Annotated in this window: 44 protein-coding genes (1 of these 44 cut by a window edge); 20 read left to right on the top strand and 24 right to left on the bottom strand. The window is 64.0% G+C overall.

Features of this window, described 5'->3' with window-relative positions; genetic code table 11:
• Window positions 1-228: 228 nt before the first annotated feature.
• Both lysS and prfB read right to left on the bottom strand, forming a co-directional pair.
• On the bottom strand, window positions 229-1,749 hold the full coding sequence (gene lysS / locus RT131_RS02760; RefSeq protein WP_313170024.1) for a lysine--tRNA ligase: 1,521 nt from the start codon (window positions 1,747-1,749) through the stop codon (window positions 229-231).
• A gap of 100 nt (window positions 1,750-1,849) precedes the next feature.
• Window positions 1,850-2,975 (bottom strand): peptide chain release factor 2 gene (gene prfB, locus RT131_RS02755; RefSeq protein WP_313170022.1). Its coding sequence is split into 2 segments (ribosomal slippage): window positions 1,850-2,899 and window positions 2,901-2,975, totalling 1,125 coding nucleotides; the frame shifts between segments, so codons are not numbered across the junction.
• Between the two features lie 158 nt (window positions 2,976-3,133).
• Between prfB and RT131_RS02750 the strand changes: the two genes are divergently transcribed.
• Both RT131_RS02750 and RT131_RS02745 read left to right on the top strand, forming a co-directional pair.
• A complete protein-coding gene (locus RT131_RS02750) occupies window positions 3,134-4,315 on the top strand; it encodes a pre-peptidase C-terminal domain-containing protein (RefSeq protein ID WP_313170020.1) in 1,182 nt (393 codons plus the stop codon).
• 110 nt (window positions 4,316-4,425) lie between these two features.
• Entirely contained in the window at window positions 4,426-5,772 is a 1,347-nt protein-coding gene (locus RT131_RS02745; RefSeq protein ID WP_313170018.1) for an ABC transporter substrate-binding protein, read from the top strand.
• A 175-nt stretch (window positions 5,773-5,947) separates the two neighbouring features.
• Here RT131_RS02745 and RT131_RS02740 read toward each other — a convergent pair whose 3' ends face one another.
• Window positions 5,948-8,833 carry a VIT domain-containing protein gene (locus RT131_RS02740; RefSeq protein ID WP_313170016.1) on the bottom strand — a complete coding sequence of 962 codons (2,886 nt, stop codon included), beginning with the start codon at window positions 8,831-8,833 and terminating at the stop codon, window positions 5,948-5,950.
• Window positions 8,834-9,100: 267 nt separating this feature from the next.
• Window positions 9,101-10,006: a LytTR family DNA-binding domain-containing protein gene (locus tag RT131_RS02735; protein ID WP_313170014.1), complete on the bottom strand. Its 906-nt coding sequence runs from the start codon at window positions 10,004-10,006 to the stop codon at window positions 9,101-9,103.
• 154 nt (window positions 10,007-10,160) lie between these two features.
• Between RT131_RS02735 and RT131_RS02730 the strand changes: the two genes are divergently transcribed.
• The gene (locus RT131_RS02730) at window positions 10,161-11,354 is read left to right on the top strand and encodes an acyltransferase family protein (protein WP_313170012.1); all 1,194 of its coding nucleotides are present in this window, start codon (window positions 10,161-10,163) and stop codon (window positions 11,352-11,354) included.
• 59 nt (window positions 11,355-11,413) lie between these two features.
• On the opposite strand, the gene RT131_RS02725 is transcribed toward RT131_RS02730, so the two are convergent.
• The gene (locus tag RT131_RS02725) at window positions 11,414-12,541 is read right to left on the bottom strand and encodes an acyl-CoA desaturase (RefSeq protein ID WP_313170010.1); all 1,128 of its coding nucleotides are present in this window, start codon (window positions 12,539-12,541) and stop codon (window positions 11,414-11,416) included.
• A 3-nt stretch (window positions 12,542-12,544) separates the two neighbouring features.
• Entirely contained in the window at window positions 12,545-13,597 is a 1,053-nt protein-coding gene (locus RT131_RS02720; protein ID WP_313170008.1) for a ferredoxin reductase, read from the bottom strand.
• Window positions 13,598-13,690: 93 nt separating this feature from the next.
• Between RT131_RS02720 and fabR the strand changes: the two genes are divergently transcribed.
• Window positions 13,691-14,353 carry an HTH-type transcriptional repressor FabR gene (gene fabR / locus RT131_RS02715; protein ID WP_313170006.1) on the top strand — a complete coding sequence of 221 codons (663 nt, stop codon included), beginning with the start codon at window positions 13,691-13,693 and terminating at the stop codon, window positions 14,351-14,353.
• A gap of 358 nt (window positions 14,354-14,711) precedes the next feature.
• On the opposite strand, the gene RT131_RS02710 is transcribed toward fabR, so the two are convergent.
• Window positions 14,712-15,785 carry a DUF1615 domain-containing protein gene (locus tag RT131_RS02710; RefSeq protein ID WP_313170222.1) on the bottom strand — a complete coding sequence of 358 codons (1,074 nt, stop codon included), beginning with the start codon at window positions 15,783-15,785 and terminating at the stop codon, window positions 14,712-14,714.
• A 125-nt stretch (window positions 15,786-15,910) separates the two neighbouring features.
• Between RT131_RS02710 and RT131_RS02705 the strand changes: the two genes are divergently transcribed.
• The 3 genes from RT131_RS02705 (at window position 15,911) to RT131_RS02695 (ending at window position 18,396) form a co-directional block, all read left to right on the top strand.
• Complete coding sequence (locus RT131_RS02705; protein WP_313170004.1) at window positions 15,911-17,104, top strand: GGDEF domain-containing protein; 1,194 nt, start codon at window positions 15,911-15,913, stop codon at window positions 17,102-17,104.
• A 145-nt stretch (window positions 17,105-17,249) separates the two neighbouring features.
• Window positions 17,250-18,026 (top strand): HipA family kinase, encoded by a 777-nt coding sequence (locus tag RT131_RS02700; RefSeq protein WP_313170002.1) that lies wholly within the window; start codon window positions 17,250-17,252, stop codon window positions 18,024-18,026.
• Window positions 18,004-18,396: a DUF3037 domain-containing protein gene (locus tag RT131_RS02695; protein ID WP_313170000.1), complete on the top strand. Its 393-nt coding sequence runs from the start codon at window positions 18,004-18,006 to the stop codon at window positions 18,394-18,396. The genes RT131_RS02700 and RT131_RS02695 overlap by 23 nt, the downstream gene beginning before the upstream one ends.
• Before the next feature lie 168 nt (window positions 18,397-18,564).
• Here the strand turns inward: RT131_RS02695 and RT131_RS02690 are convergent, their stop codons facing one another.
• The 12 genes from RT131_RS02690 to rpsF form a co-directional block, all read right to left on the bottom strand.
• Window positions 18,565-20,184 carry an acyl-CoA synthetase gene (locus RT131_RS02690; protein ID WP_313169998.1) on the bottom strand — a complete coding sequence of 540 codons (1,620 nt, stop codon included), beginning with the start codon at window positions 20,182-20,184 and terminating at the stop codon, window positions 18,565-18,567.
• A 317-nt stretch (window positions 20,185-20,501) separates the two neighbouring features.
• Entirely contained in the window at window positions 20,502-23,201 is a 2,700-nt protein-coding gene (gene gyrA, locus RT131_RS02685) for a DNA gyrase subunit A (protein WP_313169996.1), read from the bottom strand.
• Between the two features lie 1,267 nt (window positions 23,202-24,468).
• Complete coding sequence (mtnA, locus tag RT131_RS02680; RefSeq protein WP_313169994.1) at window positions 24,469-25,533, bottom strand: S-methyl-5-thioribose-1-phosphate isomerase; 1,065 nt, start codon at window positions 25,531-25,533, stop codon at window positions 24,469-24,471.
• A gap of 61 nt (window positions 25,534-25,594) precedes the next feature.
• Complete coding sequence (locus RT131_RS02675; protein ID WP_313169992.1) at window positions 25,595-26,278, bottom strand: DUF3011 domain-containing protein; 684 nt, start codon at window positions 26,276-26,278, stop codon at window positions 25,595-25,597.
• 122 nt (window positions 26,279-26,400) lie between these two features.
• Window positions 26,401-27,348 carry an EF-P lysine aminoacylase EpmA gene (epmA, locus tag RT131_RS02670; protein WP_313169990.1) on the bottom strand — a complete coding sequence of 316 codons (948 nt, stop codon included), beginning with the start codon at window positions 27,346-27,348 and terminating at the stop codon, window positions 26,401-26,403.
• The gene (locus tag RT131_RS02665; protein ID WP_313169988.1) at window positions 27,345-27,821 is read right to left on the bottom strand and encodes a GNAT family N-acetyltransferase; all 477 of its coding nucleotides are present in this window, start codon (window positions 27,819-27,821) and stop codon (window positions 27,345-27,347) included. Before RT131_RS02665 ends, epmA begins: the two co-directional genes overlap by 4 nt.
• Window positions 27,818-30,295: an NAD-dependent DNA ligase LigA gene (gene ligA / locus RT131_RS02660; RefSeq protein ID WP_313169986.1), complete on the bottom strand. Its 2,478-nt coding sequence runs from the start codon at window positions 30,293-30,295 to the stop codon at window positions 27,818-27,820. The genes RT131_RS02665 and ligA overlap by 4 nt, the downstream gene beginning before the upstream one ends.
• Window positions 30,296-30,480: 185 nt before the next feature.
• Window positions 30,481-31,221 carry a cell division protein ZipA gene (gene zipA, locus RT131_RS02655; protein ID WP_313169984.1) on the bottom strand — a complete coding sequence of 247 codons (741 nt, stop codon included), beginning with the start codon at window positions 31,219-31,221 and terminating at the stop codon, window positions 30,481-30,483.
• Between the two features lie 48 nt (window positions 31,222-31,269).
• The gene (smc, locus tag RT131_RS02650) at window positions 31,270-34,773 is read right to left on the bottom strand and encodes a chromosome segregation protein SMC (RefSeq protein ID WP_313169982.1); all 3,504 of its coding nucleotides are present in this window, start codon (window positions 34,771-34,773) and stop codon (window positions 31,270-31,272) included.
• Between the two features lie 233 nt (window positions 34,774-35,006).
• A complete protein-coding gene (gene rplI, locus RT131_RS02645; protein WP_313169980.1) occupies window positions 35,007-35,456 on the bottom strand; it encodes a 50S ribosomal protein L9 in 450 nt (149 codons plus the stop codon).
• 176 nt (window positions 35,457-35,632) lie between these two features.
• On the bottom strand, window positions 35,633-35,863 hold the full coding sequence (gene rpsR / locus RT131_RS02640) for a 30S ribosomal protein S18 (protein WP_002804494.1): 231 nt from the start codon (window positions 35,861-35,863) through the stop codon (window positions 35,633-35,635).
• An 11-nt stretch (window positions 35,864-35,874) separates the two neighbouring features.
• Window positions 35,875-36,306, bottom strand: coding sequence for a 30S ribosomal protein S6 (gene rpsF, locus RT131_RS02635; protein WP_293708576.1), 432 nt, complete (start codon window positions 36,304-36,306; stop codon window positions 35,875-35,877).
• A 247-nt stretch (window positions 36,307-36,553) separates the two neighbouring features.
• On the opposite strand from rpsF, the gene RT131_RS02630 reads away from it, so the two are divergent.
• On the top strand, window positions 36,554-37,768 hold the full coding sequence (locus RT131_RS02630) for an MFS transporter (RefSeq protein WP_313169978.1): 1,215 nt from the start codon (window positions 36,554-36,556) through the stop codon (window positions 37,766-37,768).
• 238 nt (window positions 37,769-38,006) lie between these two features.
• Here the strand turns inward: RT131_RS02630 and RT131_RS02625 are convergent, their stop codons facing one another.
• Window positions 38,007-38,345: an iron-sulfur cluster assembly accessory protein gene (locus RT131_RS02625; RefSeq protein ID WP_313169977.1), complete on the bottom strand. Its 339-nt coding sequence runs from the start codon at window positions 38,343-38,345 to the stop codon at window positions 38,007-38,009.
• A gap of 149 nt (window positions 38,346-38,494) precedes the next feature.
• Between RT131_RS02625 and asnS the strand changes: the two genes are divergently transcribed.
• The 12 genes from asnS (at window position 38,495) to RT131_RS02565 (ending at window position 48,712) form a co-directional block, all read left to right on the top strand.
• The gene (gene asnS / locus RT131_RS02620; RefSeq protein ID WP_313169976.1) at window positions 38,495-39,889 is read left to right on the top strand and encodes an asparagine--tRNA ligase; all 1,395 of its coding nucleotides are present in this window, start codon (window positions 38,495-38,497) and stop codon (window positions 39,887-39,889) included.
• A 32-nt stretch (window positions 39,890-39,921) separates the two neighbouring features.
• On the top strand, window positions 39,922-40,227 hold the full coding sequence (locus tag RT131_RS02615) for a hypothetical protein (RefSeq protein WP_313169974.1): 306 nt from the start codon (window positions 39,922-39,924) through the stop codon (window positions 40,225-40,227).
• On the top strand, window positions 40,224-40,535 hold the full coding sequence (locus RT131_RS02610) for a hypothetical protein (RefSeq protein ID WP_313169972.1): 312 nt from the start codon (window positions 40,224-40,226) through the stop codon (window positions 40,533-40,535). Before RT131_RS02615 ends, RT131_RS02610 begins: the two co-directional genes overlap by 4 nt.
• 10 nt (window positions 40,536-40,545) lie before the next feature.
• Window positions 40,546-41,190 carry an FMN-binding negative transcriptional regulator gene (locus RT131_RS02605; protein ID WP_313169970.1) on the top strand — a complete coding sequence of 215 codons (645 nt, stop codon included), beginning with the start codon at window positions 40,546-40,548 and terminating at the stop codon, window positions 41,188-41,190.
• Window positions 41,191-41,271: 81 nt separating this feature from the next.
• Window positions 41,272-41,934: a carbonate dehydratase gene (can, locus tag RT131_RS02600; protein ID WP_313169969.1), complete on the top strand. Its 663-nt coding sequence runs from the start codon at window positions 41,272-41,274 to the stop codon at window positions 41,932-41,934.
• A gap of 295 nt (window positions 41,935-42,229) precedes the next feature.
• The gene (locus RT131_RS02595) at window positions 42,230-42,757 is read left to right on the top strand and encodes a 3-hydroxyanthranilate 3,4-dioxygenase (RefSeq protein WP_313169967.1); all 528 of its coding nucleotides are present in this window, start codon (window positions 42,230-42,232) and stop codon (window positions 42,755-42,757) included.
• 50 nt (window positions 42,758-42,807) lie between these two features.
• On the top strand, window positions 42,808-44,082 hold the full coding sequence (gene kynU / locus RT131_RS02590) for a kynureninase (RefSeq protein ID WP_313169965.1): 1,275 nt from the start codon (window positions 42,808-42,810) through the stop codon (window positions 44,080-44,082).
• Window positions 44,083-44,100: 18 nt separating this feature from the next.
• A complete protein-coding gene (locus tag RT131_RS02585) occupies window positions 44,101-45,471 on the top strand; it encodes an NAD(P)/FAD-dependent oxidoreductase (protein WP_313169963.1) in 1,371 nt (456 codons plus the stop codon).
• On the top strand, window positions 45,471-46,910 hold the full coding sequence (gene sbcB / locus RT131_RS02580) for an exodeoxyribonuclease I (RefSeq protein ID WP_313169962.1): 1,440 nt from the start codon (window positions 45,471-45,473) through the stop codon (window positions 46,908-46,910). Before RT131_RS02585 ends, sbcB begins: the two co-directional genes overlap by 1 nt.
• On the top strand, window positions 46,907-47,593 hold the full coding sequence (locus tag RT131_RS02575) for a DUF2461 domain-containing protein (RefSeq protein WP_313169960.1): 687 nt from the start codon (window positions 46,907-46,909) through the stop codon (window positions 47,591-47,593). The genes sbcB and RT131_RS02575 overlap by 4 nt, the downstream gene beginning before the upstream one ends.
• Window positions 47,594-47,664: 71 nt before the next feature.
• Window positions 47,665-48,138 carry a hypothetical protein gene (locus tag RT131_RS02570; protein ID WP_313169958.1) on the top strand — a complete coding sequence of 158 codons (474 nt, stop codon included), beginning with the start codon at window positions 47,665-47,667 and terminating at the stop codon, window positions 48,136-48,138.
• 19 nt (window positions 48,139-48,157) lie between these two features.
• Window positions 48,158-48,712: a DUF2939 domain-containing protein gene (locus RT131_RS02565; protein WP_313169956.1), complete on the top strand. Its 555-nt coding sequence runs from the start codon at window positions 48,158-48,160 to the stop codon at window positions 48,710-48,712.
• Window positions 48,713-48,727: 15 nt separating this feature from the next.
• Here the strand turns inward: RT131_RS02565 and RT131_RS02560 are convergent, their stop codons facing one another.
• From RT131_RS02560 to RT131_RS02545, 4 genes are all read right to left on the bottom strand, one after another.
• The gene (locus RT131_RS02560) at window positions 48,728-50,101 is read right to left on the bottom strand and encodes an NAD(P)/FAD-dependent oxidoreductase (protein ID WP_313169955.1); all 1,374 of its coding nucleotides are present in this window, start codon (window positions 50,099-50,101) and stop codon (window positions 48,728-48,730) included.
• A 478-nt stretch (window positions 50,102-50,579) separates the two neighbouring features.
• Window positions 50,580-51,524, bottom strand: coding sequence for a 5'-nucleotidase (locus RT131_RS02555; protein WP_313169953.1), 945 nt, complete (start codon window positions 51,522-51,524; stop codon window positions 50,580-50,582).
• Between the two features lie 98 nt (window positions 51,525-51,622).
• Entirely contained in the window at window positions 51,623-52,399 is a 777-nt protein-coding gene (locus tag RT131_RS02550) for an NAD kinase (RefSeq protein ID WP_313170221.1), read from the bottom strand.
• A gap of 282 nt (window positions 52,400-52,681) precedes the next feature.
• Window positions 52,682-56,035, bottom strand: the 3' portion of a protein-coding gene (locus tag RT131_RS02545; RefSeq protein ID WP_313169951.1) for an NAD-glutamate dehydrogenase domain-containing protein. 1,629 nt of this gene lie beyond the right edge of the window; only the last 3,354 of its 4,983 coding nucleotides appear in the window; its start codon lies beyond the right edge, outside the window; the stop codon is at window positions 52,682-52,684.

Genomic DNA, 56,035 nt, shown 5'->3' with positions numbered 1-56,035 from the left:
GGTGAGGGGCGCTTTTCGCTGGTAACGCCTCTGCCGAGCATGGCTCGGCACTACAGGATTGGGGCCGCGGTGGCTTTAGCCCCTCTCCCGCGTGCGGGAGAGGGGTTGGGGTGAGGGGCGCTTTTCGCTGGTAACGCCTCTGCCGAGCATGGCTCGGCACTACATTTCAGAAACAAAAAAGGCCTTCCCGGTTACGGGAAGGCCTTTGCACTTTCGCTTGCAGCTCGATCAGGCTTCCGGGCGCATGTACGGGAACAGCAGCACGTCACGGATCGAGGCGCGGCCGGTCAGCATCATCACCAGGCGGTCTATGCCGATGCCCAGGCCGCCGGTCGGTGCCATGCCGTATTCCAGCGCACGGATGTAGTCGGCGTCGTAATGCATGGCTTCGTCGTCACCACCGTCCTTGGCTTCGACCTGAGCCTGGAAACGTGCGGCCTGGTCTTCCGGATCGTTCAACTCGGAGAAGCCATTGGCCAGCTCCTTGCCGTTGACGAACAACTCGAAGCGGTCGGTGTAACCAGCATCGGTATCGCTGGCGCGGGCCAGCGGCGAGACCTCGACCGGGTGATCGGTGATGAAGGTCGGCTGGATCAAGGTGTGCTCGACCGTGGCCTCGAAGATCTCCAGCAGCAGCTTGCCCCAGCCGTAGCTCGGCTTGACGCGGATTTTCAGGCGCTCGCAATGACGCAGCAGCGCATCACGATCAGTGCAGTCGGCGGCCGAGATCTCGGGGTTGTGATGACGCACGGCTTCGTCCATGCGCCAACGACGGAACGCCGGGGCCAGGTCGATCTGCGCGCCATCCCATTCAACAACGGTGGTGCCCAGCACGCTCTGCGCGACGTCGCGGATCACGCCCTCGGTCAGGTCCATCACTTCGTTGTACGTGGCATAGGCCTCGTACAGCTCCATCATGGTGAATTCCGGGTTATGGCGGGTGCTGACGCCTTCGTTGCGGAAGTTGCGGTTGATTTCGTAGACGCGCTCAAGGCCGCCAACCACCAGACGCTTCAGGTACAGCTCCGGCGCAACGCGCAGGTACAGGTCCAGGTCCAGCGCATTGTGGTGGGTGGTGAACGGCTTGGCCGTGGCGCCGCCGGGGATGTAATGCATCATCGGCGTTTCGACTTCGAGGAAGTCGCGGTTGTCCAGCCATGCGCGCATGGCGCGGATGATCTTGGAGCGCTTGATGAAGACCTCGCGCGACTCCGGGGTGACTATCAGGTCGACGTAACGCTGGCGATAGCGCTGTTCGACATCGGCCAGGCCGTGCCACTTGTCCGGCAGCGGGCGCAGCGACTTGGTCAACAGGCGGATGCTGGTCGCCTTGACCGACAGTTCGCCGGTCTTGGTGCGGGTCAGGCCGCCCTCGACGGCGATGATGTCGCCCACATCCCAGCCCTTGAACGCGGCATAGATGTCGCCCAGCGCGGTGGCCTGCAGGAACAGCTGGATGCGGCCGCTCTCGTCCTGGATCTGGGCAAAGCTGGCCTTGCCCATGATGCGCTTGGCCATCAGACGGCCGGCCATCTTCACGGTGCGGCCGGTGGCTTCCAGGGCCTCGCCGGTCCAGACCTCGGCGTCGGCGTACTCTGCCTGCAACTTGCCGGCGAAGTCTTCGCGACGGAAGTCGTTCGGGTAGGCGATGCCCTGCCCGCGCAGTGCCGTGAGTTTCGCGCGGCGCTCGGCGATGAGGCTGTTCTCGTCGACGGGGGGCTGCTGCGTTTCAGGGGTCTGTTCGGTCATGGCTTTGATTTCTATTTGGGGGAGTTAACCAAGGTGCGGCCACCGCCGGGTGAAACCGCACCGTACAACAAGGGAATGGCCCGCGCAGGGCCATTCCGGATCACGCGTCACTGCGTTTGGCGCCGGCTTCCAGGCCCGACTTGAGGCTGGCCTCGATGAACTCATCCAGGTCGCCGTCCAGCACCTTCTGCGTATCGGTACGTTCAACGCCGGTGCGCAGGTCCTTGATACGGCTCTGGTCGAGCACGTAGTTGCGGATCTGGCTGCCCCAGCCGATGTCCGACTTGGTGGCTTCCAGCGCATCACGCTCGCTGTTGCGCTTCTGCACTTCCAGCTCATAGAGCTTGGCGGCCAGCATCTTCATCGCGGTGTCGCGGTTCTGGTGCTGGCTGCGGCCGGTCTGGCAGGCGACCACGGTATTGGTCGGGATGTGGGTGATACGCACCGCCGACTCGGTCTTGTTGACGTGCTGGCCGCCGGCACCGGAGGAACGGTACACGTCGGTGCGCAGGTCGGCCGGATTGATGTCGATCTCGATGTTGTCATCGACTTCCGGCGACACGAATACCGAGGTAAAGCTGGTGTGGCGGCGGTTGTCCGAGTCGAATGGCGACTTGCGCACCAGCCGGTGCACGCCGATCTCGGTCTTCAGCCAGCCGTAGGCGAACTCGCCCTCCACCCGGAACGTCGCCGATTTGATGCCGGCGACGTCGCCGCCGGACACTTCCATCAGCTCGGTCTTCCAGCCGCGCGATTCGCACCAGCGCAGGTACATGCGCAGCATCATTTCCGCCCAGTCCTGGGCTTCGGTACCGCCGGCACCGGCCTGGATGTCGACGAAGGCGTTGCAGCTGTCCATTTCGCCCGAGAACATGCGCTGGAATTCGAGCTTCTCGATGTGCGACTGGTACTTGTCCAGGTCAGCCACCACGGCCAGCGCGGTGTCCTCGTCCTGTTCGCTCTCGGCAAGCTCCAGCAATTCGGTGGCTTCGGACAGGCCATCCAGTACATCGGCAATGCCGGTGACGGTCTTGTCCAGCACCGAGCGCTCGCGGCCCAAGGTCTGGGCATACTCGGGATTGTTCCAGATGTCCGGATTTTCGAGTTCGCGGGTTACTTCTTCGAGACGTTCTTTCTTGACGTCGTAGTCAAAGATACCCCCTGAGCGATACCACGCGATCAGTCAGATCGGTGATTCGCTGGCGGATGGGATTCAGTTCGATCATGGTCGGTCTAATAAGGCAGACAAGCTGTCGATTCTAGCACCCCGCCGGGCCCTGTATCGGTCACCCCGGCGCGGAACCCTTTCTCGCTGAATAGACACAACTTAACGTTAGAATCGCCGCCTGACCCGCGAAGACGGGGAAAGGAGACATAACTGACCATGAAGGACCTAAGCTTGAACGCCAGCCACGCTCGCCTCTTTGCTGCTATCACCATGACCTTGGCACTTACCGCCTGCCAGAAGCTGGGCGGGATTGCCGCCAGCGGCGCCGACAAGGCGCCCAGCCTGACCGTCGGGGAAACGGTCTCCGGTGAGATCACCTCCTCCAGCACCCTGAACTACAACGACGGCAGCCGTCACCAGAGCTACAAAGTCACCATGAAGAGCGGCGAAGCCGTCTCGCTGGAACTGGGCGGCTCGCTCAGCGGCCAGTTGGCGGTATTCGATGGCCAGAACATGATCGCCAACGCGTCCTCCTCCGGAATGAGCGAAGGCGACTCCACGGCCAGCGCGGTCAATCTCGCTTTCCGCGCGCCGAAGGACGGCACCTATCTGGTCGCGGTCAATAGCGCCAGCGCCGACGCCTTCGGTCCGTTCAAGCTCAAGGCCGCCAAGGTCGTGCCCTACGACGGCAAGCCGTTGGCCGCCGACAGCGAGGCAACCGACTGGCTGATGGGCGACAAGCAGGAATACAAGCTCAAGATCGACAAGGCCGGCCTGTACTCCATCACCGCCGACTCCAGCGCGTTCGACTCCTACCTGCGCCTGAACGGCCGTAACGTCGAACTGGAAGACGACGACAGCGGCGGCAGCCTCAATGCCCGCATCCAGACCTACCTGGAGCCGGGTGACTACACCATCGCCGCCTCCTCGGTGAACGGCAGCACCGGCTCCTTCAAGCTCAGCGTCAAGCTGACGCCGACGCCCAACGGCCTGGTCACCCGCGATGGCACCTCCCTGACCGTCGGCCAGACCGCGCAGTCGATGATGGACTCGCGTGGCCGTCGCACCTTCGTGCTCAACCTGGATGCGCCCAAGCAGATCCAGTTCGACGCCATCGCCGACAACTTCGACTCGGTACTGAAGATCACCGGCCCCGGCGTTGACGAAGAGAACGACGACGGCGGCAACGGCACCAACGCGCAGCTGATCCTGAACCTGCGCGCCGGCCGTTACATCGTTGCGGTCAGCAGCCTGGGCAGCCAGCAAGGCGTGTTCGAACTGGAAACCACCGATCTTGGCGGTGGCGATGTCGCTGCGCCGGCCAACAGCAACCGCAAGGATGCTGCCGAGGAAGCCGCTGCCGCTGCCGCCGACGCAGCTGCCGCCGTCATCCACTAAGCCACACCGCCCACCGCGCCCGCGGGCGTGATGGGCCCACCGCCACGCTGCCTGCCCCCGCAGGCAGCGTGGCTGCTTTTTACCCCTGCTTCCCACATCAAGGAGTTCAAGTGAAGCGATTTGCAGCCGGACTGCTGTCCCTTGCCATTGCCGCCGCCGTGCACGCCCCCGCGTATGCCGCCGGCCCGGCCCGCGCGCTCGCCATCGACGGCGACGTCTCTGGTGAAATCACCTCTTCCAGCCCGGTCAACTACAGCGACGGCACCCGCAGCCAGCTGTTCTCGTTGCAGATGGGCGCCGGCCAGGCGGTATCGCTGAAGCTGGAAGGCGCACTCAAGGGTGCGCTGGCCGTATTCAATCGTGACGTGCTGGTGTCCCGCACCGACGGCGGTGGCGAAGGCAGCACCACGCTGAGCATGCGTGCCGACAAGGCCGGCCAGTACCTGGTCGCCGTCAGCGGCGCCGATGCACGTGCCTTCGGCCCGTTCCAGCTGTCCGCCGAACCCATCGTTGCCTATGACGGCAAGCCGTTGACGGCTGGCCGCCGGGTCACCGACTGGCTGAGCAATGGTGACAAGACCTTTGTCCTGCAGGTCGACAAGCCGGGCCTGTACACCATCAACCTGGAGTCGAACGAGTTCGATGCCCGCCTCGAACTGAGCGGCAACGGCCTCAATCTGGAAGACGATGACGGCGGCAGCAACCTCAACTCGCGCCTGGTCGCTCCGCTGCAGCCGGGCCGCTACACCCTGACCGCCGGCGGCCTGGGTGAGGCTTCCGGCGCGTTCTATCTGGGCGTCGAACAGTCGGATTTCCCGGAAGGCCTGGTCTTCAATGACGGCACCAACCTGCCGTTGGAAGGCACCGTCAGCGGCTTCATTGGCGCCGACGACACCCGCAGCTTCGTGCTGAACCTGCCGGAACGCCGTCGCGTGCAGCTCGATGCCAGCGGCAAGGAACTGGACACCATGCTCACCATCCAGGGTGGCGATATCACCCTCAGCGATGACGACGGCGGCGGCGGTGTCAATTCGCGCATCAGCCAGGTGCTGGATGCCGGTGAATACAACGTGTCGGTGCGCTCGGTGAACAGCCGTGGCGGTGTGTTCCAGCTCGCCACCGCCACTGCAGCCGCGCCGGATGGCCCGACCCGTCCCGAGCTCAAGCTTGGCCGCGAAGTCACCGGCCAGCTGCGCGCAGGCAACCGTGACCTGTACACCCTTGAGATTCCGCGCAAGGGCAAGTATGTGATCAGCATGACCGCAGGCTCCTCCAGCCTGGATGGCATGATCACCCTGATGCGCAATGGCGAAGAAGTTGCCCAGCAGGATGACAGCGACTCCAGCCTCGATCCGAACCTGGAGATCGACCTGGAAGCCGGTCGTTACATCGTTCTCGCACACAGCTTCGATCCGAACGCCACCGGCAGCTACCGCCTGCTGGCACGTCGCAAGTAAGCAAGCGGCACCGAAAGGCCGATGCCAGATCACTGGCATCGGCCTTTTCTTTTTGCAGGAGCGGCGTAAGCCGCGAAGCCAGCACTGCCAAACCCTCGCCCTGACGCATCGATTGCTTCGCGGCTTACGCCGCTCCCACAAACAGATGGCATATGGCAGATAGCCAGCAAGCTGCTCAGCGCACCTCGAACTCACCCACCAGCACGGTATCGCTGGCGTCCTGCAAACGCATGGTCACCGCTTTGTCCTGCTGCTGCGGCGTGCCCCAATGCGTACTCAACCTGAGCATCAAGGTGGTCGCACCGGTGACCAGCTGCTGCCGGCTGCCAAAGTAATTGGCCTCCACCTTATAGATCCCCGGCTTGGCATCGCGTAGCGAGAACTGCTCCGGACCGTAGCCCCCGGTGAAGTCCTGCGACATCTGCCCGCCTTGGCGGGTCAAACGATTGCCGTAGTACGCGCGTTCGCCGTCGGGATCAGTGACCCACAGGTCCATGTCGCTATTGTCCGCGTCCCAGGCCAACACCACGCGCAGATCCAGCGGCATCGCCTTGCGCAGGCGCGGGTCAACCTGCGTGGCATCCAGCGACTGGCCACCGCGCGCAAGCAGGTTGGTCAGCTCATCCAGCGCGATCAGTGCAACGCCATCAAAGCGACCATCCCATTGCCGCTGCACCACCTGGTAGAGCGGACCAATCGCCTGCTGAGGATGCCCTGCCGCTGCCAGCGCCAGCCCCAGATCGCGGAAGCTCTGCGGCTCATCCTGCGCCATCAGCAGCACCTGCTCGAACACCGGCACCGCAAGCGCGGGCGCATTGGCCTGCATCAAGCGATACCCCAACACGCGCAGCAGGTGCCGGTTATCGAGCTCCATCTCGGCCAGGTTGGACAGCACCCGCAGCGCCAGCTCGCGCTGTCCGGCGGCAAACAATATGTCGGCCACATCCAGGAAGAACGCGCTGCTGTTGGCGTTGGCTTCACGCTCATCCAGGTACCACGCATACAACTCAGCAACCGGGGCCTTGCGCAGGCGCTGCGCAACGGCTGAGTCCGGCTCCCATGCGGCAAGCTGGATCTGCACCGCGCCGGAGTTGACCGACGCACCGTCTGCAGCTGCCGCCACCTCGGCCACGGCATCATTGCTGCTGCCGGTGACCACGACCCTGTCCAACGCCGAGGACTCGGCCGAAACCGCCGCTGCAGCAGGTGCAGGTGCGGGCGGAGGTGGCGCCATCGCCATTGCCGCTACTGGCGCGCCACTCGAACGCTGCCTTGCCAACCCGGAGCCCTGCGCCACGTTCAGCGGCGCGTCCTTGGGCCAAGGTTTTTCCCACCACGCCTGGCGCTGCCGCCATTGCTCGGCCACCTCATCAAGATGGGTCTTGCGCGCGGCCTCACGGTCGGCAACCTGGCGGGCAAAGCGACGGTCGTATTCGGCCCGCAACGCCGCCGGTGGCCGGATCGCATAGCGCAGGTAGTCATCCAACGTATCCAGCACCAGCAAGGAACTGCCCTCACTGACCATGCCGAACTGCTGCGACAGCCGCTGCATCGCCTCGCGGTTGCCACGCGGGTCCACCGCCAGCTGCTGCAAGCGCGCCTGCGCCCACAGCCCTGCCATCAAACCGCCATCGGTACTGCCGGGCACGATGTTCAGCGTTTGCCACTGACCACCATTGATGCGCAAGCGCAGCTCGGCCGGCGCCGCATCGGTACGTGCGTACAGCCACAACCAGCCCTGCTCCAGACTGCGGCGATCAATCACTACATCGTGCAGCCCAGCAGCTGGCGCAACTTCCACCGTGGCAGGTGTCGCCAGCAGCCGAGTTGCCGCCGCAGCCACGTCATCGGAGTCCAGCTGCACAAGACTGCCGCCGTTGGCTTCGCTCCAGCCGCGCAGGCGCGCCGTATCGGCCCCCGCCGCCGCACTATTGATCGCATACAGGCGCTGACCTGCCGCCAGGGCAGGCAATGCCGATGCGCCCCAATTGGACAGGCCATCACTGAGCAGCAGGTATTCGCCAAGCTCTGCCTTGGGCGTCCACGAAGCCAAGGCGCTGGCGCCATCGTTGGGGGTCTGCTCCAACACACGGCGCAACCCACTCCAGTCGCCCTTGCGGATACTGAAACGACGCTCCGCTTCCGGCTTGTCGCGCAGCACCGTCAATACAACGCTGCCCTCACCCATCACCGCGAAATAGCGATCCAGCAATGCGAACTCACGCGCGCGGTTGCGCGTACCCGCCGAGCCTGATGCATCCCATAGCAGGCCGATCTTTGCAGGCAAACTGCGCGCAACCGGCGTAGCTGCCGGCAGCTGTGCAAGCAGATACTGTTGCCCGTCGTAACGCGCGGACTGCAGCGCCGGCTGCGGCTTGGCTGGCAGCTGCCATTGCAGCTGCGCCGGCAACTGCCGACCGTTGCCCTGCCAATCCAGCGCACCCGCCATCAACCGGAACGGTGCCTGGCCAAGCTTGTCAGCGCCACTCGCACGCAGGCGAAGGCTGACCTCGTCGGCCGCTGCCGCAAACTGCAATGGCAAACGCCACTGCCAGCCTGCGCCGGACAAGGGCATCGCCTCACGGATGGTCAACTGCACCCGGCGGCTGCCCTCCGCGGGCAAGGGATACACACGAAGACGGAATTGATTGCCTGCAGTCTGCTCCAGCAGCGCCGGGTCCTGCCCCTGTCGGGTGATCGCCTCGAATACCTGCCGCCCACGCTCCTTCGGCACCGGCACCGCGTCACGCAGCTGCCCATCAATATCCAGGGCGAAGCCACTGATCTGCTGACCATCGGCCAAGGGGAACTGCAGCTCGCCTTCCATCACCCGCCGGTTGGGATTGTGGAACACCAGCTCGATCCGGGTCTGGGCGATCCCGGCTTGCACCTCGCCGTCGACGGTCACCCGCCGCAGTTCGATCGGCTGCTCGTCCTTGGAGACGGCAATCAGTACCGGCGGCTGGATCAGCCCCCTGCTCTGCTGCGCGGCGACCGGCGTCACTGCCACACCCGCCATCAGCAAAATCATCCAACAACGCCGCCAGCTAGTCAGGCTCATCACAGCACTCCGTCCAAGGGTTGGGAGATCAAACGCGCCATCAGCCAGAACGGGGTTGGCGGATCAATCATTCCCTTCCTCATCGGCGCCCCCCCTCACCAGGCTGCCCAACTCAAGCCCGCTTGCCCAAGGGCATTGTGCCGTGTTTCGGCCCCCCAAGAGGCGAGCCTTGGCCGTATCCGGAGCGCCACCCTGCGGAAGCCCGCCCTCCTGAATTTGACCGGCTGAAACAGCCCAAAACGAACAACAAACCGACGCTGATCGGCCTCAGGCCGAGGCAGTCGCTTCCATGTTGTTGCTCAGCTTCGACTTCAGCCCCGGCAGGTAGCGCCGACTGCAGGCGACCTCCTTGCCGTCGGCCATATGCAACAGGGCCTCGCCACCGTCGAGCGGCTCGATCGACACCAGCTGTGCCAGATTGATCAGCCAGCTGCGGTGGACGCGGACGAAACATGTCGCATCCAGTTTCTGTTCCAGTGCAGCCATGGTGATCCGCAACGGGTAGTCGTGCCCGCGCAGGTGCAGGTTGACGTAGTTGCCGGCGGCCTGTGCCCATTCGATATCGGCCGTTGCGATCAGAAAGTCCCGGCCCAGCTTGCGGACCAGCAGACGCTCGGGATGATCGATGGGCTCCACCGGCGGCCCTTCATCCGGCTCGGCCAGCAACTGCGCCTCGCCCTGCAGGCGCCGACGCAGGAAGCGGTAGCCATCGATGCAGAACAGGATGGCGGCGTAGGTGCGCACGTCCTTGAGGTATTCGTACAGCAGCTCTTCCGGCCAGGAGCCAACCTGATAGCGCTCCCCCACCACGGCATAGGCGAGCATCCTCAGCCCGAACATTGCCAGCACGTGCAGCAGGGAGATCGGCACGCTGGCCAGCAGGTACCAGGGCAAGCGTCGGCGCCAGTTGTCCAGATGCAGCGGCCATCGTCTGCTGAACCAAACGATGGCTGGCACCAACAACAGCAACCAGACCAGTCCGCTGGAGAACTCCCAGACCCAGGGCTCCCACCATTCCATGGAGGGTGCACCGGAACGGTTGGCATCCATCCAGGTGGTGATCGCATTGCCGCTGCAGTTGATCAACACCAGCAGCAACCAGAACAGAAGCTCCATGCTTTGCCGCCATGGAGTGGAGCGATTCAACAGGGTCGGCGATGCGGCTTGGCTCATCCGCGCATTCTAGACGGCGCGAAGGCCGCAGCCCTCGCTGCCCATCCCCGGATGCCCGCCACTCGTCCCCAAACGCCCGCAGATCGGCCCTTCCGGCACCGCGGGAGCGCGTCCCGGGTTGCAATGACGCCCTTCTCCATAAGCTGGACACGCAATGCACAGACGCCACGACCTGGATTGGCTGCGGGTGATCGCCTTCGGCTTGTTGGTGATCTACCACGTCGGCATGTACTACGTGAGCTGGGACTGGCACGTCAAAAGTCCGGCCGCGAGCATTGCGCCGGAGCCGTTCATGCTGCTGAGCTCGCCATGGCGGATGTCGCTGCTGTTCCTGATCTCGGGCGTCGCCACCGCCTTCATGTTCGAACGCCGCCCCGCTGGGCTGCTGCGCCGCCGCTCCTGGCAACTGCTGCTGCCATTGCTGTTCGGGATGGCGGTGATCGTGCCGCCGCAGGCCTACTATCAGGTGGTCGAGCAACTACCCGGCGGATACAGCGAGTCCTACTGGGCGTTCTATGGCAAATATCTCAGCGGTTACCAGGGTTTCTGTGACAGCGACGGCTGCCTGCGCGTCCCGACCTGGAACCATCTCTGGTTTCTGCCCTATCTGTGGAGCTACACCGTTCTGGCCTGGCTGCTGTGGCGGCTGTTGCCCACGTCCGCATTGCAGCGCCTGCGCCAATGGAGCGGCTTTCTGCTAGGCCACTGGGGGGCTCTGGTCGTCCCGGCAGCGATTTTGGCTGTCGCGCGCCTGCTGCTGGTCAATCGCTTCGAGCAGACCCATGCGCTGATCGATGACTGGTACAACCATGCCCAGTACGCCAGCGTCTTCATGATCGGCTTCCTCGGTGCATTCAGCCCCCGCTTCTGGGAATCACTGCAACGCTTGCGCTGGCTGTCGCTGATTGTGGCAGCTGGCTGCTATGCCGGATTGATCCATGTCTGGTACCTCTCCGGCTACAACGATGCACAACCCCCGCCCGTGGAGTTGCGCCTGTTGCTCCGGCTTGCCTGGGCGCTGAACCAGTGGTGCGCGATCGCTGCCTTGTTGGGTTTCGCCTACCGCTGGCGCAATGCCGACAGCCCGCTGCTGCGCTATCTCACCCTGGCGGTGTTCCCGCTCTATATCCTGCACCAGACCGTGATCGTGGTACTGGCACATATGCTCAAACCGCTGGGGCTGACGCCCGCCATCGAGGCTGGCCTGTTGATCGCGGCAACCCTGACCTTGTGCCTTGGCGCCTATGCACTGATCCGGCGCTGCCCGCCGCTGCGACCCTTGTTTGGGCTGCAGCGCGAACCGGCAATTACCCCTCGCACAGCGTCGGCGAACGCCGTGACCGATTGATGCCAACCATCGCGCAGCACAGCTCTTTGCAAACCTGCCCTGCGCCCGTCGTAGCCTGCTCAGCCCGGCTCGGCCTGGGTTGCAGCCACCAGTGGCCGCGCGGGCGCCGGCTTGCTCGGGAACGCGTGACGCAGGATGCGCCACATTACCTGCCCGAACTGGCGCGGCAGTGAGCCGGTGTTGTAGTGCTGGCCGTAACGCGCGCAGATGGCCTTTACCTCCACCGCCATTGCCGCGTAGCGGTTGGCGGGGATATCGGGGTAGAAGTGGTGTTCGATCTGATGGCTGAGATTGCCGGTCATCACATCCATCCACTTGCCGCCGGTCAGGTTGGACGAGCCACGCAGCTGGCGCAGATACCAATGACCGCGGCCTTCATTGCGGACGCACTCCTTGGGGAAGGTCTCGGCATCTGCGGTGAAGTGACCGCAGAAGATCACCACATAGGTCCATACGTTGCGGAGAATGTTGGCCGCCACATTGCCCAGCAGCACTGGCAGGAAGAACGGTCCCGCCAATGCCGGGAACAGCACGTAGTCCTTCAGCACCTGCAGCAGCGCCTTGCGGCCGACCGGACGCGCCTGGTTCCAAAGCTGCTTGAGGGTCATCTTGCCGACCAACACACGGCCGATGCGCAGGTCCTGTATGGCGATGCCCCACTCGAACAGCAGCGCGAACACCACCGCCACGAACGGCTGGGCCAGGAAGAACGGGTGCCAGCGCTGCTCGGGGAAGATCCGCAGCAGGCCGTAGCCGATGTCATCGTCCAGCCCGCGCACGTTGGTATAGGTGTGGTGGCGGAAATTATGGGTCTTGCGCCAGTTTTCCGAAGTACCGGCGATATCCCATTCGTAGGTCTTGCCCTGCAGCTGCGGATCGCCCATCCAGTCGTACTGGCCGTGGATGACGTTGTGCGCCAGCTCCATGTTCTCCAGGATCTTGGACAAGCCCAACAGCAGCACGCCGGCGATCCACGCCGGCACCAGCAGGCTGTGCACGAAGGCTCCGAGGAACAGCAGCGCCCGCCCTGCCACGCCGGTCCAGCGCACCGCTGCCACGATCCGACGGATGTAGCGCGCGTCACTTGCGCCCAACAAGGCCTGGTGGCGTGCCTTGACGGCGTCGAGTTCGTCACCGAAGCGCTGCAGTTCGGCAGCTGACAGCACGCGGTTGTGCACGGAAGACATGAGTTACAGCTCCAAGGTCAAATCGGTGCTGGCGCTGCTGACGCACAGCTTGAGCGGCACGGACGGCTCGCTGATGTATTCACCGGTCAAGGTGTGGCGGGTAATGCCCGAGGTTTTCCCGCAGACACAGGTGTTGCAGATGCCCATCCGGCAACCGCTGGCAGGCTGAATCCCGGCTGCCTCCAGCGCCGGCAACAAGGCGACCCCGCGCGGCACGCTGAGCGTGCGGCCAGTCCTGAGCAGCTGGATCTGCACACTGCCCTGCTCCACCTCAGCCAGCTGCGGGGCGCTGAACGCCTCCGAATCGAAGTGCGCAACCCGTGCCTGCAGGCGGCTGCGCGCAGCATCCACAAAGCCGCCAGGCCCACACGCCAGCACATGCGCCGGAGCCAGATCCCCAAGACTGCCGAGCGCGTAGCTTCCCACGCGCGCCGCACCCTCGCCGGTTACTGCCAGATGCAGGCGGAACGCGGGATGGCGGCCGGCGATGGCCTTGAATTCGTCGACGAAGCACAACTGCTCGCGTTGACGCGCCCAGTAAACCAGATCGACCGGGCCCGGCATCCCCTGCACATCCAACTGGCGCAGCAAGGCGCGCAGCGGAGTGATGCCACTGCCGGCAGCCAGCATCACCAGCTTCGGCGGCAGCACCGCGGGGAGCAGCATTTCACCGAACGCCTGCCCCAGCGCGAACACCTCGCCCACGGCCGCGTGTTCACACAGGTACTGGCTGAGCTTGCCACCGGCAATACGTTTGACCGTGACCGCCAAACGCCCGTTCTCAAGCGCGGCAGGGCTATAGCTGCGGGTGGTCAGGCGCCCATCCAGTTCCACCCCAAGATTGATGTGCTGGCCGGCCTGCATGCCACGGAAGTGACGATTGGGCTGCAATTCGAGGGTGACGGCATCGGCGCTGGCCTGATGGCGCGCCAGCAGCCGGGCCAAGGGGCGCCGCAGCGTCCACAGTGGATGCACCCGGGTAGACCAGAAATCAAAGAAACCTTCGCTCAGCCAGGGGATCGGCGGCGGCGCGGCATTGCGGTAGACAGCACTCATGTTGCGCACTATACGGCCGAGCATACATCTGTGTATACACTTGTATATTCGCAGTACAGGCTATGATTCACGCACCTGACCGGCCCGAGCCCCATGACAGCACGCGAACAGCCCCTGCCCGCACACGATGACCTGCACCCGGCGCGCAAGGCTTCCATCTCGCGTGACGACCTGCTGGCCGCCGCACTGGCCCTGATCGGCCCGCACCGCAGCGTATCCACGCTGAGCCTGCGCGAGGTCGCGCGTGAAGCCGGAATCGCGCCGAACTCGTTCTATCGCCAGTTCCGCGACATGGACGAACTGACGGTAGCGTTGATCGATCTGGCCGGGCGCTCGTTGCGCACCATCATCGGCCAGGCCCGGTTGCGTGCTGCCGACAGCAACCGCGGCGTGATCCGGTTGTCGGTGGAAACGTTCATGGAACAACTGCGTGCCGACGACCGCCTGATGCATGTACTGCTGCGCGAAGGCACTGCCGGCTCGGACGCGTTCAAGCAGGCGGTGGACCGCGAACTGGGTTACTTCGAGGAAGAGCTGAAGGCTGATCTTGTGCGCCTGGCCGCGCTCGATGGCGCGAGCCTGTACGAGCCCGCCCTCGCCGCCAAGGCAATCACCCGGCTGGTATTCGCCATGGGCGGCAGCGCGATCGACCTGCCCGAGGAACGGGATCCCGAGCTGATCGAACAGATGTCGCAGATGATCCGCATGATCATCACCGGCGCCCGCGCGCTGGCGCGGCATCCAGTAAAGGCCTGAAGCAAGCCAAACGATGTTGCGTGGTGGCGGGAGCGGCGTACGCCGCGAGGCCGATGATCGCCCAGATCACAGCGTTCCCTGAACTTCATTGGTGCCAGCTTCGCGGCTTACGCCGTTCCTACAGACGGTGTATCGGTAAAGCCCCTGCCGAGCATGGCTCGGCACTACGCTGCGCCCTTGGCCTTAGTGGCCATCGAGCTGACGCACGGATCAGGAGGTTGTGGGAGCGGCGTAAGCCGCGAAGCTGATGATCTGCCAGATCGCAGCTCTCCCTGCACTTCATTGGTGCCGGCTTCGCGGCTTACGCCGTTCCTACAGACTGTCTATCGGTAAAGCCCCTGCCGAGCATGGCTCGGCACTACCTTTGCAGACATTGGCGGTAGCGGCTGTCTACCCGGTTGGCGAACCACTCGGTAGTCAGTTCGCGGGTGATCTTGGGGCTGTCCAGGCGGATGCCGGGAATCAATGCGCGCGGCAACACCTTCCCTGCGCGCGCATCTGCCATGGCGAACACCTGCGAATGCAGCGCGCTGTCACTGAACTCCAGGCGATCAGACTGCGCAAGCGCACGCCGTATCTCACGGTCGTCCATGCCTAGTCGCGGCGCCAGCCTGCGCACCGCCAGTTCGGTCTGGCCCGGCTTGTCGATTGGCGCATCCGGCACCAGCAGATCACCATCCAGCGCCAGCGAAACACCTGTCAGCAGGCTCACCGCCCTCTGGAATGCAGCATTGCGGCTGGCATAGCGGCCCGCGTTGTAGTCGGCAAAGCGATGCACCTTCTGTGTATAGGGCGTCTGGTAATCGAGCAGATGGCCGACACCGAAGTACACGCCGCCACGCCGGGTGAACACCTCATCACGGATACTGCGCGCCACCGGGTACGGGTAGTCCTGCGCATTTGCCTGCGCAAAAGGAATGCTGACCTGCATCGCGCCGCCAGTCTGCACAGGATTTTTTCCGGCAAACAAACGTTGCCCCATCGGCACGCGACCAATGATTTCCTCGTACAACTCACTCAGGTCCCGTTCGCTGCGTACCCGCGCCAACTGCTCGCCGTAACTGCGACCATCACTCCCCTTCACCTTCAGGCCCGCATCCACCAGCAGCTTCGGTATATGCACGGCGGCGGCGCGGCGATCTATTTCGCCGCGGGCAATCCGCGGCAGATTGGGCACCTCGGGATTGGCGCGATAACCGGACTCCTGCTCGATCACCGCCAGCACCGCGCAGATATTCTCGCGCGAAGGCTCAATGCGTTGCGCGGTCAACGCCATACGGATATCCGTCGCCCAGCCTGTACGATCAGCGACCGTCGCTGGAATACGGCGCGCGATTTCATCCTGCAACGTTGCCATCGTCGGACCCGGCGCGGGCGCTGGGACCGTGCTGCAGGCGGCCAGCGTCGCCACCAACAACAGACTCGCCAGCAGCCGCGGCGCGTCCCCGGCATCGCCAGGAAAAACGCGGGCAGCGCTGCCCCAACCATCGCAAGTCGCCAGCCTGCCCATATACTTCGCACCCTCGTCTGTCCAAATCATCGAACGTGGCTTGACCCTTGAGCGCCACCGCTGAACAGTACTTCCCGCTTGTGGTTCCCGCCACCTCCCTGCTGCTGGGGCTGGCGCTGTTGGCTGGCTGGCGTTCATTGCGCGACCACCGCTACCTGTTGTGGCTGGCCGGTGGCTACATCTGCACCGTTTTTCCGCTGGCCGCGCAGATCCTGATGGACAACGCCCGGATGGCGACCTGGTCAGTACTGACCGGCGCGATGTACTGCGCGGGCAGCTGGGCCACGGCACAGGGTTTCGCACTCAGATCCGGCGGCAGGGTGTCGGGGCCGGCCGCACTGGCCATCAGCCTGATTACGCTGTTGGCACTGTTCTGCTTCTCCAGGCTCGATGATGTGCTGGGCACGCGCATCGTCTTCCTCAACCTCGGCATGGGGCTGCTGCTCGCGTTGGCGTTGCCAGTGCTGTTTGACAGCGAGCAACCGGACACGCTCTTCGAACGCCTGCTGCGCAGGACGTATCTGCTGCTGGTGGCATACGCGATCCTGCGCCCGCTGCTGGCCTGGTTGCTGGCCGGCTGGTTCACCAGCAGTGGTCTGCCGCGCTCCGGTCTTTGGCTGTGGATGCTGGCCTTCAACCTGTTGCTCAATCTGTGGCTGCTGTTTCTGCTGCTGGGCGGGCTGGCCCAGCAGCTGATGGGAGAACTGCGCCATGAGCGCAACCACGATCCGCTCACCCAGTTGCTGAACCGCCGCGCCTTCTTCGAGATCGCCAACCACCGGCTACAGCACGATCCCGCCAGGCCCTGGGCCCTGCTCGCCTGCGATGTGGACCACTTCAAGCAGGTCAATGACACCTGGGGCCATGCGGCCGGCGACAACGTCCTGCGCCAGGTAGGCGTGCTGTTGCAGCAGATGACACGCCCGGATGATCTGGTTGCCCGCTTCGGCGGTGAGGAATTCGTGCTGCTGGTGCACTGCCATGACCTGTCCACCGCTGCGCGCATCGCCGAACGCATCCGCGTCGGCCTCAGCCAGATGCACTGCTCACCGGCAAAGCAATCCATCACTGCCAGTTTCGGCGTCACCATGGTGGCAACAGCGCAGGATCTGGAAAGCGCGCTGGAACGCGCCGACCTCGCTGTCTATCAAGCCAAGCACGAAGGACGCAACCGCTTGATCCTCAGCCCATCGCAGGACGGCACCGACTGCATGCTCCCGGACCAGCAAGCCACACCTTGATTCGTAGCCCATGCCGCGGATCACTCCGCAGCGGCATGCTTGCACACGGCATGCCCGCTGCGCAACGCGAGATCGGCATAGGGCCGCACCACCGGATACACCCGCTTTACGCTAGGCTTGCGTTTCTTCCTGACTGTGCATTCCCGTGAAAACAGTTCACGCCACCCGCTACATCACGCCGCTGCGCGAAGGCGGTTCACTGCCGGCGGTGATCGAAGCCGACGACGATGGCATGTACGTCATCAAGTTCCGCGGTGCCGGGCAAGGGCCCAAGGCCCTGATCGCCGAACTGGTGGTTGGGCGGCTTGCACAGGCGCTGGGCCTGCCGATGCCGGACATCGTCCTGGTCGAGCTGGATCGCGAGTTCGCGCGTACCGAGCCCGACCCGGAGATCCAGGACCTGATCCGCGCCAGCGAGGGCACCAACCTGGGCAGTGACTACCTGCCCGGCGCGATCAACTACGATCCTGCGGCGATGCAACCCGACGCCGAGCTGGCCTCGCGCATCGCCTGGTTTGATGCCTACACCAGCAACGTGGATCGCACCGCGCGCAACCCCAACCTGATGGTCTGGCATCGCCAGCTCTATCTGATCGATCACGGCGCAGCGCTGTACTTCCACCACGACTGGGAGAACGCCGGCGAAGCCTGCGGCAAGCCTTTCGCGTTGATCAAGGACCACGTGTTGCTACCGTTCGCCAGCCGCATCGCCGAAGCCGACGCGGCGCTGGCCCCCTTGCTGACCGACGCAGTCATCGACGGCATCGTCGCGCAGATTCCAGAAAGCTGGCTGCAGACCGAGCCCTTTTTTGACGATGCGAGCGCCTACCGGTCCGCCTACGCCAGCTATCTGAAGCGCCGCCTGCAATTGCGTGAAGCCTTCGTACAGGAGGCCATCCGTGCCCACGCTGCATACCTATGATTACGCCATCATCCGCGTCGTACCGCGGGTGGAGCGCGAAGAGTTCATCAACGTAGGCGTGATCGTCTCCTGCCCCAGCGCGGGCTACCTGCAGGCGGCCATCGAGATTGATATAGCGCGTTTGCAGGCATTTGCGCCGCAACTGGATCTCGCTGCCGTGCAGCCGTGGCTGGATGCCATCGTCGCGATCTGCCGTGGCGAGCCGGGTGCCGGACCGATCGCACAATTGCCGCCGCGCGCCCGCTTCCATTTCCTGACTGCCAAGCGCAGCTCGGTGGTGCAGACCTCGGTTACCCATGTCGGCCGCACCGCCAACCCTGCCGGCATCGTCGAGCACCTGCTCGAACGCATGGTGCGTACGCCACACTAAGTCAGCGGGCGGGATGCGAGGCCAATCGAACCTGTAGAGCCGAACCATGCTCGGCTGACGCGCCCCCTGTAGTGCCGAGCCATGCTCGGCATGGGCATTACCGGTGAAGCCGCTGCCGAGCATGGCTCGGCACTACGGAGCTCTCCCCCACCGACAGGCTTGCGTGCATCAGTCGATATCGACCAGTTCCCTGGCCACGTCGCGCAAACTGAACTTCTGCACCTTGCCGGTAGCCGTGCGCGGCAACGGACCAAAAACAAAACGGCGCGGCAGCTTGAAGCTGGCCAGGTGCTGGCGGCAATGCGCCAATGCCTCGGCCGCCTCCAGGCTCGACGTTTCCTTCAGCTCGACGAAGGCGCAGGGCGTTTCGCCCCACTTCGGATCCGGCCGTGCGACCACCGCCGCCGCCAACACTGCGGGATGCCTGCACAGCACATCTTCCACTTCAAGCGAGGAGATGTTCTCGCCGCCGGAAATAATCACATCCTTGGACCGATCACGGATCTTCACCGCGCCATTCGGATAGACCACGGCAAGATCACCGGTATGGAACCAGCCGCCGGCAAAGGCTTCGCTGGTTGCGCGCGGGTTCTTCAGATAGCCCTGCATGGTGATGTTGCCGCGGAACATGATTTCGCCAACGCTGACGCCATCCCACGGCACGGGCTGCAGGGTTTCCGGATCCAGCACCTGCATGTCTTCCTGCAGCAAACAGGCCACACCCTGGCGGCTGTTGAGCTCGGCCCGTTCGGCAATGGGGAGTTGCGTCCATTCGGCCTGCGGCTGGCAGATGGATGCCGGGCCATAGACCTCGGTCAGACCATAGACATGGGTAATCTCGACCCCCATGCGCTCCATTGCTTCCAGCACGGCGGCCGGTGGCGCCGCACCGGCGACTTGGCCCTTGATCCCGGCCAGGCCCTGCTTGCTCTCTTCGGGCGCAGCTGCCAGCGCGGCATGGATTACCGGGGCGCCGCAATAGTGACTGACAGCGTGTTCGCGCATCAGCTCCAGCACGCGCTTGCGATCAAACCGTCGCAGGCAGACCTGGGTGCCGGCCACCGCCGCCATGGTCCACGGGAAACACCAGCCGTTGCAGTGGAACATCGGCAGCGTCCACAGGTACACCGGGTGTTGCGGCATGCCCCAGTCGATGATGTTCGCCACCGCATTCAAGTAGGCACCGCGATGGTGGTAGACCACACCCTTGGGATCACCGGTGGTGCCGGAGGTGTAGTTGAGGGTGATGGCATCCCACTCATCGGCTGGCAACTCGAACTCAAAGTCCGGATCGCCGGTGGCCAACAGCGCCTCGTACTCGATCTCGCCGAGGAAGTCGCCGCTTTCGATCTCTGCATCGTCGACATCGATGACCTGCGGCGGTTGCTTGCAAAGTGCCAAGGCCCTTTCCATCAGCGGCGCGAACTCGCGATCACTGAATACGATTTTGGCCTCGCCATGGTCCAGCATGAAAGCCAGGGTCTGCGCATCCAACCGGGTATTGAGGGTATTCAGCACCGCACCCAGCATCGCCGGCCCGTAGTGCAGTTCGATCATTGCCGGAGTATTGGGTAGCAACGCCGCAACGGTATCGCCTTTGCCAATGCCCTGGCGCTGCAGGGCCGAAGCCAGCCGACGGCAGCGCTGGTAGACCTGCGCCCAATCCAGACGACGTTCGCCGTGGATCACCGCCAGACGCTGCGGATGCACGGTCGCGGCCTTGCGCAGGAAGCTCAGCGGCGTCAGCGCGGTGTAGTTGGCCTGGTTACGGCCAAGATCCTGGTACATCTGGAGCCTCTCCCTCTGCAAGGATTTTGCGGGTAGAGAGTCGGCCAGCCGGGTGGTGTTTGTCGCTGCGACATTAGTCGCAGGGATTTGGCTTGGGACTTGAGGCTGCTGGCCAGAAGCTTGCCCTCACCCCAACCCCTCTCCCGTAAACGGGAGAGGGGCTAGCAATGCTCGCGCTCGTGGTGCACTGAGCCCCTCTCCCGTTCACGGGAGAGGGGTTGGGGTGAGGGGAAGCTTCTGGCCAACAAAACTGGACGAAGGCGCATGAAAAAAGCGCCGGCATGCCGGCGCTTTCTCCGAACCCAAAGCCTGCAGAATCAGGCCTCCGGCGGTGTTGGTGCCATGGCTTCCCCAGCCTCGACTGCGTCGTCCTCCAGCACCTCCTCTTCGGCCTCAAGCGATGCATCCAGGCGTTCGACGGCCTGCAGCTTCTCGCCCTTGGACAGACGGATCAGGGTCACACCCTGGGTATTGCGGCCGACGCGCGAGATCTCCGAGCCACGGGTACGCACCAGGGTGCCACCGTCGGAAATCAACAACACTTCGTCGCCCGTGCCCAGCAGCACCGCGCTGACCAGCTTGCCATTGCGCTCACTGGTCTGGATGCCGATCACACCCTGGGTGCCACGCCCCTTGCGCGGGTAATCGGCCAACGGCGTGCGCTTGCCGTAGCCATTCTCGGTCGCCGTCAGGATGTACTGCACGCCTGCGTCGTCGGCAGCGTCGACGATCTCGCCACCGTCCACTGCCACTTCCTCGACACCGCTGTCGTCTTCGTTCTCATCCTCAACGCCGCCAGCGCTTTCGGCGACGATCAGGCTGACCACTTCCTCACCCTTGGGCATCTTGATGCCACGCACGCCAGTAGCGGTACGGCCCATCGAACGGACCTTGTCCTCGCCGAAGCGAACTGTCTTGCCATTGGAGGCAAACAACAGGACGTCGCGCTCACCGTCGGTCAGGCCTACACCGACCAGGGCATCACCCTCGTCGAGGTTGATGGCGATCTTGCCGCGCGCCAGACGGAATGCGAACTCGCTAAGCGGGGTCTTCTTGACCGTACCGTTGCGGGTTGCAAAGAACACGAAGTGGTTTTCATCGTACTCACGCACCGGCAGCACGGCCTGCACGCGTTCACCGTTCTCCAGCGCGATCCAGTTGATGATCGGGCGGCCACGGGCGTTGGAACCGGCTTCCGGCAACTGGTGTACCGGCAGCCAGAACACCTTGCCCGAGCTGGTGAAGGTCAACAGTGTGTCATGCGTGTTGACCAGCCACAGCTGCTCGATCGAATCCTCGTCCTTGGTCGCGGCGGCACTGCGGCCGCGGCCACCACGACGCTGTGCGCGGTAGGCACTGACCGGCTGGCGCTTGACGTAACCGGCACGCGACAGGGTCACGACCACGTCTTCCGGCGCGATCAGGTCCAGGATATCCAGATCTTCTTCGCTGTGGCGGATCTCGGTGCGACGGTCGTCGCCAAACTCGGCACGGATGCTTTCCAGCTCCTCGCGGATCACCTGCAACAGCACATCCGGGTTCTCCAGGATGCGGATCAGGCCGGCGATCACTTCCAGCAGCTGCTTGTACTCTTCCGTCAGCCTGTCCTGCTCCAGCCCGGTCAGGCGGTGCAGGCGCATTTCCAGGATCTGCGTGGCCTGGACGTCGCTGAGCTGGTAGTTGCCGTTGACCAGACCAATGCCCTTGGGCAGGTCTTCCGGGCGCGATGCCTCCGCGCCGGCGGCGCCCAGCAATGCACCCACCAGGCCCGGCTGCCACACCTTGGAGAGCATGCGCTCCTTGGCTTCAGCCGGGTTGGCCGAGGTCTTGATCAACTCGATCATTTCATCGATGTTGGCCAATGCAACGGTCAGGCCTTCCAGCACGTGCGCACGTGCGCGCGCCTTGCGCAGCTCGAAGATGGTGCGGCGGGTGACAACCTCGCGGCGATGGCGGATGAACGCCTCCAGCATCTCCTTGAGGTTCATCAACTTCGGGCGGCCGTCGACCAGCGCCACCATGTTGATGCCGAACACCGACTCCATCTGGGTCTGCTGGTACAGGTTGTTGAGCACAACCTCGGCAGACTCGCCACGCTTGATTTCGATGTAGATGCGCATGCCGTCCTTGTCGGACTCATCGCGCAGCTCGCTGATGCCTTCGAGCTTCTTTTCCTTGACCAGCTCGGCGATCTTCTCGATCAGCCGTGCCTTGTTCACCTGGTACGGAATCTCGGTGACGATGATCGACTCGCGACCATTGTCGGCCACTTCGATATCGGCCTTGGCACGGATGCGCACGCGGCCACGGCCGGTGCGGTAACCGGCGATGATGCCGGCGGTGCCATTGATGATACCGGCGGTCGGGAAATCCGGGCCCGGGATGTATTCCATCAGCCCATCCACGTCGATCGACGGCTCGTCAATCAGCGCGATGCAGGCATTGATGCACTCGGTGAGGTTGTGCGGCGGGATATTGGTCGCCATGCCCACCGCGATACCGGCGGAACCGTTGACCAGCAGGTTCGGGAACCGGGTCGGCATGACCGTCGGTTCCAGCTCCTTTTCATCGTAGTTGGGCTGGAAATCGACGGTTTCCTTGTCGATATCGGCCATCAGCTCATGCGTCAGGCGCGACATGCGCGCCTCGGTGTAACGCATTGCTGCAGCAGAGTCACCGTCGACCGAACCGAAGTTACCCTGGCCGTCCACCATCATGTAACGCAGCGAGAACGGCTGCGCCATGCGCACCAGCGTGTCGTAGACCGACGCGTCGCCATGCGGGTGGTACTTACCGATGACGTCACCGACGATACGCGCCGACTTGTAGTACGGCTTGTTGCTGTGCGCGCCCAGTTCATTCATCGCGAACAGGACGCGGCGATGAACCGGCTTGAGGCCATCGCGGGCATCGGGAAGTGCGCGGCCGACGATCACGCTCATCGCGTAATCGAGGTAGCTCTTGCGCATCTCGTCTTCCAGGTTGACCTGGATGATTTCCTTGGCGTTTTCTGCCATTCGGGTTCCGTTGTCAGGTAGCGATCCTGTCCGGTGACGACTCCTTGACGGGCCGCCCTGCCGGGATCTGGGATCAACCTGCGGAGTTTATCACAAAGGGCGGTTTTTCGGCGCTGGTTCAGGTCCTTTTACCGGAAGAAATCAGGAACTTAGGGGCGCCTTGCCGGGTGAGGTGAGCCATGTCCTGCTGGGCCCTTGTCGAGGAACCGGGCAGGAGCTGTACAAGCTGCGAAGCCAAAGACTCCGCAGATCGCAACATCGTCGGCGATTCAGGCATTGCCAGCTTTGCGGCTGACGCCGCTCCCACAAGCATGAAAGCCTTATGTAGAGCCGAGCCATGCTCGGCTGAGGACTTACCGGGCAAGCCACTGCCGAGCATGGCTCGGCACTACCGGCTAGGTTGTGCCCCTGAGCACTGTCGGAAGGATTCACTGTAGAGCCGAGCCATGCTCGGCTGCGGACCTACCGGGCAAGCCCCTGTCGAGCATGGCTCGGCACTACCGGCTGGTTGGTGCCCGTGAGCACTGTCGGAAGGATTCACTGTAGAGCCGAGCCATGCTCGGCTGCGGCCGTACCGGGCGAGCCCCTGCCGAGCATGGCTCGGCACTACCCGCTGGTTGGTGCCAGTGGACACTGTCGGAAGGGTTCACTGTAGAGCCGAGCCATGCTCGGCTGCGGCCGTACCGGGCAAGCCCCTGCCGAGCATGGCTCGGCACTACCGGCTAGGTTGTGCCCGTGAGCACTGTCGGAAGGATTCACTGTAGAGCCGAGCCATGCTCGGCTGCGGCCGTACCGGGCGAGCCCCTGCCGAGCATGGCTCGGCACTACCCGCTGGTTGGTGCCAGTGGACACTGTCGGAAGGGTTCACTGTAGAGCCGAGCCATGCTCGGCTGCGGCCGTACCGGGCAAGCCCCTGCCGAGCATGGCTCGGCACTACCGGCTAGGTTGTGCCCGTGAGCACTGTCGGAAGGATTCACTGTAGAGCCGAGCCATGCTCGGCTGAGGACCTACCGGGCAAGCCCCTGCCGAGCATGGCTCGGCACTACCGGCTGGGTTGTGCCAGTGGACACTGTCGGAAGGGTTCACTGTAGAGCCGAGCCATGCTCAGCTGCGGACCTACCGGGCAAGCCCCTGCCGAGCATGGCTCGGCACTACCGGCTGGTTGGTGCCAGTGGACACTGTCGGAAGGGTTCACTGTAGAGCCGAGCCATGCTCGGCTGCGGCCGTACCGGGCAAGCCCCTGCCGAGCATGGCTCGGCACTACCGGTCAGTCGGGGAACGCGGCGGCCATCGTCGCCAGGTCCGGCTTCAGGATCACGCCGCGCTCGGTGACGATGGCGTCGATCAACTCGCCCGGAGTCACGTCGAACACAGGATTCCAGGCGGCAATGCCCTCGGCCACGGTGCGCACACCGCCGACGCCAAACAGTTCGCCCGGGTCACGCTGTTCGATCTCGATCTCGTCGCCATGGGCAGTACCCATGTCCACGGTCGAAGACGGGGCAACCACCATGAATTTCACGCCGTGATGGCGCGCGGCAATGGCCAGTTGGTAGGTGCCGATCTTGTTGGCGGTGTCGCCGTTGGCACAAATACGGTCAGCGCCGACGATCACCCATTGCACCGCACCGGTCTTCATCAGGTGCGAGGCAGCCGAGTCGGCAATCAAGGTTGCATCGATTCCGTCCTGCTGCAGCTCCCAAACGGTCAGGCGTGCACCCTGCAACCACGGCCGGGTCTCACCGGCAAACACCTTCCCAATGCGCTCCTGCGCAACGCCAGCACGGATCACGCCCAAGGCGGTACCGAAGCCGGCGGTGGCCAGCGAACCGGTGTTGCAATGGGTCAGCACGCCGCTACCCGGTGCAATCAACGCTGCACCCAAGGCGCCCATATGACGGTTGGCGGTAAGGTCTTCATCAGCGATTGACTGCGCTTCAAGCGCGGCGACCAGCTTCCAGTCCGAACCGGCAGCGGCCAAAGCGCGACGCATGCGCGCCAACGCCCAGGCCAGGTTGACCGCCGTGGGACGTGAGGCATTGAGCCGATCCAGCGCCGGTGCCAGCGCCTGCAATGCAGCTGCACCGTCATTGGCCTGCACCTCACGCGCCGCCAGCACCACACCCCAGGCGGCGGCAATTCCGATCGCGGGAGCACCGCGCACGGTCAATGCGTGAATGGCCTCGGCAACCGCATCACTGTCGTGGCACAGCACGTGCTCGACGACAAACGGCAGCTTGCGCTGGTCCAGCAGCTCCAGGGCCTCGCCGGTCCAGCGGATCGGGCGGATATGGTCGTAGCGGGCGTAATCAATGGCAGGGGTATCGTTCATGCGCCCATTGTAATCGGCGCTGCCCGGCACGCATCAACAACCTACTGCCCGCACCATCGGCTCAGTCAGCGGAGAATTCGCCGCGGCATCCTTTGTCCACCCAGATACCATTGCGGTCCCAGCCCCAACTGTCCCCTTCCCGGCAGGCAGCATGGGACAACTGCTCCACCAGCGTGACCCGACGCGTGACGCTTACACCACATTCACGCCGCAACTCGCCCTTGGATTCGCAGATCACCCGGCGCGGGGTATCGACAAAGCCAGAGCCATCCTCGGCCCCCACTTCAAACAGGCCCTGGCATCCGCGACTGACCCAGATCTCCTTGCCGCTGTATCCCCAGCTACGGCCCTCGCGGCACGGCAGCACCGATTGCTGCCGCAGCAGGCGCACCGGAGCCCCGCGCAGCACCACCGGGCATACCTCCGTGCGCCCCTTTGATTCGCAGCGCACTACGCGGCGTGTCGTGCGTGTTGTGGCCTGGGGCCGGGCGAATTCAGCACTGCAGCCCTGGCTCACCCAAACCGCGTTGTCTTCCATGCCCCAGCTGGTCTCACGGATGCAATCGCGCTTGGACAGTTGCCGCACCAGTTGTACGCCGGCGCGGGTATCCATCGGGCAGAACGTCCGCGGTTGCTCACCCGATTCACAGCGCACTACCTCACGGCCCGCCGCTGCGGGCGCAGGCTCCTGGGCTGCCAGCACGCTCGGCGCCAGCAATAACAGCACGCCGCAGACCCGCTTCATCAGACACTCCCCTGTTCGGTCATGATGGGTTCCGATGGTCACACACTGCCTGAGTCATTGTGAGCAAAGCATTATCTTGGTCGCCGCCACGCTGCATATCCATGATCCAGCGCAAACCAGCGTCAGGCGTTGGCGAAATCAAACGCCAATACATCGCCGATCCGCGGCGTACCGGCCAGGGCCATCAGCAATCGATCCACGCCAACTGCAACACCTGCGCAGGCAGGCAACGACGGCAATGCCGCCAGAAAGGCTTCATCCAAGGGCGGTTGTTCAGCTCCGCGCGCCGCGCGGATCGCCAGATCGCGCTCGAACCGCTGGCGTTGCTCGACTGCGTCGTTCAGCTCGTGGTAGCCGTTGGCCAGTTCGACCGGACCCAGGTAAAGCTCAAAACGTTCAGCCAATGGCGGCGTGCCCGGCCGGATCCTGGCCAGCGCGGCCTGGCTGGCCGGCCAGTCATGGATCACGGTGATGGCATCGGCCGCGAACTGCGATTGGATGCGATGGCTCATCAGCAGATCCAACCAGTCGTCGCGGGTCAGGCCATCAGGCTGGATGCCGACTTCGCCCAGACCCGCACGCAGCTGTGCTTCGTCAGCGAGGAACGGATCCAGCGCCACTGCCTGCATGAACAGCTCGCGGTAGCTGACGATGCGCACCGATGCAGGCGGCCGCTGCACCATTGCCAACGCCTCCTGCACCAGCGCAATGGTTTCTTCGATCAGGCGGTGATGATCCCAACCCACCCGATACCATTCCAGCATGGTGAACTCGGGGTTGTGGCGCCCGCCGGCCTCGCCGTTGCGGAACACCCGGCCCAGTTCGTAGCAATCACCCACACCGGCAGCCAACAGACGCTTGAGCGGATACTCCGGCGAGGTGCGCAACCAGCGCTGCGGCGAACCGGCATCGACATGCCCGCTGAAGCGCGTATGGAAGCCCTCGATGTTCGGCTCGGTATTGCCGGCCGCCGACATGATTGGCGTCTCCACTTCCAACACATCGCGCGCGGCAAAGAAACCACGAATCAATGCATTCAGGCGTGCGCGCTGACGCAGGGCCTCGATCACGAGTGCAGACGCCCGGACGCCCCGTTCAAGGACAAGGTGAGGATGTCGCGCTCGTCGTCGCGATAGCCCGCCGACAGATACAGCGACTTGGCCTTGGCGTTGTGGTGGTTCACTTCCAGGCGGATGACCGCCGCGCCCTGTCCTGCAGCCCAGTCACGGGCCAGCGCCAAGGCCTGCCGGCCCCAGCCACGACCGCGTGCAGCCGGGCCCAGGTACAACTCATCCAGCAATACGAAACGACCGCCCTGCTCGACGCTGAAGCACCAGCCCAGGGTGATGTAGCCGACCACGCTGTCGCCATCGAGCAGCAGCAACGCCGCGCCACAGCTTGGCTGCTCCAGCAGCGTCTGCAGACCGGGCTCGACCCGTTCGGCGATATAGGGAATCTGATCTTCCACATAGAAGTCACGCACCATCGCGATCAGCTGCGGGAAGTCTTCCGATTGCGCCAAGCGCGCCTTGATCTCACTCATGCCTGTTCTCCGTGCTCGGCGAGGAAGGCAAGCAGACGCGCTTCGTCCCATACTTCCACACCAAGCTCATTTGCCTTGTCCAACTTGGAGCCGGCTTCGGTACCGGCCACCACGAAACTGGTTTTCTTCGACACACTGCCAGAAACCTTGGCTCCCAGCGCTTCCAGCCTTGCCTTGGCCTGATCGCGGCCCATCTGCGCCAAGGTACCGGTCAGCACCACGGTTTTGCCATCAAGCACACCGGCGACCTGCTCCTGCGCCTCTGGCGTGATCGCAAGCAGACGCTCCAGGGCAACGCCGGCATCGGTGAACAGCTGTGCGTTGGCATCGACATTCAGCCAGGCGACCAGCGCATTGGCGGTCTCCGCTGGCAGACCGGCGGTCATGAAATTGTGTGCTTCTTCATCCAGAATCGCCGCCGTCGAACCGAACGCTTCAGCCAGTTGGCGTGCGCGTACCGGTGTGACCTTGGGAATCTCCAGGTCCGACAACAAGGTAGCCAGATTCAGATCTGCACGCAGCTTGGCGTTGGGGGCGTGCGTATCGCTGATCCGCACGCCACGCTCCAGCAACGCATCAATCGCCTGCTGATTGCCCGGCTGGGCCATGAAGTGACCAATCGAACGGGCTACTTCACCGCCGATGTCGGGCACGCGCTTGAATATTGGCCACGGCAGGTGACGGATCAACTCGAGACCACCAAACCACGCCGACAAGGCCTTGGCGGTGCTTTCGCCCACGTGTTCGATGCCCAGTGCGAACAGCAGGCGCTCCAGCGTGGTATTGCGGCTGGCGGCAATCGCAGCAATCAGGTTGTCAGCCCATTTGGTGGCGATCTTCCTGGTGTTCCACTGGAAGCTGGCCGGCACCGACAAGGCCTGTGCGCGCCAGGACGCATCATCCGCATCCAGCTTGAGGATGCGATTGAGGGTGTCGCCGCTGCCTTCCGGCTGCAGGTGCAGGCCGAGCTGCGAAGCGAGTGCTTCCGGCGAATCGGCATCCAGCGCCAGCTTCAGTACCAGCAACTGGTCGCGATTGAGTGCATACAGGTCGGCAACACCGCGCACGATGCCGGCATCCACCAACACCTCGATGTACTTGTCACCCAAGCCATCGATATCCATCGCCTTGCGCGAGGCGAAGTGGGCAATGGCTTCCTTGCGTTGCGCCGGGCAGCTCAGCTCACCCGAGCAACGCCAGGCCGCCTCGCCTTCCTCGCGCACGATTTCCGAGCCACACACCGGGCAGGCGCGTGGCATCTGCCACGGCGTGGTGCCTTCAGGGCGGCGATCAACAATGACACTGACCACTTCCGGAATGACATCGCCAGCACGGCGCACGATGACCGAGTCACCAACCCGTACATCCAGGCGCGCGATCTGATCGGCGTTGTGCAGGGTGGCGTTGGTGACAACGACCCCAGCCACATGCACCGGCTTCAGCCGTGCAACCGGCGTCGCCGCACCGGTACGACCGATCTGTATCTCGATGGCTTCAACCGTGGTGGTCTGTTCCTGTGCTGGGAACTTATGCGCAATCGCCCAACGCGGTGCGCGTGCGACGAAACCCATTTCCTGCTGGCCTTCGCGATCATCGAGCTTGTAGACCACGCCATCGATGTCATAGGCCAGGCTGTCGCGGCGCTCGCCGATATCGCGGTAGTACGCCAGCAGACCTTCAGCACCCTGCACTACCCTGCACAGGTCGCTGACCGGAAAACCCCACTGCGCAAGCTGGGCCAAGGTTGCCGAATGCGTTCCGGGCAGTTCGCCACCGGACACCTCACCCAGGCCATAGGCATAGAAGCTCAGCGGCCGCTGCGCGCTGATCTTCGGATCCAACTGGCGCAGGGAGCCGGCCGCGCCATTGCGCGGATTGGCCAGCACCTTGCCCCCATGCAGGCGCGCCTGCTCGTTGTAACGCTCGAAGTCGGCGCGCGGCATGTAGACCTCGCCACGCACTTCCAGCACCTCCGGCCAGCCTTGCCCAGCCAGCTGCTGCGGGATGACCTTGATCTGCCGCAGATTGGCACTGACGTCTTCGCCAGTTGCACCGTCACCACGGGTCGCCCCCTGCACGAAAACGCCGTTCTCGTAGCGCAGGTTGATGGCCAGACCATCCAGCTTGGGTTCGGCGGAGAAGTACAGCTCGCGACGATGCAGGCGCTCATCGATGCGGCGCACGAAATCATGCACCTCGGCATCGCTGAAGGCATTGCCCAGCGACAGCATCGGCACGGCATGCACGACTTCAGGGAAGCGCGATGATGGCTTGCCGCCTACCTGATGGCTGGGCGAGTCGGCGCTGTCCAGTTCCGGATGCGCGGCTTCCAGCGCTTCCAGCTCGCGCATCAACCGGTCGTACTCGGCGTCCGGGATGATCTGCTCATCGTGCTCGTGATAGGCACGCGAGGCGTCTGCCAGCTGGCGGCGGAGTTCGCTGATGCGCCGGGTGGCGTCGGTATTCTGATTCATGTGGCGATTTTACCTGCGCGAAGTGTTGGCGCGGTAAAAGCAGCTGCTGCGAGTGCAACCTTGTTTGCTGCGAACAGCCCCCCTCCCCGACCCTCCCCTACGCTGCGCGCAAGGGAGGGGAAAAAGCCCTGCTCCCTCCCTTGGCGTAGCCAGGGGAGGGTTGGGGAGGGGTAGCTTTTAAATCCTCACCAACGCGGCGACTTGGTCAACGGCGGCGCCTGGTGCTGGCGGTCATAAGCACGCAGGTCATCGCGGATATGCGCGATACGCTGGCGGCCCAGGGCATTGCGGCTGTCATCCAGCACCACGCCATCGAGCAGTTCGCCCATGCGCTGCACGGTCGGCAGCATCTTTTCCCAGGCATCAAGCGCGGTCATCGGCGCCGGCAAGGTCAGGAAGAAGGCGATGGCCGGGGTTTCCATGTCGCGGATGTTGGCCATGTCGAAGCTGCCCGGCTTCATGATGCTGGCCATCGAAAAGATCGGGCCGCGCTCCGAATGCCCTTCCACCAGACGATGGAACACATTCATGTAGCCGAAGACCAGACCGGTCTTCTCCGCCGCCACCACGATGTCTTCGCCACGCAGTACCTGCCCGGAACGGGCAGCCACGTACAGCGAGACGATCTTGTCGAAATCCTGGGTAGGCCGCTTGCCCAGCTCACTGAGGTTGCTTGCGTCCACGTCAGGCAGACCGAGCTCAGGCTGGGTTACGCCGTCATCCTGCGCAGCGCCCTCGCCCGCTTCGGCAGCCGCAGCACCCTCGGCGCCTCCCAGCACCGGTTCACGACGCGGGCGCTCGGCGTCAGCCGGCTCCTTGCGTTTGCCCTGGGCCTGCCGCTTGGGCCGGCTGAAAAAGAAAATGGCTGCGACCAGCAAAACGCCGGCCACCAGAATGCCGATACGCAACAGTGCCATGTCAGACATGCGTTGCAGTCTCCGGGTTAATCGTTCAGGTGGTTAAAGGATGGCATGTCAGGCGGCGCCCGCCAATCGGGCAGCCTCTTCCAGGTCAACACTGACCAGGCGACTGACGCCGGGCTCGCGCATGGTGACACCCGACAACTGGTGCGCCGCCTCCATCGTCGCCTTGTTGTGACTGACGAACAGGAACTGCACCTTCTCGCTCATTTCCTTGACCATATTGGCCAGGCGGCCGACGTTGGCCTCATCCAGCGGCGCGTCCACCTCGTCGAGCAGGCAGAACGGGGCCGGATTGAGCTGGAAGATGGCAAACACCAGCGCCACCGCGGTCATGGCCTTCTCGCCGCCGGACAGCAACGAGATATTGGAAACACGCTTGCCGGGCGGCCGCGCCATGATGGTCACGCCGGTATCGAGCAGATCTTCGCCGGTCAGTTCCAGATAGGCATGGCCGCCGCCGAACAGGCGCGGATACAGCGCCTGCACGCCGGCATTGACACGGTCGAAGGTGTCCTTGAACCGACCACGTGTCTCGCGGTCGATCTTGCGGATCGCGTCTTCCAGGGTTTCCAGTGCGGTGTTCAGATCGACGTTCTGCGCTTCCAGGTACTCCGAGCGCTGCGAAGCCTCGCCGTACTCATGGATCGCCGCCAGGTTGACCGGCTCCAGCCGCCGCATGCGGCCGTCGATCTGGTGCACCGTCGATTCCCAATCCGACACGCGCGCGTCTTCGGGCAAGGTGTTGATCACGTCCTGCAGCACAAACCCGGCCTTCTCCACCGCGGCCGCCAGCTGCTCGGCACTGAGCACCAAAGCCTGCTGGTCGAGCTTGCGCTGGGAGATACGCTCGCGCTGCGCCAGCGATTGCTCATCACGCTGATGACGCGTTTGTTCCAATCCACGCAGTTCGTGGTCAATACCGTCGAGCAGGGTCCGCGCTTCGGCCAGCACGCGATCCACACGCACACGCTCGGCCAACGCGTTCTGGTGCTCGGCCTCCAGCGCATGGACCGGCGTACCCCCCTCATCCAGCTGTGAGTGCAGCTCGCCCAGACGTGAATCGAGCTGGCCACGCTGGCTGCCCATACGCTCCAGCGCGTGGCTCAGCGAACTGATCTGGGTGCGCTGCGACTCCAGCGTCAAGGCCAGTGCATGCATGTTGTCACGCACGTTGCGCGCCGCATCCCGGGCCTGGTCGCGCGCTTCGCTCATCTGCCTGCGTTCGCTTTCCAGCGCGTGCCGGGCCGACTCCAGGTCGCCCATGCTGGACACGGCCTCATCCAGGCGCAGGCGCGCCTCGCTCGCCTGTTCGCGGCTGGCGTCCAGCGTTTCCAGCAGCTGCGCCAGCTCACCTTCGATACGTCCAATGCGCGTGCGCGTGGATTCCAGCTTGCCTTGCTGGCTCTGCAACTGCCCCGCCAATTCGGACCCGGCGCGATGCGCTTGATACAACGAACGCTGCACATCTTCGCGCTGTTGCTCGGCAGCCAGCAATTGCTCACGCAAGCCAGCCAGCTGCTGCTCCAATGCGGCCTCACGCTCCTGCAGGGATTCGATCTGCTCGCGCAAGGTGACGATCTCGCGTTCGCGCAACAGCGCGCCCTGCTCGGCGGCACCGGAGCGCGACATGCGCACCCAGCCCTGCCCCAGTCGTTCACCGCCACGGGTAATCACCGACTCAGCGCCACCCAGCGTGCGCTGTAGTTTCTGCGCCTGCGCAAGATCTTCAGCGCCATGCAGGTGCGCCAGCAAGCGGCGGATCGCCAACGGCCCCTGCACTTTCGCCGCCAATGAAGTCGGCGCGAACTCATCCTTGCCATCGGCGTCTGCAACCAGTGCGATGCGCCCTTCGCCCAGCTCAGCCAACGCATCAACCAAGGCTTCCGGCGCATCCACCAGCACACCTTCGATCAGCTGACCAAGCGCGCTTTCAACTGCGTTTTCCCAGCCACTTTCAACGGTGATGCGCTCGCCGACGCGCGCGGCCGAATCCAGGCCGCGCGCCTTCAGCCATGCTGCCGCCGCCCCCTGTTCCTGGCCGAGTGCTGCCTGCTGCAGCGTTTCCAACGAGGACAAGCGGCCACGCGCGGACTGTGCCTGCTTGCGAACGTCGGCCAGCTCAGACTGGCCGGCGCGCTGCTGCTCCTGCAGTGCCGCCACCGATTCCTTGCGCAACTCCACCTGCTCGTTCAAGGTTTCCAGCGCGGCCTTCTGGGTCTCATGTTCCAGCTGCATCTGCTCGAAGGCTTCCGCCAGCGCATCCAGATCCAGGCCGGCGCGCTCTGCCTGCAATGCTTCGCGGCGGCGATCGGCTTCGAGAATCTGCTTGTCCAGGTAGTCCACGCGGGTGCGCTCAACCTCGCCGGAGCGGGTCGCCTCGGAGGTATTCCGATTGTGCGCTTCCCAGCGCTGCTGCCAATCGGCGAGCCTTGCTTCGGCCTCGCGCAGCGCCTCCTGGCGGATCTCATTCTCTTCCTGCAGCTGCTCCAGCTGCGGCTCGGCATTTTCGACCGATTCGCGCAGCACGATCAGCTTGGCTTCGTCACCACTGATGTGCTGACCAAGTTCCGACAACGCCTGGCGGGTCTCGTCGCGCGCCTTGTGCAGGCGCTGCGCCAGCTCGCGCTGATGGTGAATCTGCTGCTCGAGCCGGGCCAGGGTACTGCCCACCTGGTAGACATCAGCCTGCGCCTTGTTCAGGTTTTCCGCCGCCTCTTCGCGGCGCACGCGGCCGGTTTCAATGCGGCTTTCCGCGTCGCGCTGTTCGGCGATCAGCTGCTGCAGCTTGGTTTCCTCGCGCGACAGCGCTTCACGCAGGCCGCCCAGGCGCCCGTCAAGCCCGCGGAATTCCAGCGCCTTCCATTCTGCATCCTTGACCCGGCGCTCTTCCTGCAAGGCCTGGTACTGCTCGGCCTGCCGTGCCTGCCGCTTGAGGTGTTCGAGCTGCTTGCCGATTTCCTCGCGCAGGTCATTGAGCCGATCGAGGTTTTCGCGGGTGTGGCGGATGCGGGTTTCGGTTTCCTTGCGGCGCTCCTTGTACTTGGAGATGCCGGCGGCTTCTTCCAGATATATGCGCAGGTCTTCCGGGCGCGCCTCGATGATCTGGCTGATCATGCCCTGCTCGATGATCGAGTAGCTGCGCGGGCCAAGGCCCGTGCCCAGGAACAGATCGGTGATATCGCGGCGGCGGCACTTGGTGCCGTTCAGATAATAATTGCTGCTGCCATCGCGGCTTACGGTGCGCTTGACCGAGATTTCGTTGAACGAGGCGTATTCGCCGGAAATCGTATGGTCGGTGTTGTCGAAGATCAGCTCCACCGTGGCCTGTGACACCGGCTTGCGGCCCGCCGAACCGGAGAAGATCACGTCGGTCAGCGAATCGCCGCGCAGGCGGCTGGCCGAGCTCTCACCCATCACCCAACGCACCGCGTCGATGATGTTGGACTTGCCGCAGCCGTTGGGGCCAACGACACCGGTCATATTGGTCGGCAGGTGCAACGTCGTGGGATCGACGAAGGACTTGAAACCGGAGAGCTTGATCGTGGATAGACGCATGGAATCGGGCTGTTGGCGGACGTCGGCTGCCACTGCCGACACCCGGAGGGATGGTCCGGAGGTTCCGTCCCCGAGCTCAAATCATTGATATTCCTTGGAATTCAAATGATCAAGCGCGGCACTGGCAACCGAGTATAGCGACACCCATGGCCACTGGTGGGGCCTGGCCTGCAGGCCGGCCAAAAGAAACGGGCGCCTTACGGCGCCCGTTCTTTACAACCAGTCCGGCAGAATCAAGCGTCGGCTTCGACGATGACCTTGACGGTGGTTTCCACGTCGGCGTGCAGCTTGACGATGACGTCGAACTCGCCAACGTTGCGGAAAGCGCCTTCGCCCAGGATCACTTCGCTCTTGCTCAGCTCCAGGCCGGCAGCAGTGAAGGCTTCAGCGATGTCACGCGGGCCAACCGAACCGTACAGCTTGCCTTCGGTCGAAGCGTGCGCACCGATGGTGACGCTGGCGCCTTCGAACTTGTTGGCACGGGCCTGTGCTTCGTCGTGCGAGGCCTGGGCCTTGGCTTCGTACTGGGCGCGCTTGGCTTCGAACTCGGCGATGTTGGCTTCGGTGGCCGGCACGGCCTTGCCCTGCGGCACGAGGAAGTTACGGCCGTAGCCCGGCTTCACGTCAACCAGGTCGCCCAGGCCGCCGAGGTTGGTCACTTTCTGGATAAGAATCAGCTTCATGGTGTAGCTCCGTTATTCGTTAGCGGCGCCAATGGCGCCGCAACGCTTGCTGTCCGAATAGGACGGGTTTGAGGCGATAAGCGAGTAAAGGGGAGTGAGAAACGGGAAAGGACAAACGCCCTACTCCCACCTCTCACTTCCCATCGCGACGCATGCGCCGCGACTCACTTCTGCACTCAGACGTCGTGGTTGTCCGTGTACGGGATCAGGGCCAGGAAACGGGCGCGCTTGACGGCCGTTGCCAGCTGGCGCTGGTACTTGGACTTGGTGCCGGTGACGCGGCTCGGAACGATCTTGCCGTTCTCGGTCAGGTACTGGCGCAGGGTGTTGAGATCCTTGTAATCGATCTCTTTCACGCCTTCAGCGGTGAACTTGCAGAACTTGCGGCGGCGGAAGAACTTGGACATGAAAGTGCTCCTTATTCAGCAGAAGCGGCGTCGTCGCCGGCTTCGTCATTGTTGGAAGATGCACCTTCTTCGTCGTCACGACGACGGCGCTCGCCACGCTCGGGCTTGTCACCCTTCTCGTCCTTGCTCTTCATGATCAGCGACTGCTCGGTGTCAGCCTCGTCACGCTTGATGACCAGGTTGCGCAGCACGGCGTCGTTGAAACGGAAGCTCTCGGTCAGTTCGTTCAGAACCGACTGGTCAGCTTCGATGTTCAGCAGCACGTAGTGAGCCTTCACCAGGTTCTGGATCGGGTAAGCCAGCTGGCGGCGGCCCCAGTCTTCCAGACGGTGGATGGTGCCGTTGCCGGCTTCGACCAGCGCCTTGTAGCGCTCGATCATGGCGGGGACCTGTTCGCTCTGGTCCGGATGGACCAGGAACACGACTTCGTAATGACGACTCATGTTTTCATACCTTTCGGATGTGGCCCTGATGGGCCGGACAGCCCCCCGCCGTGGTTTGCGGTGGGGCAAGGGTTCCTGCACTGGAGCGCAGGAAGCCGGGCATTATCCACTGCGCAAGGGCCCGAGGCAAGTCGCCCGACTGGCGCAACACAGCATCCGGCATCGAAAAGCCGCCGATGAGGGCTGATTGCTGCGACGCAACAGTACACTATGTAACCGATTCCACGCCCCTCCCGGACCACCCGACGTGAATTCCACGCTTTCCCTGGCAGCGCAGCTGACGCCGCGCCAGCGCACTTTCATTCTCATTGCGCTCTCACTGGGCGGCTTCGCCATCGGCACCAGCGAGTTCGCCAGCATGGGACTGATGCTGGAGATCAGCCGCGGCCTGGCCATCAACGAAGCCCAGGTAGGGCATCTGATCAGCGCCTACGCCATCGGCGTGGTGGTCGGCGCACCGTTGTTGGCCTTTTCCGGCGCCAGCCTGCGCCGCCGCACCCTGCTGCTGTGGCTGATGGGTTTCTATGCCGTAGGCAACCTGGCCAGCGCGCTGGCCCCGACCTACCACAGCATGCTGCTGGCCCGCTTCGTGGCCGGCCTGCCGCACGGCGCCTACTTCGGCGTCGCAATGCTGGTTGCCGCCTCGATCAGCCCGCCCGAACAACGTGGTGCCGCCGTGTCCAAGGTACTGCTGGGCCTGTCCATCGCCATCCTGCTGGGCAATCCGCTGACCACCTGGCTCGGCCAGCAGTTCAACTGGCGCAGCGCCTTCGTTCTGGTCAGCCTGCTGGCCATCGCCACGGCGGCCCTGGTCGCACGGCAGCTTCCGGCGGACCCGGCCGAAACCCGCACCTCGCCGATGCGTGAGCTGCGCGCATTCAACACCCCACAGGTGTGGCTGGCACTGGCGATCGGCGCGATTGGCTTTGCCGGCATGTTCTGCGTCTTCACCTATCTGGCCCCGACGCTGGTCAACGTCACTGGCATCAATGAACGCTGGATGCCGGTCGCGGTTGGCCTGTTCGGGGTGGGCGCGATCATCGGCAATGTGGCCGGCGGCAAGCTGGTCGACCGGCTGCAGTTTCGCGCCGCCGGCTTGCTGCTGGCGTGGTCCATCGTCGTGCTGATGCTGTTCCCGCTGGCCGCGCATTCGGCCTGGGCAATGGTGCCGGCGATCATCGCCGTGGGCACGATGGGCGCCCTGGCGGTGGCCCTGCAGACCCGACTGATGGATGCCGCCGGCGAAGCCCAGACCCTGGCCGCCGCCTCCAACCATGCCGCCTTCAATACCGCGAACGCATTGGGCCCATGGCTGGGTGGCATGGCAATTGGCGCCGGCTATGGCCACGCTTCTACCGGTTATGTGGGCGCAGCGACGGCAGCGGCAGGCTTGTTGCTGTGGGGTATTGCGGTGATGTTGCAGCGTCGGCAGAACGCACCAGAACAGTTGGCCACCGACTGACGTAGTGCCGAGCCATGCTCGGCAGAGGGCTTTCCCGGCAAAGCCAACCTGTAGTGCCGAGCCACGCTCGGCAGAGGCCTCATGCACAACACTATCCCGGACATCGTCGGGAATGCTCCAGCCGAGCATGGCTCGGCTCTACAGGGGGAGCGCCCCGTGCGCCGGACCTTGCCGGCCCCGACACCTGACCTGCTTCGCGGCTTATGCCGCCCCTACAAAAGCCTAGCCACCGCCTTTCTCAGCGGTGCATGTCGTCAGTAGTGAAGCTCTCGCCGCAGCCGCATTCGGCCGCTGCGTTGGGGTTCTTGAAGGTGAAGGTCTCGCTCAGGCCCTGCTTGCCGAAGTCGATCTCGGTGCCATCCACCAGCGGCAGGCTCTGGGCATCCACGTAGATGCGCACACCATCCTGCTCGAACACGGTGTCACCCTCGCGCTCATCCTTGGCCAGGTCGGTGATGTGGCCCCAACCCGAGCAACCGGTGCGGGTCACGCCAAAACGCAGGCCAAGCGCCCCCGGGGTGCTGCTGACGAAGCGCTGCACGCGGGAATGGGCGATGGGGGTCAGATGAACAGCCATGGTAGGGCGACTCCAGCAGAATTACGGTCCAATTATAGATGTGGGCGGCCCGCCGGACTGCAAGCGTGGATAAATGCTCGCCTGCCCGGGCGTTGAGCCGCTAAAATCTCGCATTCACAGATCGAGTCGATCAACAGAGGATTCAAGTCATGACGGTGGTCAGCGTTGCACACGCCCTTGCCGGGAAGTTCCCGGAAGGCGGAGAAGTCACAGTCCGCGGATGGGTCCGCACGGTGCGCGGCTCGGCTGGACTGGCCTTCGTCAACGTCAGCGATGGCTCGGGCTTTGCCCCGATCCAGGTCGTGGCCACCGAAGCGCTGTCCAATTTCGAAGACATCAAGAAACTGACCCCGAGCTGCTCGGTGATCGCCACCGGCACGCTGGTCAAGTCGCAGGGCAAGGGCCAGAGCTTCGAGATCCAGGCGCAGAGCCTGGAAATCGTCGGCTGGGTCGAAGATCCGCTGACCTACCCGATCCAGCCCAAGCCGATGTCGCCGGAGTTCCTGCGCGAAGTGGCGCACCTGCGCCCGCGCACCAACCTGTTCGGCGCGGTCACCCGCATCCGTGACTGCCTGTCCAAGGCCGTGCACCGTTACTTCCACGAGAACGGCTTCTACTGGATCAGCACGCCCATCATCACCAGCTCCGACGCAGAAGGTGCCGGCCAGATGTTCCGCGTCTCCACGCTGGACATGGCCAACCTGCCGCGCACCGGTGACGGTGAAATCGACTTCAGCCGTGACTTCTTCGGCAAGGAAACCTTCCTGACCGTGTCCGGCCAGCTCAACGTCGAGGCTTACTGTCTGGCACTGAGCAAGGTCTACACCTTCGGCCCGACCTTCCGCGCCGAGAACAGCCACACCACCCGCCACCTGGCCGAGTTCTGGATGGTGGAGCCGGAAATCGCCTTCGCCGACCTGGCCGAAAACGCGCGTGTGGCCGAAGAGTTCCTGAAGTACCTGTTCCGCGCCGTGCTCGATGAGCGTGCCGACGACATGGCCTTCATCGCCGAGCGCGTGCAGAAGGACGCCATTACCCGCCTGGAAGCCTTCGTCAACGCACCGTTCGAGCGCATCGAGTACACCGATGCGATCAGCCTGCTGCAGAAGTCCGGCAAGAAGTTCGACTACCCGGTCGAATGGGGTCTGGATCTGCAGACCGAGCACGAGCGCTGGTTGACCGAGGAGCACGTCGGCCGCCCGGTCGTGGTGACCAACTACCCGGAACACTTCAAGGCCTTCTACATGCGCTTGAACGACGACGGCAAGACCGTTGCCGCGATGGACGTGCTGGCCCCGGGCATCGGCGAGATCATCGGCGGCAGCCAGCGCGAAGAGCGTCTGAACGTGCTCGACGCACGCATGGCGCAGTTCGGCCTGGATCCGGAGCACTACCAGTGGTACCGCGATTTCCGTCGTTATGGTTCGGTGCCGCATGCCGGTTTCGGCCTGGGCTTCGAGCGTCTGGTGGTCTATGTCTGTGGCCTGTCCAACATCCGCGATGCGATCCCCTACCCGCGCGCACCGGGTTCGGCGGAGTTCTGATTCATCTGATCCAGTAACAGGAGGCGGCGCCGTTGACCTTGTTCTTCGCTCTTTGCTTCGTTGGCGTGGCCATTGCCGGCCTCAGCGCCTTCCTGATTTTCTGGCCATTGACGCTGGTCCATATCCGCGACCGGCATCCGGCGCTGGCCACCGAGTTCGGTGCCGGCGCCTTTCTCAAACCAGAGTGCCTGCGCTGGCTGCTGGGCCGCGGCTTCACCGGCATCGCCGACCGCTCGCTGTCCGGGTTGGCCACACCCGCCCGCATCGCCTTGCTGGTGATGCTCGGCGGGCTGGGCATGGCAATGCTGTTGTGGCTTTTTTCGCAGGTAATGAAATGACTGATTTCGAGAACACTCCCGACCAGTGGTGGCTGGCGCAGCTCGGCGGCACCCTGATCTGGGCGCGCCTGCGGGTTCGCCCGGGCGGCACCGCCGAAGTACTGGACAGCGACGGCAACACGCTGAGCTATGACAGTGAAGACACTGCCCGCGCACAGCTGTTCGACGCCGAGTTCGTCGCCTTTGATGGCCTGGACGAAGAAGACGCGCTGCACCGTGGTTTCTCGCTGCACGAAGTGAGCCCACCGCAGGGCGACGACGACACGCTGCGCGAGCGCATGGTGCAGTTGCTCGGCACCCGGGTCTAAGCGGCCTTTCGTGTTCGCCCAGCGCGCCTTCATCGAGACCGAGCTGCTCTGGCTGGATCGCCTGCTGGCGCGTGACCCGTTCGTGACCTTGCTGACCACCGGCGGCGACGGATTGCCCGAACTGACCCGCGTGCCGGTGCTTTATCGGCGCGAAGGGCACAAGGTCGAACTGATCGGGCATTGGGCCCGAGCCAACAAACAGTCACGTCACCTCGGCCGCGCCAAGGTGTTGGTCAACGGCCCGCAGGGCTATGTATCGGCCAGTTGGTATCCGGACAAGGAAAGCGCGGCGCGCGTCCCTACCTGGAACTACGCCGCCGCTGAACTTGTCGGCGAACTGCACAGCTTCGACGACACGGCGGCATTGGCTCAACTGCTGTCGGACACCAGCAACTTCTTCGAGGCCAGCGTCGGCCAGGGCTGGCAGTTCGATGCCGGCCTGGACGATCACGCCCCCTCGCTGCGCGCCATCGTAGGCTTCCGCCTGGACGTGCAGCAGATCCAGATCAAACTGAAACTGAGCCAGAACCACCCGCAGGCGAACCAGCTGGCGGTGATCAAGGCCTTGCATGCCTTGAATACGCCCGATGCCAGCGAGCTGGCCCAGTGGATGCAGCTATACCGCAGTGAGCATGGCGATCAATCCGATGATTGAACCCAGCCCCGTTTCCCGCGACGTTGCCGTGCAAACGCGCAGCAGCGCCCTCCCCCTCCAGATCGCAAGGGAAGCTTCACCATGAAAGACATCCATAACCTGCTGCAGAAAAACCGCGAATGGGCGGACCGGATCGAGAAGGAAGATCCCGACTTCTTCCATCAACTGGCCAAGCAGCAGAGCCCCGAATACCTGTGGATCGGCTGCTCCGATTCACGCGTACCGGCCAACCAGATCATCGGCATGGCACCGGGCGAAATCTTCGTTCATCGCAACATCGCCAACGTGGTGGTGCATACCGACCTGAACTGCCTGAGCGTGATCCAGTACGCGGTGGACCAGCTCAAGATCAAGCACATCCTGATCGTCGGCCATTACGGTTGCGGCGGCGTGCATGCAGCACTGAACCATGTGCGCGTTGGCCTGGCCGACAACTGGCTGCGCCATGTTGGCGATGTCGCCCAGAAGCACGACGATATCCTCTCGCAGATCGACGACCCGGAGCTGCGCCACGCGCGCCTGTGTGAGTTGAACGTGATCGAGCAGGTGGTCAACGCCTGCCGCTCGACCATCGTGCAGGACGCCTGGGCCCGCGGCCAGAAGCTGATGGTGCACGGCTGGGTCTACAGCCTGCGCGACGGCCGCGTCAGCGAGATGGGTATTGATGTGGGCGCACCGGAAGAGCTGCAGCCGGCGTACGAGAAGGCCTTGTCGTTTGTGCCGCGGAAGGGCAAAAGGCACTGACAGCCAACCTGCCGAAGCTAGGCTTCCTCCCCTCTCCCGCTCGCGGGGTGAGAGGAGCAGCTTGCGAACCACAGGTTCGCTGCTACTCGAACGCCCTTGCGCCAGCGCAAGGGCCGGGGCGCGGAGCGGGGGCTGGGGGTGAGGGCCTACCGCCCCAGCCAAGCCAGGAACCAACCCTCATCCGCCCTCCGGGCACCTTCTCCCGAAGGGAGAAGGAAAAAGCAAAGGCTTCGCCCTCCGGGCACCTTCTCCCGGCGGGAGAAGGAAGCAGCCACCCTCACCAAACAGGCCCCGCATGCTCCCCCTACCCCTGAACCTGCTCGGCTGGATCGAAGAACACCGCCACCTCCTGAAGCCGCCGGTCGGCAACAAGATGATCGAGAACGGTGACTTCATCGTCATGGTGGTTGCCGGCCCCAACAGCCGCAACGACTACCACTGGGATGAGGGTCCGGAATGGTTCTACCAGCTTGAAGGCGAGATGGTGCTGCGGGTGCAGGAAGACGGCGCAGTGCGCGACATCCCGATCCGGGCCGGCGAGATCTTCCTGCTGCCCCCGCGTGTACCGCATTCGCCGCAGCGCATGCCCGGATCGATCGGTCTGGTGGTCGAGCGCAAGCGCCTGGACCATGAGCTCGATGGCTTCATGTGGTACTGCCAGCAATGCAACCACAAGATCTACGAGGAGTTCTTCCACCTGAAGAACATCGAGACCGATCTGCCCAAGGTCTTCGACCGGTTCCATGCCTCGACCGAACACCGTACCTGCAGCCAATGTGGGGCCGTGCATCCACTGCCAAAACCAGTCACGCCGGAAGCCTGAGCGGCCGGGCGCGGTTACACTGCGGCTACATCCTCGACGTGTCCGCACCGATGAACGAAACGCTGTCACCCGCTCATGCCACCGCACTTGATGCTGCCGATCCGCTGCGCCACCTGCGCAGTCAGTTCCTGATCCCGCAGCACCAGGGCGCCGACCAGGCCTACTTCGTCGGCAACTCCTTGGGCCTGCAGCCACGCGGCGCACAGGCGATGGTGCAGGAGGTGATGGATCAATGGGGCCGCATCGCCGTCGAAGGCCACTTCACCGGTCCGACGCAATGGCTGAGCTATCACCGCCTGGTGCGCGATTCCCTGGCCGGCGTGGTCGGTGCGCTGCCGCATGAAGTGGTGGCGATGAACACGCTGAGCGTGAACCTGCACCTGATGATGGTCAGCTTCTACCGCCCCAGCAGCGAGCGCCCGGCGATCCTGATGGAAGCTGGTGCCTTCCCCACCGACCGCCACGCGGTCGAGGCACAGATCCGCTTCCATGGCTTCAACCCGGCCACCGATCTGATCGAAGTGCAGCCGGACGAAGCCAGCGGCACCATCTCGATGCAAGCCATCGAGCAGGCCATCAGCGAACACGGCAAGCGCGTCGCGCTGGTACTGTGGCCGGGCGTGCAGTACCGCACCGGCCAGGTGTTCGACCTCGACGCGATCACCCGCCTCGCCCGCACGCACGGCGCCAGCATCGGTTTCGATCTGGCCCACTCGGTCGGCAACGTGCCGTTGAACCTGCACGACGTGGCACCCGATTTCGCGGTGTGGTGCCACTACAAGTATCTGAACGCCGGTCCGGGCGCGGTTGCTGGTGCCTTCGTGCACGAACGCCATGCCAAGGACACCTCACTGCCGCGCTTCGCCGGCTGGTGGGGCCACGAACAGGCGACCCGCTTCCAGATGGCGCCGGAGTTCGTGCCGGAACGTGGCGCCGAAGGCTGGCAGCTGAGCAATCCACCTGTGCTCGGCCTTGCGCCGCTGCGTGCATCACTGGCGCTGTACGACGAAGCCGGCATGGATGCATTGCGCACCAAGTCACTGAAGATCACCGGCTACCTGGAAGCCATGGTGCGTGCGCGCCTGGACCATGTGCTGCAGATCATCACGCCTGCCGAACCCGAGCGCCGCGGCTGCCAGCTGTCGCTGCGTGTGGCCGGTGGCCGTGCACAGGGGCGCTCGCTGTTCGAGTACCTGCAATCGGTAGGCGTGCTCGGCGACTGGCGCGAGCCCGATGTCATCCGCATCTCGCCCACGCCTTTGTACAACCGCTACAGCGATGTCTACCGCTTCGTCGATGAAGTGGAAACCTGGGCTGGCGTCTGACCAACGGAATACTGTGACTTGAACACCCCCACCCCACGCAGCCTCACCCTGATCGGCGCCGGCCTGGCCGGCTCCCTGCTTGCCATCCTGCTGTCGCGGCAGGGCTGGAAGATCACCATCTACGAACGCCGTGGCGATCCGCGCATCGCCGACTACGAGTCCGGCCGCTCGATCAATCTGGCGCTGGCCGAACGTGGCCGCAACGCCCTGCGTCAGGCCGGCGTCGAGGACGAGGTGATGGCCCAGGCGGTGATGATGCGCGGGCGCATGGTGCACCCACGCGAAGGCGCGGCCGACCTGCAGCGCTACGGCCGCGATGACAGCGAAGTGATCTGGTCGGTGCACCGCAAGGACCTCAACACCACCTTGCTGCAGCTGGCCGAGGAAGCCGGTGCCACCGTGCACTTCCACCGTCGCCTGCATACCGTGGACTTCGATGCTGGCTATGCACGCTTCATCGACGACCGCGACGACCAGCCGCACGACATCCACTTCAACACGCCGCTGATCGGAGCCGATGGCGCCGGCTCGGCGCTGCGCGCGGCAATGAACCGCAAGTTGCCCTTGGGCGAGCGCATCGAGTTCCTCGATCATTCATACAAAGAGCTGGAGATTCCGCCAGCAGCGGACGGTAGCTTCCAGATCGAAGCCAATGCCCTGCACATCTGGCCTCGCGGCAACTACATGTGCATCGCCCTGCCCAATGACGAAGGCACGTTCACCGTCACCCTGTTCCTGCCGAACGAAGGTGATCCCAGCTTCGCAACGGTGCGTAACGGTGCCGAAGCCGAAGCACTCTTCCAGCGCGACTTCGCCGATGCCCTGCCATTGATACCGAACCTGCGCGCCGACTGGGAACAGCATCCGCCCGGCCTGCTGGGCACGCTGTACCTGGAACGTTGGCATCAGCGTGGCAAGGCAGTGCTGATCGGCGACGCCGCGCATGCGATGGTGCCCTTCCACGGCCAGGGTATGAACTGCGCGTTCGAAGACTGCGTGGTGCTGGCACGCTGCCTGGCCGAGCATCCCGGCACCGAACAAGCCTTCGCCGCATTTGAAGCCGAGCGCAAACCCAATGCCGCCGCCATCCAGCAGATGGCCCTGGACAACTATCTGGAAATGCGCGATCGCGTCGCCGACCCGAGCTACCTGCTGCAGCGCGAGCTGGAGCAGGCGCTGCAGGCGCGCTGGCCAACCCGTTTCGTGCCGCATTACACGATGGTCACCTTCCTGCACACGCCGTATGCAGTCGCACTTGAACGCACCCGTCTGCAGCAGACCATCCTTGCCGACGCAACCGCCGGCCACGACTCGCTGCACAACATCGACTGGGCCACGCTGGAACACGTCGTCCACGCTCAGCTGCCAGTACTGGAAGGAGCGCACTGATGGCCGAGAGCTTCCTGTTCTACGATCTGGAAACCTTTGGCCAGGACCCGCGCCGTACCCGCATCGCCCAGTTCGCCGCGGTGCGCACCGATGCCAACCTGAAAATCATCGACGAGCCGGTCAGCTTCTACGTCAAGCCAGCCGACGACCTGCTGCCCTCGCCGGTCGCTACCTTGATCACCGGCATCACCCCGCAGCATGCGCTGGCCGAAGGTGTCAGCGAGGCCGAGGCTTTCGCCCGCATCAACGAGTTGATGAGCAAGCCGCAGACCTGCACCCTGGGATACAACACCCTGCGCTTCGATGATGAGTTCGTGCGCTACGGTCTGTTCCGCAATTTCCATGATCCCTATGAGCGCGAGTGGCGCAGTGGAAACTCGCGCTGGGACCTGCTCGACATGTTACGTTTGGTGCACGCGCTGCGCCCGGACGGCATCAACTGGCCCACGCGCGAAGACGGCGCCACCTCGTTCAAGCTTGAGCATCTGGCGCTGGCCAATGATGTGCGCCAAGGCGATGCCCACGAAGCGCTGTCGGACGTCCATGCCACCATCGGCATGGCGCGGCGCTTCCGTGAGGCACAGCCGCGCATGTGGGACTACGCGCTGCGTCTGCGCGACAAGCGCTATGTCGGCAGCCTGCTCGACGTGGTGGCGATGGAGCCGGTGCTGCATATCTCGATGCGCTACCCGGCCAGCCGCCTGTGCGCCGCACCGGTGCTGCCACTGGCCCGTCATCCGCACATCAACAATCGGGTGATCGTGTTCGACCTGGAAGGCGATATCGAGCCCTTGCTGGAGCTGTCGGTCGAAGAAATCACCGCACGCCTGTATACCCGTGCCGCCGACCTGCCCGAAGGCCAGCAGCGCATTCCGCTGAAAGAAGTCCACCTCAACAAGGTACCGGCGCTGGTTGCGTGGAACCATCTGCGCGAGGCCGATTTTGAGCGCCTGCAGATTGATCCTGCGGCAATTGAAGCCAAGGCAGAAAAACTGCGCGAACTCGGCCCGCAGCTGGCCGAGAAGGCGCGCCAGGTGTTTGCCCGAGAACGCGTAAACGATGGCCCGGTCGACGCCGATGCATCGCTGTACGATGGCTTCCTGGCCGAAGGCGACAAGGGCCTGCTCAGCAAGGTGCGCACTGCACCGCCGGAAGCTTTGGCCGAACTGGAACAGCGCTTCCGTGACCCGCGCCTGCCCGAGCTGCTGTTCCGCTACCGCGCCCGCAACCATCCGCAGACACTGGACGCCACCGCGCGCTCACGCTGGGATGCGTATCGTCAGCAGCGCTTCACTACCCCGGGCATGGCCGAGCAGACCTTGCCCGAGTACATCGCGCAGATCGCCCAATTGCGCGAGGAGCACAAGGACAACCCGGACTCACTGGCCTTGCTGGATGCGTTGGACCAGTGGCGCCACTCCCTGCAGGACACACCATGACCCAGTATTTCAGCGATGCCAGCTTCAAGTTCCTGCGCGGGCTGGCCCGCCACAACGACAAAACCTGGTTTGCCGAGCACAAGCAGCAGTACGAAGACCATGTACGGCAGCCCTTCCTGCGCCTGATCACCGACCTGCAGCCAGACCTGAGCGAAGTCAGCACGCACTTCCAGGCCGATCCTCGCACCGTCGGCGGCTCGCTGTTCCGCATCTACCGCGACTCGCGCTTCTCCCACGACAAGGCGCCGTACAAGACCTGGCAGGGCGCACGCCTGTTCCACGAGCGCCGCAAGCAGGTGCCGGCGCCGTCGTATTACATCCACCTGGCACCGGGCGAGAGCTTTGTTGGTGCTGGCATCTGGCACCCCGAGCCGGACGTACAGCGCCGCCTGCGCCAGTTCATCCTCGACAACCCCGGCAGCTGGAAGGCCGCCGCGCATGCGCCCGCCACGCGCAAGCGCTACGAGTTCGAAAGTAGCGAGAAGCTGGTGCGGCCGCCGCGCGGTTTCCCTGCCGACTTCGAGTTCATCGACGACCTCAAGCACCGCAACTGGGTGCTGTGGCGCTCGCTGGACGACGAAACGATGACCGGCCCGCGCCTGCGCCAGACCCTGGCCAAGGACCTGGCCGCACTCGGTCCGTTCGTCGACTACCTGTGCGCCGCGCTGGACCTGGAATTCTGATTGGCGTGGGCTTCACGCAAACCAACCTGGTTTGCGGCACGCTTGGCGGCAACCTTCGACAGGAAGCCGCCATGACCAGCATCCACCTGCAAGTCTGGATCGATGCCCCGCTGGCCACCGTCTACAACGGCCTGGCCAGCGCAGAGGGGCTGAGCCGCTGGTGGATACCGCACCAGCAATCGGTCATCGACGGTGACACCGTGATCAGCCACAACCCGGGTTCCGGCCATGGCGTCGTCGCGCTGAAGGTGCTGGAGATCATTCCCGAGCGCTGCATCCGCTGGGAGGTGATCAGTCGTCACCCGCCACAGAGCCCGGCCTCGGCCTGGACCAGCACCGAGATCCGCTTCGACCTGTCACGCCGGGCCAGCCCCGGCGCCTGGCGCGGTCTGCCGCATGAAGGCGAGCCGTTGACCGTGCTGGAGTTCCATCACTTGGGTTGGAACGGTGACAGCGAATATCTGGGCTTCTGCAGCCAGGCCTGGGCCGAAACCCTGGTGATGCTGCGCCGCTGGGCCGAAGCCAGCATCCCCGCACACCCCTGATATCGAGGACAGCAACGCAATGAAGAAGTGGATACTCGCTACTGTCATCGCCATCGCAGTGCTGCTGGCCGCCTACGTGATCGGCGGCCCCTATCTGGCGATCCGTGGGATCAGCCAGGCCATCGAACAGCGTGACACCGGCAAGCTGGCGCGACACGTCGACTTCGGCGCGGTCCGGGTCAACATCAAGGCGCAGATCAACGATTACATCGTGCGCCGCGCCGGCAGCGACATGCAGTCGAGTCTATTCGGCCAGGTCGCGCTGGGCGTGGCCGGCAATCTCACCGGTGCCGGTGTCGACACCTTCGTCACCCCGCTGGGCATTGCTGCCCTGCTGCAGGGGGACAGCCTGTGGAAGCGGGCCATCGGCGATACCGTCGGCGGCGATACCTGGGCACCGCCCTCGCCGGCCAAGCCGTTGGCCAATACCACCGGCCATTACGAATCGCTGTCGCGCTACACCGCCACCACCCATCTGGAAGACGGGCGCAAAGTCGTGTTCGTACTCAGCCGCCAAGGGCTGCGCTGGCGACTGACCAATATCGTGCTGCCACTGGGACAGGCGCCGGACTGACCGGCGCCATCTCCATCAGGCAATCCTGCGCGGCTGCTCCTCGATGACGCTATCGGCGAGGAAAGCCTCCAGCGAATCATCCATCGCCTGCATCCACGGGGTGTGATGCAGCGGCGCCAGCGTGCCAGTCAGCACCGAACGGTAGCTGTAGTTGCGATACCCCAGGATGTCCTCCTTCTTGTCGTGCTTCCACTGCTTGAACAGCGTGGCCACCGCCTCGACATTGAAGTCCGGGTAGTCGGTGGCGTCCAGCAGGTCGCGCACGTATTCGGTCTGGAAGTCGATGTCCTGCTCGGCCGAGGTCGTTGCTTCCTCGCGTGCCAGCCAGGCTTCGCTGTCGGCACGCATTGCCGCGGTCGTCGGCAGCGCCATCTTGCCGAGGATCACATCGCGCGCATACCAGGCCTGCGCATCGAACATGTTGAAGGTGTAGTACTGGTCCTGCATGCCCAAGTAGATCAGCTTGGGGTTGTCGATCCAGAACACGCCCTTGTACAGATCACCCGGGTACAGACGATTGCGCGTGCGCAGGGTCAGCGCATCGGGCAGGAACGGAAAGTGATGCTGGTAGCCGGTGCACAGCACGATCGCGTCCACGTCCTTGCTGCTGCCATCGATGAAGTGCGCGGTGTTGCCTTCAACACGCTGCAGCAAGGGCTTTTCTTCAAAGGCAGCCGGCCAATCGTAACCGGTTGCCGCGCTGCGATAGCTGAAGGTCACCGACTTGGCGCCGTATTTGTAGCACTGCGTACCGATATCCTCGGCCGAATAGCTGCTCCCTACCAGCAGCAGATCCTTGTCTGCGAATTCGCAAGCGTCACGGAAATCATGCGCATGCAACACGCGGCCGGGAAAGCGATCCACGCCCTCGAAGAATGGCGCATTCGGCGTGGAGAAATGGCCGGTTGCAACAATGACCCGGTCGAACTCCTCGGCCAGCAACTCATCCTTCTTCAGGTCGCGGACGGTGACGGTGAATCGTTCGGTTTCTTCCGAATAATCAACCCATTGCACCGCCATGTTGAAGCGAATCTGATCACGTACACCGCTCTTTTCGATGCGGCCCATGATGTAGTCGCGCAGCACAGCGCGTGGCGGATAGGAGGCGATCGGGCGGCCAAAATGCTCTTCAAAACTGTAGTCGGCAAACTCCAGTGCTTCCTTCGGGCCGTTCGACCAGAGGTAGCGGTACATGCTGCCATGTACGGGTTCGCCATAAGCATCCAGCCCGGTACGCCATGTGTAGTTCCACATCCCGCCAAGATCGGATTGCTTTTCGAAGCAGACGATCTCTGGCACTTCAGCCCCACCTCGACGGGCGGATTCAAAGGCACGAAGTTGCGCCAGGCCGCTCGGGCCGGCTCCAAGAATGGCGATACGCATGGTCATTCGGGTTGTTTCTCCTGTGTAGCTGCAGCCGCGTAAACGCGACGGCACTGCGCAAGGGCGCGTTATGCGCCGTGCAGGAGAGACAATGCGTCCGGTCCCGCGCGGCGCGCGAAACACCCGGCCGCCACGCAAGGCAGCGCGAAAGGGAATGGCAGGTACGTTGACGCTACCGGTCGGGGACAGGCCCCGCCCCTGGATCACCGGGTGGGTGCTGTGCGGGAGGGATCTGCTGCATTCGTGCAGATCAGGGCGCGGCAGGATTACCGCTGGTTCAGCTTGGAACCCGCGAAAGCGGCTTCATCCTAGCATGTGGGGAATGTTGGGCTGCAAGGTCGCGCAGACACCGGACTGTGGGAGCGGCGTAAGCCGCGAAGCTGACCAGGCAAAAACAACTGAGACAGCTGCAATTGCACCTTGCCTGCTGACGGATAGATTGCTTGCTTCGCGGCTTACGCCGCTCCCACAACAAACGGCAGCTCTACCCCGGATTGGCGACGCCGTGCGGCACATGGCCGGCGGTAACGTGCTGACGTGCGCTGTCGATGTTGTGCTGCGAATCATCGAAGAAGATATCGGCACCAAAGGCTTCCAGGAACGGCCCCTTGTGGCGACCACCGAGGAACAGCGCCTCATCCAGACGCACGCCCCACTCACGCAGGGTACGGATCACCCGTTCATGCGCAGGTGCCGAACGCGCGGTGACCAGCGCGGTACGGATGGGTGCCGACTCGCCCGGCGGGAATGCCGCCTGCAGGGCATGCAGCGCCGACAGGAAATTGCGGAACGGGCCACCGCTGAGTGGTTCGTGTGCACGCTCGCGTTCGTGGCGACCAAAGGCTTCCACACCCTGTTCGCGCGAGATGCGCTCGCTCTCATCACCAAAGATCACCGCATCACCATCGAAGGCAATACGCAGCTGGGTCTTGGAGCGACCGGTATCGGTAGCCGCTGCCGAAGCGGCAGCCACCTCCTGTGCGCTCTGCGGCAGGATGGTGGCGGCGGCGATGCCATTGACCAGGGCGCGGCGCACCGAATCCGGGTTGGCCGACAGGAACAGATCGGTGCCGAACGGCTTGACGTACGGCCAGGTCGGCTCGCCGGCGGTGAAGGTGGCGCGCACAATATCCAGCTTGTAGTGCTGGATGGAGTTGAAGATGCGCAGGCCGGTATCGGCCGAATTGCGCGACAGCAGGATCACTTCCACGCGCGGCGTCTCCACCGGCGCTCCATCATTGAGTGCCAGCAGCTTGCGCACCACCGGGAAGGCAACGCCAGGTTTGAGCACATCGTCCTCGTGCGCGCGCTGGTAGGCGGCATAGGCCTCCAGGCCTTCGCGTTCGAACAGGGCGTGGCCTTCTTCGAGATCGAACAAGGCGCGCGAAGTAACCGCAACGGTAAGCAGCCGGGGAGTGTTGTCACCCATGGACGATGAACCCAATACGATCAAGGAACGGGACCCAGTCTACCCGGAAGCGGCGCGCTTCCCCCAATCCCGGATCCCACCAGCCCCGATCCCCGCCCTCAAACCATGAACTGCTCGCTGAGGATGCGCTCTTCGAGGTTGTGCTCGGGGTCGAACAGCAAGGTCACCTGACGCTCACGCGATTCGCGGATGGTCACTTCCACCACATCGCGGGTTTCATGCGAATCGGCAGTGACGCTGACCGGGCGCTTGTAGGGATCGAGCACGCGGAAGCGCACTTCGGTCTCGGCCTTGAGGATGGCGCCACGCCAGCGTCGCGGGCGATACGGCGCCAAAGGGGTCAAGGCGATGGTGTTCGAACCCAGCGGCAGGATCGGGCCATGCGCCGAGTAGTTGTAGGCGGTGCTGCCGGCCGGCGTGGAGACCAGCACACCATCGCAGATCAGCTCTTCCACCCGCTGCTGGCCGTTGAGATCGATGCCGATATGCGCGGCCTGCCGGGTCTGGCGCAGCATCGAGACGTCGTTGTAGGCCAGCGAGCCGGTAGTAGTGCCGGATTCGGTCAACGCGATCATTTCCAGCGGGCGCAGGTGGGCTGGTTCAGCCAGGGCCAGGCGCTCGATCAAGTCATCTTCGCGATGGTGGTTCATCAGGAAGCCGACGGTGCCCAGCTTCATGCCGAATACCGGTTTGCCCTTGCCGCCGTGGCGATGCAGGGTCTGCAGCATGAAGCCGTCACCGCCCAGCGGGCAGATAACATCGGCCTCTTCCGGGCTATGGTCGCCGTAACGGGCTGCCAGGGTGGCACGGGCCTGCTGTGCGGCCTCGACGGTACTGGCGAGGAAAGCAATTCGGGGGGACACGGGCGCGTCTATCGGTTCGGCTTGGAGGGCGAGGATAACCTGCCGATGTGCTGACTGGTGCTTTCGTTTGCTTGGAAACTGAAGGCCAACGGCAACAGCTTGCCCTCACCCCAACCCCTCTCCCGCAGGCGGGAGAGGGGCTACAGCTGCAATTGCGCAGAATGCCTGCGCTCGCGGTGGACTAGCCCCTCTCCCGCCTGCGGGAGAGGGGTTGGGGTGAGGGCAAGCTCTTGATTTCTCCAAAAGAAAACGGGCCCTTTCGGGCCCGTTCTCCAAAACCAACAACCTGCCGACTTAAGCGCCGTGCGCCGCCAGCTGGCCCAGACGCTGCACCGCCACCGACACGGTCGGGTAGTCCAGGGTCTTCTGCTCGGCCAGCTCGGCCAGCATTGCCAGGGTGAAGCGCAGGCCGCTGTCATCACGGCCCAACCACGCCGCCACCTTGGCCTCGGCAGTTGCGCCCTTCATCGACAGCACCTGGCCGGTCAGGGCACGCTGATGCGCCGCCAGCTCGTCGCGCAGCACGCCACGGGCCACCGCATGCCAACGGCCGTTGACCTCCAGCGCATCGATCTGCTCGAACAGCCACGGCATCTGCAGGGCTTCGCCCAGGCGGAAGTGAACCTTGGACACGTCGACCGGCTTGAGCTTGCGCGGACGCGCCAGTTCAATGATGTCGAACGCCGGCTCCAGGAACTGCAGTTCGGACAGCTGCTGTGCCAATGCCGCCGGCAAGCCCTTCTCCTTCCATGCCACAACGCTGGCCTCGTAGGCCGGGCGCTGCGAATCCGGCAGCACGCCCGAGGCAACGCGGATGTCGTTGAACGGGCCCTGGTAGCGATCCACCGCGGCAGTGATACCCGGCATCGCGCCCGGACGGGTCAGCAGCCAACGTACGAACGAGCGCTGCAGCTTCCAGATCACTTCCAGCGCATCCACCTGCACCGCTTCCGGCAAGGTGCCGTCGAGCGCATCGATCTGCGCCCACAGTGCACGTGCATCCAGTGTTTCACGGCTGATGGTGTAGGCCTTGGCAACCTCGGCCACGGTGCGGCCGGTGTCTTCCTGCATGCGCATCAGGAAGGTGGCGCCCATGCGGTTGATGGTCTGGTTGGTCACGGCCGTGGCGATGATTTCGCGCTTCAGGCGGTGACGTTCCATCGCATCGGCGTACTTCTTCTGCAACGGCTGCGGGAAATAACGCAGCAGTTCCTTGGACAGGTACGGATCTTCCGGAATGTCCGAGTCCAGCAGCTGCTGGAAGGCCACGATCTTGGAGTACGACAGCAGCACCGCCAGCTCCGGACGGGTCAGGCCCTGCCCGCGCAGCTTGCGTGCCGACAGCTCGGCGTCGGACGGCAGGAACTCGATCTGGCGATCCAGCAGGCCCTGCTTCTCCAGCGTGCGGATGAAGTGCTGCTTGGAACCCAGGCGCTTGCTGCTCATCCGCTCCATCAGGCTCAGCGCCTGGTTCTGGCGGTAGTTGTCCATCAGCACCAGCTCGCCCACCTCGCCGGTCATCGAGGCCAACAGCTTGTTGCGCTGGTCCACGGTGAGCTTCTTGGCGCGCACCACGTCGTTGAGCAGGATCTTGATGTTGACTTCGTGGTCGGAGGTATCCACACCGGCCGAGTTGTCGATGAAGTCGGTGTTGAGCAGCACGCCAACCTGTGCGGCCTCGATGCGGCCGAGCTGGGTCATGCCCAGGTTGCCACCCTCGCCCACGATCTTGCAGCGCAGTTCGCCACCGTTGACGCGCAGGCCGTTGTTGGCACGGTCGCCAACATCGGCATTGGTCTCGGTTGCCGACTTGACGTAGGTACCGATACCGCCGTTCCACAGCAGGTCAACCGGTGCCTTCAGCGCGGCATTGATCAGGTCGGTCGGGTTCATCGCCTTGATGCTGGCGTCGATGCCCAGTGCTTCACGCACTTCCGGGGTGATCTCGATCGACTTGAGCGAGCGCGGATAGATGCCGCCGCCCTTGCTGATCAGCTTGCTGTCGTAGTCCGCCCAGCTCGAGCGGGGCACCTTGAACATGCGCGCGCGTTCCTTGAACGAGCTGGCAGCCACCGGGTTCGGGTCGAGGAAGATGTGGCGGTGATCGAAGGCGCAGACCAGGCGGATGTGCTCGGACAGCAACATGCCGTTGCCGAACACGTCGCCGGACATGTCGCCGACGCCGACCACGGTGAAGTCCTGCTTCTGGCAGTCACGGCCCAGCGCACGGAAGTGGCGCTTGACCGACTCCCACGCACCACGCGCGGTGATGCCCATGCCCTTGTGGTCGTAACCCACCGAACCACCGGAGGCGAACGCGTCGTCCAACCAGAAACCGTGTGCACGGGCGATGCCGTTGGCGGTATCGGAGAACGTAGCGGTGCCCTTGTCGGCAGCTACGACCAGGTACGGGTCGTCCATATCATGACGCACCACGCCCTGCGGCGGCACGATCTTGTTGTTGACGATGTTGTCGGTGATGTCCAGCAGGCCGTTGATGAAGCGCTTGTAGCAGGCCACGCCCTCGGCGAACCAGGCGTCACGGTCCACCGCCGGATCCGGCAGCTGCTTGGCGAAGAAACCACCCTTGGAGCCGACCGGCACGATCACGGTGTTCTTCACCATCTGCGCCTTGACCAAGCCCAGCACTTCGGTGCGGAAGTCTTCGCGACGGTCCGACCAGCGCAGGCCACCACGGGCCACCGGGCCGAAGCGCAGGTGGGTACCCTCCACGCGCGGGCCGCACACGAAGATCTCGCGGTACGGACGCGGCTTGGGCAGGTCCGGCACCTTGGCGGCGTCGAACTTGAAGCTGATGTAGTCGGCCGGACCACCGTCGGCACGCACCCCATCCTTGCGCACCAGGTAGTAGCTGGTACGCAGGGTGGCTTCGATTACGCCGATGAAGCTGCGCAGGATGCGGTCTTCGTCCAGGCTGGACACGCCGTCCAGCAGCTTGACCAGCACCTCGTGCACCAGCGCCATGCGCGCATCACGGTCGCTCTTGCGCGCCTTGACCACGCCATCAAGCAGCTTGAGGGTGGCAGCGTCGTCACCGGCCAGCAGCTTGAACTGGGCCAGCTGCGCGTCCAGCACTGCCTTGTCGGCCGACGGGGTCGGCTCGAAGCGGGCTTCGAACAGTTCCACGATCAGGCGCGCCAGCAGCGGGTAGCGGTTGAAGGTGCCTTCCACATAGGCCTGCGAGAACGGCACGCCGATCTGCAGCAGGTACTTGCAGTAGCCACGCAGCATCGACACCTGGCGCCAGTCCAGGCCGGCGCCCAGCACCAGGCGGTTGAAGCCATCGTTTTCGGCATCGCCGTGCCAGACGCGTGCGAAGGCGTCGCTGAAGGCGGCATTGGCATGGGCCGGGTCGATCGTGCCGATGGCCGACTCGACTTCGAAGTCCTGCACATACACCGGTGCATCGTCGACCATCAGCTTGTACGGGCGCTCCGCCATCACGCGCAGGCCCATGTTTTCCATCATCGGCAGCACGTCGGACAGCGGGATGTCCTTGAGCTGGCGGTACAGCTTCAGGCGCAGGCCATCGACGTCGTCGCGGCGGATCGCCTGCAGGCTCAGGCGCAGATCGTCCGGACCGGTCAGCGCGTCCAGCTGGGCCACGTCGGCCGCAGCGATTTCAGC

Origin of the sequence: Stenotrophomonas sp. (assembly GCF_032066555.1) — a bacterium.
Lineage (GTDB): Bacteria > Pseudomonadota > Gammaproteobacteria > Xanthomonadales > Xanthomonadaceae > Stenotrophomonas.
The sequence above is the reverse complement of the archived record's forward strand: the minus strand, read 5'-3'. Positions and strand labels throughout refer to the sequence as shown.

What these genes read in the sequence shown, in the direction of transcription:
- RT131_RS02725 (WP_313170010.1), bottom strand. Translation starts at nt 12,541, where the DNA reads ATGTCTTCCGTGCACAACCGCGTGCTGTCAGCTGCCGAACTGCAGCGC.
- rpsR (WP_002804494.1), bottom strand. Translation starts at nt 35,863, where the DNA reads ATGTCCAAGTTCTTCCGCCGCCGCAAGTTCTGCAAGTTCACCGCTGAA.
- RT131_RS02575 (WP_313169960.1), top strand. Translation starts at nt 46,907, where the DNA reads ATGACCCAGTATTTCAGCGATGCCAGCTTCAAGTTCCTGCGCGGGCTG.
- fabR (WP_313170006.1), top strand. Translation starts at nt 13,691, where the DNA reads ATGACAGCACGCGAACAGCCCCTGCCCGCACACGATGACCTGCACCCG.
- can (WP_313169969.1), top strand. Translation starts at nt 41,272, where the DNA reads ATGAAAGACATCCATAACCTGCTGCAGAAAAACCGCGAATGGGCGGAC.
- rpsF (WP_293708576.1), bottom strand. Translation starts at nt 36,306, where the DNA reads ATGAGTCGTCATTACGAAGTCGTGTTCCTGGTCCATCCGGACCAGAGC.
- zipA (WP_313169984.1), bottom strand. Translation starts at nt 31,221, where the DNA reads ATGTCTGACATGGCACTGTTGCGTATCGGCATTCTGGTGGCCGGCGTT.
- lysS (WP_313170024.1), bottom strand. Translation starts at nt 1,749, where the DNA reads ATGACCGAACAGACCCCTGAAACGCAGCAGCCCCCCGTCGACGAGAAC.
- mtnA (WP_313169994.1), bottom strand. Translation starts at nt 25,533, where the DNA reads ATGAACGATACCCCTGCCATTGATTACGCCCGCTACGACCATATCCGC.
- RT131_RS02570 (WP_313169958.1), top strand. Translation starts at nt 47,665, where the DNA reads ATGACCAGCATCCACCTGCAAGTCTGGATCGATGCCCCGCTGGCCACC.
- RT131_RS02720 (WP_313170008.1), bottom strand. Translation starts at nt 13,597, where the DNA reads ATGAGTGCTGTCTACCGCAATGCCGCGCCGCCGCCGATCCCCTGGCTG.
- sbcB (WP_313169962.1), top strand. Translation starts at nt 45,471, where the DNA reads ATGGCCGAGAGCTTCCTGTTCTACGATCTGGAAACCTTTGGCCAGGAC.
- RT131_RS02675 (WP_313169992.1), bottom strand. Translation starts at nt 26,278, where the DNA reads ATGAAGCGGGTCTGCGGCGTGCTGTTATTGCTGGCGCCGAGCGTGCTG.
- RT131_RS02750 (WP_313170020.1), top strand. Translation starts at nt 3,134, where the DNA reads ATGAAGGACCTAAGCTTGAACGCCAGCCACGCTCGCCTCTTTGCTGCT.
- RT131_RS02560 (WP_313169955.1), bottom strand. Translation starts at nt 50,101, where the DNA reads ATGACCATGCGTATCGCCATTCTTGGAGCCGGCCCGAGCGGCCTGGCG.
- RT131_RS02730 (WP_313170012.1), top strand. Translation starts at nt 10,161, where the DNA reads ATGCACAGACGCCACGACCTGGATTGGCTGCGGGTGATCGCCTTCGGC.
- RT131_RS02565 (WP_313169956.1), top strand. Translation starts at nt 48,158, where the DNA reads ATGAAGAAGTGGATACTCGCTACTGTCATCGCCATCGCAGTGCTGCTG.
- gyrA (WP_313169996.1), bottom strand. Translation starts at nt 23,201, where the DNA reads ATGGCAGAAAACGCCAAGGAAATCATCCAGGTCAACCTGGAAGACGAG.
- asnS (WP_313169976.1), top strand. Translation starts at nt 38,495, where the DNA reads ATGACGGTGGTCAGCGTTGCACACGCCCTTGCCGGGAAGTTCCCGGAA.
- RT131_RS02690 (WP_313169998.1), bottom strand. Translation starts at nt 20,184, where the DNA reads ATGTACCAGGATCTTGGCCGTAACCAGGCCAACTACACCGCGCTGACG.
- kynU (WP_313169965.1), top strand. Translation starts at nt 42,808, where the DNA reads ATGAACGAAACGCTGTCACCCGCTCATGCCACCGCACTTGATGCTGCC.
- RT131_RS02610 (WP_313169972.1), top strand. Translation starts at nt 40,224, where the DNA reads ATGACTGATTTCGAGAACACTCCCGACCAGTGGTGGCTGGCGCAGCTC.
- smc (WP_313169982.1), bottom strand. Translation starts at nt 34,773, where the DNA reads ATGCGTCTATCCACGATCAAGCTCTCCGGTTTCAAGTCCTTCGTCGAT.
- rplI (WP_313169980.1), bottom strand. Translation starts at nt 35,456, where the DNA reads ATGAAGCTGATTCTTATCCAGAAAGTGACCAACCTCGGCGGCCTGGGC.
- RT131_RS02665 (WP_313169988.1), bottom strand. Translation starts at nt 27,821, where the DNA reads ATGAGTGAGATCAAGGCGCGCTTGGCGCAATCGGAAGACTTCCCGCAG.
- RT131_RS02555 (WP_313169953.1), bottom strand. Translation starts at nt 51,524, where the DNA reads ATGGGTGACAACACTCCCCGGCTGCTTACCGTTGCGGTTACTTCGCGC.
- ligA (WP_313169986.1), bottom strand. Translation starts at nt 30,295, where the DNA reads ATGAATCAGAATACCGACGCCACCCGGCGCATCAGCGAACTCCGCCGC.
- RT131_RS02740 (WP_313170016.1), bottom strand. Translation starts at nt 8,833, where the DNA reads ATGAGCCTGACTAGCTGGCGGCGTTGTTGGATGATTTTGCTGATGGCG.
- RT131_RS02625 (WP_313169977.1), bottom strand. Translation starts at nt 38,345, where the DNA reads ATGGCTGTTCATCTGACCCCCATCGCCCATTCCCGCGTGCAGCGCTTC.
- RT131_RS02595 (WP_313169967.1), top strand. Translation starts at nt 42,230, where the DNA reads ATGCTCCCCCTACCCCTGAACCTGCTCGGCTGGATCGAAGAACACCGC.
- RT131_RS02735 (WP_313170014.1), bottom strand. Translation starts at nt 10,006, where the DNA reads ATGAGCCAAGCCGCATCGCCGACCCTGTTGAATCGCTCCACTCCATGG.